The organism is Oscillibacter valericigenes, from assembly GCF_021531915.1.
Lineage (GTDB): Bacteria > Bacillota > Clostridia > Oscillospirales > Oscillospiraceae > Oscillibacter > Oscillibacter valericigenes_A.
Genome location: NZ_JAFBIV010000008.1, coordinates 55,547 through 98,867, shown reverse-complemented (window position 1 = coordinate 98,867; position 43,321 = coordinate 55,547). Strand labels below are relative to the sequence as shown.

The window sequence follows — 43,321 nt, the reverse complement described above, 5'->3', positions numbered from 1 at the left end:
ATTCAGATGGTCGTGCCCCAGGACCTCCTGGACCGCCCGGACATCCACACCGTTCTGCAGCATCAGCGTGGCAGCGGTATGCCGCAGCTTGTGGGAAGAATATTGGGTACTGTCGATGCCAGCTTCGCCCAGGCGTTTTTTCACCATGGCGTGAACCATGGAGCGGCTGATGCGCTCGTTCCGGGAGGACAAAAACAGGGCGTTTGCGTCCCGGCCCTGGATGGGCCGCCGCACTGCCAGCCAGCGGTCCAGGGCGTCCTTGCAGGCGTCATTTAAGTAGATGATGCGGACTTTATTGCCTTTGCCCAGGACCCGCAGGGCATCGGCCTGGATATCGCTGAGATTCAGGCCCACCAACTCGGAAATTCGCAGACCGCAATTCAGGAACAGCGTCAGAATACAGTAGTCCCGCTCCTGGTTTTTTCCATCTACAGCATCTAAAAGCTGCATACTTTCGTCTAAAGTCAGGTATTTTGGTAATGTTTTCTTCAATTTCGGAGAATCAATATCTTTGACAGGATTTTCACGAAGTAGGTGCATCTTGTTGGTCAGGTAATTGTAGAACGACCGGATGGTGGCGATTTTTCGGGCCCGGGAGGCGGCGTTGAGACCGTAGTCGGAATTGGGGCTGTTCGGGTAGCGGATGCGGTCCCGGCTGAGATAGGTCATGTAGCCGTAGATGTCCGTCAGGGTCACTGATGCCACAAAATCCAGATCCACGTCCATGATGTCGATTTCATCCAAAGTCTTGTCAGAAAGCGCCGGATCACGAATCTGCTTCATGTAGCGAAAGAAATTCCGCAGGTCCAGGTAATATTCGTCGACTGTGCGCCTGGAGTGCGCTTTGACAGTTTCATGGTACGATAAGAAATCCCGCAGAATCTGCGGCGCTTCGGTACGGTAATCAGCCATAGCGGATGGGAACCACGGGAATGAGCAACGGATCAGTTGAGTCTGGCAGAATCACTGGAAACCGGCCAAAAGCGGTCCGGAAGCGGTTCTGCTGAGAATACCTGGTTTAGCTCTCCCCTAAATTGAACAAAATTATCATTTTGTTCAATTATATGTATGGTCCCAAAACCTCCTCTCGGTTTAATTGACAAAGTGAACTTCAGGTTTTAGCCTCTTTTTTTGTACCTGCCCCTGCTGTTCACCTTGTCAAAAATGTTGTTCCACTTCGTGTGCCATGGTAGGATAAAGTTGGTCACATTCTGCGGAAAGCAGGTACTTATAAGTCGCTTTGGATTATCTGAACGAACTGCTATTGAAGCTGGAATCTATCGTAGAGCGTCTTTTTCCCAAATCGCAAAAGAAATCGGAACGACTGCAAGATCTGTTTCAGAAGAAATTCGGCGCAACCGAACCTTGTCTCCCGCACCAAAGTTCAACGGTAAAGATTGTAGATTTGCTGCAGAATGTACGAGACAATGTGTTTGCGGAGATTATTTCTGTAGACGTGAGTGCGTTTTTTGCAGGAAAATCGACTGTAGAACTCTTTGTTCAGCTTATTCCCCGCTCTCCTGTAAGCGTATTGAATCGCCTCCATATGTTTGCAATGTTTGTCAGCTTCGAAGAGGCTGTGCCTGTGATCGTGCCTACTATGTTGCCACACAGGCACATGCTGTTGCTATGAGGCGATATTCAGCGTCTCGCAGCAAACCACAAACACACGGAGACGAACTGGTATCCCTGGACAAGTTGGTGGCTCCCCTAATCAAGAAAGGCCAGCCGTTGACACACATTTATGCTGCACACAGAGATCAAATCCCGGTATCAGAACGGACGCTGTATCGGTATATCGATGCAGGCATGTTAGAAGTTGGAAACCTGGATCTACGCCGGAAAGTTTCTTATCGTCAAAGAAGAAAACAGAAAAAAGCCGTCGAAACAATTACAAACAAGAAATTCCGTGAAACCAGGACATATGAAGACTTTTTAGCCTATTTAAAGAAGCATCCCGATACAAATTATGTTGAGATGGATACCGTTCTTGGAACGCAAGGAAAAGGAAAAAGAATGCTTACTATGCTGTTCGTACAACAGAGTTTGATGCTGATTTTCCTTATGCGCGATGGCAAGGCTAATTCCGTGGTGGAGCATTTCGATTGGTTGACCAGTGCGTTGGGGCTTAAAACCTTTCGCAAACTCTTTCCTGTGATTCTGACAGACAATGGCAGTGAATTCAAGTATACCCTTGAGCTGGAACATACAATAGACGGTGCCAAGCGAACCAGGATCTTTTATTGTGATCCGCAAGCATCCTGGCAGAAAGCACATATAGAAAAGAACCACGAGTATATTCGATATGTGATTCCCAAGGGAAAGAGCTTAGACCCATATACGCAGGAAGATTTTACGATTCTTGCCAACCACATTAACAACACCAAGAGGTTCCAGTACAATGGTAAGGCGCCAATTGAACTGGCGACTTCTGAGGAATTTCGTGATCTCTTCCAGGTGACAGGAATTCAACCTATCCCAGCAGATGATGTTATGCTGAAACCTCGCTTGCTTAAACCTTAAGGCTCCTTAACAAAACCTTGGTCGTGGATGGAGCCGAAGGATCTATCCGCGAGCGAGGTTGTTATATTCGTTTAACTGCATAAAACCATCATTTAAGCAGACTGTGACCGCCATACGCTGCAGTGGCGGGGTGAAGTTCACTTTGACAACGAGCGACTTCATCCGGTCTGCTTTATCATGGCCAAAATTGGAGATAGCTGCATAAAATGTAGCCATATTTGATGCATTCCGGTCACTTTATGCCCCAGAAACGCATTTTAAGGGGCTTCTGCAGAAATTCATTCTTGTGATGATAAATACACCGGAAGTTCACTTTTACATTCAAGGAAACCTCCTCTCCCTGGGTTATAAAATGCGGCACGCCGGGTCAAGCTATCCATATCAGCAACATCCGCCCAAAAATCAATCAGGAATGGATGATCGACATGAGCTTGATCCCGTGCACCAGCAAATGTGTCTATCAATCAGATGGTATCTGCACACTGGACAACGCCGCAGCAGCCGGACTTCCGTCCCTGGGCGGCGCTTGTATCCATTTCATTCCCGCGGACGCAGCGCGGCTCGGATCGCCTCACCGATATTGCGCACCGGGATCAGCTGCAGCCCCTGAGGCGCGTGGAGACTTTCCGCCCGATGGGCCGGCACCAGACAAGTCCGGAACCCCAGACGATGGACCTCGCTGATCCGCTGGGCCAGCTGGTTGACGGTCCGCAACTCCCCTGTCAGGCCCACTTCCCCAATGGCCACCAGGTCCCCTGGAATGGGCCTGTCCAGGTAACTGGAGGCCAGGGCCACCACCGCCGCCAGATCGGCGGCAGGCTCGTCCAATGTCAGTCCACCAATGATATTCAGATAGGCGTCGCAGGCGGACACCTTCAGTCCGCCCCGCTTTTCAAGCACCGCCAGTAGCATGGCTGCCCGGTTGTAATCAAAGCCGTTACTGGTCCGCCGGGGATTGCCTGCCGCGGAGGTCACCACCAGCGCCTGGATCTCCGCCAGCACAGGGCGCATGCCCTCCATGACACAGGTAACGCAGGTGCCCGGTGCGTCGTCCGGGCGGCCGGACAGCAGCATCTCCGAAGGGTTCTCCACCTCCGCCAGGCCCTCGTCCCGCATTTCGAATACGCCGATCTCATTGGTGGCACCGAAGCGGTTCTTGGCCGCCCTCAGAATGCGGTAACTGGTGTGGCGGTCACCCTCAAAGTACAGCACGCAGTCCACCATGTGCTCCAGCACCTTGGGACCGGCGATGGAGCCCTCTTTGTTGACGTGGCCGATGACGAATACTGTGATTCCTTGGCCCTTGGCCAGCTGCATGAGCGCCATGGTGCAGTCCTTCACCTGGCTGACGCTGCCCGCCGGAGATTCCAGCGCCTCGTTGTACAGCGTCTGGATGGAGTCCACGATCAGCACATCCGGCTGTTCCAGAGCCACGGATTCCATCACGTCTCCCAGGCTGGTCTCCGAGATTACCAAAAGGTCGCTGCTTTCCACACGTAAACGTTTAGCACGCAATTTCAGCTGATGTTCAGATTCCTCGCCGGATACATACAAAACCTTGTAAAATTCGCACAATTTGCTGCAGATCTGCAGCATCAGGGTGGATTTTCCGATGCCGGGAGCACCGCCCACTAGCACCAGGGAGCCTTTCACGGCTCCCCCGCCCAGCACCCGGTCCAGCTCCCCCATGCCGGTGGGAAACCGGATCTCCTCGTCTGCCCGCAGGTCCGTCACCGGGCAGGCGCGGCGGGCGGATATTCCCGCTCTGGTGGCCTTTCCCCCGCTTTTCGCGGTGGCCTTGGGCAGCTCCGGCTGCTCCACGATGGTGTTCCATGCGCCGCAGGCGGGGCACTTCCCCGCCCATTTCGGCGTCTCATTGCCGCACTCCGTGCAGTAAAACATGGTTTTTGCCTTCATGGTACTTCCTCTCCGGCCAGGCAGCGCAGGTATCCGGTGGCAATGGCTGCGGCCAGCTTCAATTGATAGGACGGCTCCTGGAGCCTGGCGGTCTCCGTGCTGTTGGACAAGAATCCACACTCCACCAGAATGGCTGGGACCGTCACATGGTTCATCAGATAAATGGTAGCGGGGATTTTTCTGGGCAGCTTCTCGTTGCCCGTGTTGATGGCAGTATTCAGGGCATCCTGCACCACACCTGCTAAGGTCTCGGCCCCCTCGCCAGTGTTCCAAAACACCTGGGCGCCGTGGGTCACTCGGGAGGACGGCAGGCTGTTCTGGTGGATACTCAGAAGCACCGCTCCCTCCGTGGCATTCACAATTTCCACGCGGTGATGGATGTCAGACACCTTGCGGGCTCGCATGGTGTCCCCTTCCGTATGGACAGAGACATCCTCCGTCCGGATCAGCAGAGTCCGCTGGCCCGCAAAGCGCAGCAGGTCGCTGAGCCGATGGGAGACAGCCAAGTTGATCTGGCTCTCCATCACGCCGTCCGGTGAGACGGCACCGCCATCCTCGCCGCCGTGGCCCGGGTCAATCACCACGGTCACCGCATCCGCACCCTGCGCCGCAAAGGCCGGAACGCAGGCAGGACGCAAGCCCGCGTAGAGGACGGCGGCCAGGCCCGTCACACAGCAGAAGACCAGCAAGCTCCCCAAAAGAAATCGTTTATGAATCAGGACGATCACAGACAACACCCCCATGGAGCCTATGTCTGACGGCTTATCCCACATACCAGATTATAACGGTTCCCCGCTGCGAAATCAAGGGCAGGCTCCTCTTCCCCACCTGCCGCATAGGATGGGTTGGGCCCGCGCCTGTTTGCCGCGGGCTACGCTCTCCAAGGAGGAATCCATTGCCTATGGAAAAGCCGATGGATAAACCGGCAGAATCGCCGATGGAAAAGCCTACCGAACGACCTAACCGGCCTGCCGCCGGCAGCTGCGGCGTCGACAAGGGCTCTCTGCCCGGTCCCTGCGCTTCGCTGGCGTTCCCCTTCGTTCCCATGCAGGAGCCCAATCCCGTCCGGTATAGCCGCATGGAGGCCCTGCAGACCGGTACCCTCTTCCCCGGTCTGGACCTGCCCTTCAAGGCGGCCATCCAGGCCAAGACAAAGATGGCCAATACGGCTCTGGCAGAGCTGATGGCCCTGGACTTTGCCGTGGACGAACTGGGGTTATATCTGACCACTCATCCTGAAGACCAAGAGGTCCTGCAGCTCTACTGGACCTATATCAAGCTGGCCAAGGAGGGCCGGGAGAAGTTCCAGAAGATGTACGGCCCCCTGCTGCAGACAGACCTGACGCCCGAGGAGGGCTACGTCTGGCTGAAGGACCCCTGGCCCTGGGAGGAAGGAGGTAACACCTGATGTTTGTCTATGAGAAAAAGCTGCAATATCCGGTGAAGATCAAGAATACCAACCCCAAGCTGGCTGCCGTGATCATCAGTCAGTATGGCGGCCCGGATGGCGAATTGGGAGCCTCCCTGCGGTATCTGAGCCAGCGGTACTCCATGCCTTACCCGGAGCTGAAGGGCTTGCTGACCGATATCGGGACGGAGGAACTGGGGCACCTGGAGATGATCGGCACTATTGTCCACCAGCTGACGCGAGACCTTTCGGAAGATCAGATTAAGACCGCGGGGTTCGATACCTACTTCGTGGACCGCACCGCAGGAGTCTACCCCACTGCAGCCTCCGGTTTCCCCTGGAGCGCCGCCAGCATGGCGGTGAAGGGGGACCTGATCGCCGACCTGACAGAGGACCTTGCTGCTGATGCTGCGATCGTATAAGGACAACATTGATTATTGCCCGGCTGGTTTCCGCGCAGACCGATATCAAGGAGTCTAAGTAAGACTTCCCTATTTTCTCTTGTAGTGGTATAATGAAAAGTGTATGCTCGTGTGGGTATATTCCGTCGTAGTTCCCCTTTTTCTCTTGTAGTGGTATAATCCTCCAACGCCTTGACCGCCATATCCAGTGGTCGTAGTTCCCCTTTTTCTCTTGTAGTGGTATAATGCCTGTTGGTTGACCTTAGACACCGCATACGTCGTAGTTCCCCTTTTTCTCTTGTAGTGGTATAATTTAAGTTCGTCCAAAGAACCCGGACAGTCGGTCGTAGTTCCCCTTTTTCTCTTGTAGTGGTATAATGGCAAACCGCAGTGTGCGGTCAGGTGCATCGTCGTAGTTCCCCTTTTTCTCTTGTAGTGGTATAATAGTGGAACGATTCCAGAAAGCCCCTTATGGGTCGTAGTTCCCCTTTTTCTCTTGTAGTGGTATAATAGGCGAAAATGGGAAACAAAAAATTGCCACTTTTTCCTTGCGCTTTATCCGGAAATACCAAGAAAACAGGAAAAAGCAGAACGATTTCCTTGCGAAATCGTTCTGCTTTTTTCAAAAAATCATGAGCTGCTCAAATTGCTGCGGCTTGTCATATGGCGTCGGCTTACCAACTAGCAATTCGATTGCGTTGTATTGCTTCTCTGTGATTACCAGCATCCGCACAGATCCCGTGGGCGGCAAAGCCAGCTGGATTCGTCTTCTGTGGGCTTCCACAGAATCACGCCCGTTACAAACCCGTGCATAAACAGAATACTGTACCATATGGTACCCGTCCTCTACAAGGAACTTACGAAATTGCGCGGCGCTTCGGCGCTGTGCTTTTGTTTTGACTGGCAGATCAAACATCACCAGTATTCTCATAAGCCTATTCATATCGGTGCAGCTCCAGCGGAATCAGGTGCGGCAATTCCAGTTTTGCATCTTCATCCACGATGGAGTTTGCTAATGCCACCGAGGCGCGACCGATGGCGGTCATAATCCTGTACCGCTTTCCCGCCTGCTGAACCATGTGATTTGTCAGATTGAACAGGCCCGCTTTTTGCTCCGCTGTCAGCACATCATCGTCCTCACAGAAATTAGTTGCCACATAGAGATCAACGACCGGGCGGAATGGTTCTATCAAGTCATCCGCAAGATTAAACTGATTCAATTCATTGCGATGATGGATGCCAATACAAGGTTCCAGCCCATGGATTACCAGATTCCGTGCGATTCCACCCCGCAGAATGGCATAACCATAATTCAGTGCAGCATTGCGGGGATCGTCAGAGCCTCTGGAAAAGCCCCGGCCAAACAATGCCGGGAAATAAATCGCAGCAGCCGCAGCCTCACGATTATCATGGTCATTGGAAAGGACACTGTGCGCCATCTGATATAATTTTTCACATTCTTCGTGGTGCATGAGTTCCAGACACTTTGCCTGGTTTTGCAGCTTCCGGATCACGATCTGCTGCCAGAGTTTTTTTGTAGAGGTTTTCCAATTTCGCACTGCGCCATCAACAGCTTTCTCTGGCGGCAATACTGGTTGATGGGTAATATCTGGCAGCTCGGCAGATGCCTGTCATCGCAAAGGAAAACTGTGATACCGTGCCCCGCCAAAGATGCAACAGCGTACGACGTCAGTGTTACCTGACGGGATTCGATGAGAATAGCGGAGATATCTTCCAGCGGTACCATGTACTTCTCCGCCTGTTCAATGACCAACTGTTCGCGCTGTACACTGACTCGTGCGGGATTTGCCAAAAAGATATTCCGATATTCCATTTCAGCCCTCCTTTGTAAACGGGATCCGTTTTTCAGGGAGATTTACTTTATGATAATTGCCCAGGACATCCACCTGATACTTCTCAATGGATTGCAGTGTCTTGATGCCGATGCCTCGGCTCTCGTACCTCCGATCATGCGTAGAGATGGAAATTGCCCCCGTAGATATATCCCCTCCCCGATAGTAATACAGTCCATCCTGCCGGCTGATTTCACTTTCTCCCGTGCCGCCCTTTGCCAGCTTCAGTTTTATGCCCTTTCGGCTTCGAATGCGTATCAGGTCTCCGGGATAAAGGGAGAAAATAAAATGCTGACCCGACATCTCTTTCCACTGGTCGTAGGGCTTGTGCGCTACAACGGCTTTACTGGGCAGCATTGCTTTCTTGGTATCCGCCACATAAACCGGTATGAAGTAGTATCCGTCATCCGGTACCTGGAACACATCAATACGGACTGTGTTGCCATTGGCTGCAACGCCTTCTCGAACCAGAAGGTTCAGCGTGGACTTCTCGAAAATTTTTACCTTATTCACGCGGGGGCCGGGCGTTCCATCCCGCTTCGGTTTGTAAAACGGCTCCGCAAACGCTTTCTTTCCATCGCCACCGAATTCTTTCAGCCGTGTCAGCAGCGCATCATACAGCAGCGTATCGCTCTGCGGATTGTAGTAGCCCTCAATTTCGCCAAATTTATTGAGCTTCAGATCTGCCAGCGCTGTTTTTGTCACTGTATATCCATCGCCCATTTTTTTGCTGCGGATGGTCTCGGCGTGTGCCGAACCAGTAACCTTATGATTTGGCATTCGGGAGACAAAAACCGGTCTGATCTCCTCATTGCTCTCGTAGGTGTTCAGCTTCAAGAGATCAATGGCGTGCCGGGGATTCACCGGGTCCAGACGCGCCTCCAGTTCCTGGCGGAAATGCGGCCAGGGCTGAGGAAACTGCGGGCAGCGCCTGGTATCACAGTTTTCCCGTTCCACCAGTTCCCCGGTAGATACATCTACATATACTCCGGGAGTTTTTTCCAGAGATTCCCTCTGCCGGTTGTATACGGTCAGCTGCTGTATCATTCCTGGGCTGGTAGATGCCACCACCGCCGCGTCCAGGCAGTGATGCAGGTCTCCGTCCTCCCGAATCTTCTGAATGCCCCAGCGTCCCCGAAGCATGGAAGTGACAGCACCGTTGACTGGCTGCACAGGACTCTTTTCATAGCGGGACTCGGCAAAGAGCATATGATCCCGCAGAAGATGGTAAACCGCCCTGGTAATATACTGGGTATCTTTGAGATTTCGCTCAATAAAGCCCTGGCTTTCTTCGTCGGTAAGTCCTTTTCTCAACAATTTCTGCCGCTTCCGGTAGCTGCGGATCAGATTTTCTGTCCGGACTTCGTAGCTATGCCAGCGATCTTCGTCCTGCCCGAAATATTCATATGGGATCCGGTTTCCCTTCTGGCGGTTTTCACTGGCCAGTACCAAGACTTTATTCTGATAACTGTCATCAAAACAGCGGCTGTATGGGATGATATGATCCACATCCGCATAACCCGGTTCAAACAGCCGGGAGATATCCAGATTTTTTCCCGAATACAGGCAGACGCCGTCCTGCTCCTTGAAAAGGCGGAACTTTACAATATCCAGGCCTGTGGCATGGTCACCTTTGTATTCCGCGATTTGCTCCTTGGCCCGTTCATTCGCAGCCCGATTCTCCTCCTGACGCTTCTCCATTTTACGGCGTTCATCAAAGCTGCGGCTCATTTCACGCGCAAGTTCAACGCGGATCACATCCGGCGGCCCGTAGGTCCGTACCACCGCATTGACTACTTTAATGGTCTGCGACACAGCTCGCCGCACCACTGGGTTGGTAATCTCCTCAATATCACTGAGAGACAATCGGTTTTTCCGCCCTTCCGACTGTCTGCCGCGGTGGTCGCCGTAAATGGAGGAACAGGCCTCATCATATCGCTGCCCGCATTCCAAAAGAGGAATCAATCTCTCCATGGCCTTTATGGAAAGATTTCCAAATTTACTGAAAGACAGCGGCAATAGTTCCTGGTCAAACATTTCAGGAATATTTGCCTTCCTCAGTGCGTCTATTCGGTTAGCGTCGCTTTTATAGAGCGTCAGGATGGACCCAATCTCATTAAGCTGCTGTATACTCAGCGTCTGTATGGCATTTTTGCTGACCTTGTTCAGCGCGGTCCGCAGTTTGTGGTAGGACTGCATCTGAGGCCACTTTTTCTTTTCTGCCTCCTCCTGACTTCTATCACCATAGGAGAGATCGTTGAAATAGGTATTTTCATCCAGCGCCAATTTTTTGCGGATCTGTCCGTAATTCAGAGAGGGTGACTGCATGGCCGCAGCAATCAGAAGTTCCCGCTGGGACTGATCCAAGGGGTGGGACGGAAGCCCTTTTCCGGTCAATCTCATATGGTTCAGGTCCTGCAACAGCTTAAAATATTCAAAAGTATAGGTTGCCTTGGCAGCCCGTGGCTCTGCCGTTTCAAATGTACAGCTGCCAACTTTTTCAGCAACGCCACCACGGAAAGGACTGTTTCCTCCCGGCCCTTCATCAAAACTGCGCTGACTCTCAAAAATAGAGAGATACACATGCTCCAACGTCTCTGACATCCATGCACTGCCAAGGCGTCGTTGAGCTGCAAAAATTTGATGGATTTCATCTACCACCGAAATACGATCCACTGTAAACCGATAGTCGTCTGCCTTGTTTCGGGTCTGTTGATACCGGGTCCCATCGGAATTTGTCTGCCAGAACCTTTGGTCCCGATACATCATCTCGCCCACTGTGCGGTAGCCATTCTTCATCATACAGTCCTGGTTTTCTTTGATGGCTGCTTTTACAAGGCCGTCCTCTTTGTTCGATGCTGCTTCTGCCGTGCTGTTGGACTTGTATCCCCGGCGCTGCGCCAGATGAATCAGCACCCTTACGATTTCCTCTTTCGTTAACAGGCGGTCCAAGGCTTCTGCCCGAAGCTGATATGGAGTGACGGTAAAGCCGCCCCTTTCGTAAAATTCTTTGATTTCCTGACACGTCATGATGTTTGTTTGCTCGAGCAAATATTTGATCCGTTCCAGCCGATGACGATGACGACGCAGACGTCTCCGGGTACTTCGGGCATCCCGACGGGGCGCAGCCAGACTCTCCCCCGTCTTTGGTTGTTCTGCCTTGTCAAAAATACGGACCCCGAGATCCCAAATGCGGATTGGTTCTCCATTCAAGTTATTTTGGAGGACTGCCCAACCGACGGAACCAATTCCGATATCCAACCCCAATGCGTAATGAGATTCCGACATTTGAGAGAACTCCTTTCTCAGATACGAAGACACCCCAGCCGATAAGGCTGGGGTGTCGCTTCGAGGTGTTCTACCTTATCGTAGTAACACGATTTTCCCTTGTAGTGGTATAAGGGTAATTAAAATATATCATAGCATACAAAAAATGTCAATGCAAAGGCCCAGGAAATCTTTGTTTGCACAAATTGTGACTCTTATCTGTGCCAATAGGGTCTACCCTATTGGCACGTTTTTAAAAGCTGGCAGCAGATGCTGCAATCGTGTAAGGACAACATTGATTATTGCCCGTCTAGCTGCCGCTCAGGCCGCTATCAAAAATCCGAGGAATTGGAACATAGGCAATGATGATCCCGCCCCGGTTCACATTTCGAATCGGGGCGTTTTTTGCTTTTCAGAGATCTTCCAGATAGTTCCTGCGCTTAGGAGTACATTGTGCCGTTTTTCAGGTAGTTCTTCGACATTTGCTAAATCCCCCGGAATCCCTGTTATTTCAATGGATTCCGGGGGATTGCTTTTTAAATAGTGTTATCCGCTTTGAAGTAAGTTTAGAGTAAATTCCGACTTCTGTATGCAAAAATGTTGGCACTACACAAATTTCTTATATGCACTATATCAGCTTATGGTGTGACCTCATCCAGTTCAAGAGGATATCCTTGAATCATTTTGTTAAAGCCGTCACGGATGAATTCTTCTTTTACGGATTGGATAAAACGAGTATCCGACACAAGGCGATACAAGGTTACTGCTAGGCCACCGATGTCCAAATATCGTATACTATTTTGTCCTAAGCTCTGAGTAACAGCAACCCCAATGACATTGCTGGCAGATGCAATCATATTAGAATAAAGAAGGACTTTCCGTGTTTTTACCTTATGTAAATCCAACTGCATATGGCTTGTAGTTTTGTGAGTTAGGATATTTCTGTAAGATGTAACATGCAGAAGTTCAGTAGAGTTGTCATCTTGCAGATAAAAACACATCCCATGTAGCATCATAATGAGCATATTGATTGCTTGCGCCATAACAGCCTGTTTGGCCACGTCAATTGCATTTCCTGCATCAATCCCATATTCCGCCAATTTGCTTGCTAATTCTGGTGACAAACGACTTATAGCTGGAAAAGGAAGACTCAGTGTAGATGCAACATCTGATCGTAAGTGTACGTATTCTTTTACTAAAGACGTTGCTACAATAATCTTCCCATCAATTCCTTGATTGAGCAGTTTGTCAAATGTGTAGGAAAACACTTTTGAGGTATCAGCTTTACTGGATATAGTATCCACCTGTGCATACTTCTCGGGATTTCGTGTTCCTTTTAGCCCCGTTTTGACATGGTAAGAAGCTAAATCCCATGTCGTGAGTGTACTTGTTGCAATATTTGCAGTACCGAAAACAAAACCGAGTATAGGGTCGTGACCCAATGTCACATATCGATGATTCCCTCCTTTTAAAGGTTGTATCTTTCTTAGCCTTAATGATTCGGACCTGTTGGTTGCATCAAAAGGAACCGGACTTTCACATATTTCCAAAAGACTTGGATTATACAATTTGTGAGAACGATTAGAATGTTCTTTTTTGTCTCCCTTAACTACTTTTGCTGCAGTTTGGTCATCTACTCTTTGGGTAAACGGCGTTAAAAAATACTGTCTTATGCATTGTAACGCCGTAGCAAAAAACAAAAAAGCGAAATCTTTTTTATCTAATCCGGTTTGTAGCTCAAATTCCCGATCAAGGTCATCCATGATTTTTCTGGAATTATGAGCAACATCAGCAACGCGGTTGCCCTCATTCGCAATAATCTGCATATTGTTTAGGACAGAATCACTATGGGACATGAGTTCTTTACTTCGCGCTCTAAGTTCGTCAAGATCCATATTAGCTCACCCCCAGTTTCTTTAGTTCGTTACAGTCTGCTTGAAGTTGCTGAACTTTGGCTACATTCTCAGTATTGTTCGCTGCTGTTAAAGCGGTAATGTATTCCTCATATTCTCTGATTAGATTTTTCAATCCATCAATATCTTTTTGGGCAAGTGTTGTTTGATTTTTGAAGATTTCTGCCTGGTTCCGGAGTTTTGCTTCATATTCATCTGAAGCCGCTTCATATCCTGCCTGCATTCCGACAACACGGTATTTGGCACGGGTATCTGCCTCCAAAGCACAGAAATGTTTGACGGCTGCCCAACCTATTGCTTCTGTAATTCCAGCAGCTGTAGCAGTATTAATGGCGTTGCCCAAGCCAGGAATCCAACCGAGAAGAACTTGAGATACTCCCCGTCCAACTACAGCGGCTCCCAGCGAAGTAATAATTCCCTTTGCCATTCCTTCTGTAACGCGGATTCCAAATACAGCACCCAAAGAAGTAATCATAGCGATTTGAATAGGAGTAATAACAGCCGTATCTATGACAGGAAGTTGAGCAAAGCCAGTACCTATGCCACCAGCAGCTACTGATGCACCATGAATAATAGCATTGCAAGATTTCTGCTGCTCTTCTGTTAGCCCAGATTCAAAAACCGTTCCGGAGTTTCTATGTCCACCGGTGGAATTCCATGTCTTATCGGCACATTGGAGGCAATCGATTATGTTAGCTAATGCGTTCTTCCTAAAGCAAGTCGTATCAGATAATTGAAGAACCTTTCCATCTGTAAGAAAGAATTTAATCCTTGCCTTAAATTGGTCTTCTTTGCTTTTTTTATCTGCAATTACTTGGATAAAATCTATATCTGCATAGTTGAAATAGATAGCTTTTTCCATCATTTCTCGGAAATATACTCCATGAAGAGAAAAAACTATTCCGTTTTTTAAACTCCCCATGAGTGTTGTATCCATAAAGCAAAAGACTTCTTCTGTGTTGATTCGTTCATCAAAATTTTTAACGATTTTAATTCTTTTCTTATCTGTGATAGATTGATAATATACCAGATTATATATAGCTAGACGGTCTTGGTTTTCAAGTAAGTGTGCAAAGATTGTAAGCTTGTCGGATAGCTTGCACGCATGAGCAGGCTTACAGAGCAAAGATTGATTCGAAGTAGCCAACAGGTTAAGCCACCATTCAGCATTTTCATTTCCATTTTGTTTTGATTTCTCAAACCACCTTCTTGCTTCAGCCCAGTCTTGTGAAACTCCATTTCCAAAGTAGTAGCACTTTCCAACCCAACATTGAGCCACAGAGTTTTCCTGTTCTGCAGACTTACTGAACCAGCCAAAAGCCAGGATATCATCCTTTGGCACAATGTCACCAAAATAATAAAGCTTGCCCAGTTGACATTGGGCCGGGGCAAACTCTTGCTCTGCAGCTCTCTGAAACCACTTAATTGATATCTCAGGATTTTTTTCTACACCATATCCGTTTTTATAGCATATCGCCAGATTAAATTGCGCGAGGGGATCTTCCTGTTCTGCACCTTTTTGCAACCAATTTACAGCTTGTGCATCGTCCACCTCAGCACCACAACCATATAGATAACAATTGCCTAAAAATCCTTGTGCGTGAGCATTTCCCTGCTCTGCACCTTTTTGAAACCAAGTGACCGCTTGTGCTTTATCTACTGCCACGCCATATCCGTAGTAGTAGCATTCGCCCAATAAGCATTGCGCATCGGCATGGCCTTGTTCTGCCGCTTTCCGAAACCAAGCAATTGCTTGCCCATTATCTTCTACTGTACCACGTCCGTAGTAATAGCATTCACCAAGGAAATATTGTGCGCCTGCATTGCCTTGCTCTGCTGCCATTTGAAATAGGGCAATTGCTTTCGGCTCATCTTCTACCACACCATTTCCGTAGTAATAGCACTCTCCAAGAGAACATTGTGCATCTATGTTTCCTTGCTCCGCTGCTTTTTGGAACCAGTTAACCGCCAGTTTATAGTTTTGCTCAACGCCAATTCCTTCATAATAGCAGTTGCCAAGGGAATTCTGAGCATCATCATTTCCTTGCGCTGACGATTGCTGAAACAACGCAATTGCTTGAAGCTTATCTTCTTTAACGCCATTTCCAAGCAGATAGCATACTCCTAATAAGTACTGCGCTCCTGCATGATTCTGTTGGGCTGCTTTTGAAAACAAGTCAACTGCGTGCCTGTAATTCTGTTCAACACCAAAACCATTGTAATAACACACCCCAAGCAGGTACTGTGCATCTGCATATCCCTCCTGGACCGCTTTTTGGAACCAAATTACAGCTTGCTTCTCATCTTCGTTTACACCTCGGCCATTTAAGTAGCAACGCCCCAAATTGCACATCGCTTTTACATGTCCTTGAGCCGCAGCAGCTGAGAACCATTTAAACGCTGCAGCAGGGTTTTCATCTACCCATTCACCCCTATCATAACGAACGCCAAGGCGATTTTGCGCTTCTGCATAACCCTTCCGTGCAGCACAGTCAAACCATCTAACCGCCTTTTCCAAATCTTTTTCAATGCCATTTTCGCCGTTATAGTAACAGATTCCCAAATGGCACTGAGCCTCTGGGTCACCTGCTTCCGCTCTCTGGAACCATTCAGATATTGGAATATCGGGGTTGTTAAATTGCTGCTGAGCAGTACTAACATTCTCAGAACCATTCATTGTATGTCTCCTCCATCATAGTAATATATTTCCCTTGACTTCTAATCCACATATCAATGCCCTTGCCGAACACTTCGGCTTTGACGATCCAGCCGTCTTCGGTCTGCTCCACGATTTTTGCTGTGGGCAAACGGTCCAACACCGCCTCTATGGATGGGCCGGTATACTTAAAGCGGATCTTTTGCAGTTTGCCGCCATACATGAACTGTACCCGCTTACGGAACTCACCCTCCTGAAATCGCTCCTGATATGGCACTTGAAAATGCTCGCCCGTAATGTGAAATTCCTTGATGCGATCTACCCGGTAAATCGTGGGAAACAGATCGTCCGGGTTCTCAAACTCCGCTGCCCGGTCAATGTCACGGATAAAAGCTACCAGATAAAAATAATACTCAGAGAACATCAGGCCCACCGGTTCAATCGTCCGTTGGACAGTTTCTCCACCCTTAAGCTTCTCATAGGTAATCTCTGTCACAAGATGCTTCTGAATTGCTTCTCCAAGCTCCCAGAGGCCATCCAACAAGCGTTTTCCGTGGTGCGGCTCAATGTAGAGATGCTTTTCATTTGCTAGCAAATCTACGACAGCTCGACGCTGCTCTGCTGGGACACAGCAGTTTACCAGCTTATCCAGAATGGGCAACATTTCATCCCGATGCATAGAGCGGCTCTCCAGCAGGATTTTGCACACCGCTAGCACCTCACTGTTGCTGAGATGGGCGTTATCCCGTTCAATCAGTCGGTAGACCTTCTGCCGTGCATCATAAACAATCTCCCCTGGAGGGGTCTGATTTGCAAAAAAACAGCGCAAGTCCTCAATGTCCCGTTGAAGACTGCGCTCATTGACGCCAAAGCGGTCAGCGGCAGCCTTCTTCTGTATTCCAACACCCTTGATGAAGTCTTGATACAGGTATAGCAACCTCGCACTTTTCTCAATTTCCATATGTATATCCTCCTGTCTGCAAGCAAATGACGTTACATAGACAGGTTTGTCCCTTAAAAAATAGGGATTCCTGTCGATAGTATACCCTAATAGTTCTAAATACACAACCCTTATAGTTCCTGCATTGGGGATGATAAATATATTGTACGCAAACAGATAGACGTATTCTGTCTATCTGCTTAAACTCTAAAAGTTTCTCTCCTTTCCCCTTAAAAGTTCACATCATTGAACCCTGGAAGTTTATTTATAGGGACAACCTGCGGCGTTAAACTGTTTTTATTATCACCACAGGAGGTTCCCTTATGGATTGGAGAGCGATTGGTAAGAGAATCCGACAGCATCGAGAGTTTATGGGTCTTACCCGTGAACAGTTTGCGGAGCAAATCGACGTAACTCCAAAATTCTGCTCAGATATTGAAGCTGGTGTTAAGGGAATGTCCGTTCCCACGCTCTGCCGGATTGCCAAAGTACTCCGACTGTCCACCGATTACATCCTTTGGGGCAAGGATGACCAGGATAATCCAGATTCCGTTATGATGGTGCTGGAAAATTGCTCTGAGCGAGAACGCACATATGCTGAGCAGCTACTGAAAACCTTTGTAGCTGCAATGAATAGTAACGATCATTTGGTTTGACTTATAGAAAAAGCGGAGTGAATGTCACTCCGCTTTTTTACTATACTCGCGCATGTGAGAAGCATAACCATACTGATCTCCACCAATTTTAGCCGCTGTTTCAAACCATTTCTCCGCCTCTTCCCCTCCATGTGCAGTGTAATAAAGGTTTACCATCTCCAGGGAATAGTTGTCCCGGTGCATAGCTGCCTTGCGATACCAACGAATGGCCTCCTCCACATTTCGTTTTGTTCCATGGCCGTAGTAATAGCAGTTTCCAAGCATTCTTTGCGCACGGACGTCATATGCCGCTGCGTCTTCATATGCCTCAAATGCCCTGATTTTATCTACCGGAACACCTAAACCAAAATAATAGAAGTCTCCGTACGTCTGTATCGTCAGTACTGCCTGGTAATATCGCTCAAATGCCTTTGATACGTCTCTTTCCACACCTATTCCAAAGTAATAGCAATCTGCAAGCATTTGTTCCGCAATACAATCACCATGTTTTGTTGCCTGATTATACCAGTAGACGGCTTTTTCAAAATCAACTTCCACGCCAGCCCCATAAAAATAACAGTTTCCAAGCATTTGCTGGGCATGGTCATCTCCTATAAATTGATTGGCTGCTTTTTGATACCACCGAACAGCCTCTTCCCAGTTTTCCTTCACGCCGATTCCAAAATAATTGTAATCACCCAACCTGGATTGAGAAGAAGCAATAGTATCTGACTTTTGATACCAATGGAATGCTTTTGCTAAATCACGCTCAACACCATACCCCCAATAGTATCGCTCTGCCAAAGAGTGTTGAGCACCGTTTTCTCCCCGTTCCGCCGCTTTTAAAGTCCATTCAAACCCTTCCTCTGGGTCTTCACAGCAAAAGTCACCAAGAAGTTCCATAGCATTAGAATTGCCATGCTCTGCTGCAACTTTAAACCAACGATACATATTTTCCTCGTCCTCGAACATGTCATACAAGAATCCAATTTTTACTCCATAATTTGGATCTTTTTCCGTTACCAACTTAAAATATTCTTCCGCCTTATCAGGATTCTTTTCGAATAGTTCGCCCTCTTTATAACAACGTCCGGCCACATAAATAGCCTCAGTATAGCCAAGTTCCACTGCTTTTTCCAGCCATTCACGTGCAGCCTCCAGGTCTTGGTCTATAAAATCTTCAAGCGCACAATAGTACATTTCAAATAACCGATAATGCGCCTCCGCATTTCCTTGTGCAGCAGCCATCTTATAGTATTTCAAAATCAATTCTTTTGCTGTCTCATCACTGACATCAATGGGGCCATCATGTTCGCCCCGAAGATATTCATCATAGTAATCCGCAACCCTTACCTGTGCATCTGCGTCTCCAAGAGCAGCTAATCTGTAGTCTTCTGCGTTCATGGTTTACACTCCTTTTTCTTCTGTCCTGTAATGTATATTACTCCACCGCATGGACAGATTCTGTCTATCTGTAAAACTTATTGTTGCTTTATCCGGCGATAAAACGTAGATTTGCTCACGTGCAGCGTCCGCATGGCCTCTGCTGCTGTGATGGCACCGCTTCTCCACTTGGCTATGACCTGCTTAAACTCTGGGGATACGACGGGCTTTCGTCCCTTGTACTTTCCTTGCTCCTTCGCAATGGCGATGCCCTCCCGCTGGCGCTGCAGGATATACTCCCGTTCTAGCTCCGCCACGGCCCCGAACACGGTCAGCATGAACTTTCCGGTAGGCGTCGTGGTATCAATGGCCTCCTTCTTGCTGACGAACTCTACACCCTTTGCGGTCAGCTGCTCCACCAGCTCCAGCAGATCACGGGTGTTCCTGGCAAACCGACTGATGGACTCCACAATGACGGTATCACCCTTGCGAACGTACTCCATCATCTTCTGCAGTTCCGGGCGGTTGGTGTTCTTCCCGCTCATACGGTCGATATAAACCTCATCCACACCCAGGGCTTCCATGAGAGCTTCCTGGCGCATGGTATTCTGTTCCTGGGTACTGACACGAATGTATCCGATTTTCACGAAAAAGACTCCTTTCCAAACGAAATGTCCCATTAGGGTGACTTCCGCAGATGGCACGTGCCAAAATACGGAAACCGACCCTAATGGGACTCTTTTTACCTGTGCCGATAGGGTACACCCTAACGGTACACGTTACAGGTACGGCAGAACAAACAGCTCGCTGCCCACGTTCAGGAACATCTCCGGCATATCAAACCGCTCCATGAACGTTTTCACCTGTTGGTCAGTCAGGCCCGCAAAACGGTCACTGTCCGGCGGAGCAGTACAGAGAAAGAACGTCCCAGAGATGATATCATAGACATTTCCCACGTCATCCCGCAGCGCCCGGTTCAGCGGCAGATTCAGCAGTTTGCCCTCCTCGTTGCAAATCAGCGCCACAGGCTGGTCAAAGGGATAGACAGCCTGGATAGAACCACCCACTATCTTCTGCATGGATGCGAGGTCGGAGCAGATGTCCTGTACCATCGGCTTTTTCTTTGGCTCCACAACAATTACTCGCATGACCAATCCCCCTCACGCAATGACAAACCGCCGGGAGGTGCTGCTTCGGCTGAACTGGGCAAACAAATCTGCATGGGTCAGCTTGAAAGCCGCACTGTCAAAGCGGTTGGTGATAACAGTCTTCCAGGTGATGGTGTAGTCCTTCCCGGACAGCACATCCGTGTTCTTCGCCAGCATTTCTGCTTTCAGGGAATCTTCAATGGCGGTAATGGCCGACTTTACCTCTGCCTCCATGTTGCGCAGTTCCCGCAGTTCCTTCACCTTAGCGTCAATTTCGTAAATACTCATCAGTACATTGCCCCCTCGTACAAGAATTCTTCAATATCATCCGTGGAAAACCCGGACTCCAGCAGCCTGTCCACTGATTCCGGCGAGAACCCATAGCAGCAGGCCACAGATTTCAGTTCGTCCAGATACTCCTGCTCTGCTGTCCGGGCCTTACCAGTCCGCTTTACCTCTGATGTCCACATCGGCCAATATCCCCAATGCTGCGCGAGATGTGAAGTGTTGAACGATGCTGTTGCCTGCTGACCGGATGCGGTGATCCTCAAAATATCTCCACAACCCAGCTCGATACGCTCCGGCTTGCCGAGAGGCAGTCGTAGGAGATTCAACGCTCTTTTCAGAATGGTCTCTGTAGAAGCATACAGATACACACCATAGCGGGGATAGTGGTAAAGACAGAGGGGATTGTCTCCCTTCACGAAATAGAGGTTTTCCTGCTGATCCAGCACCGTGAATGTAAAAGTGCCCTCGACTTGCTCCGCCATGTATTTCAGGCTGGAGAAGTCGAGGGCTTTTTTCTGTTCGATCAGCTGTACCGCAATATAGCTGTCTGTTTCGATCTTGGTTTTCGGCAGTCGGTTGGTACGGCGCAGAAGCTGGTCGTTGTAGAGAATGCCGTTATGGGCCAAAGCAAACATCTCTCCAGCCGCATTTCCCAGGAACGGGTGATTGTTTCGGTTTCTGCTGGCCTTTCCCTGGGTAGTCATGCGGGTATGGCCCATGATGACTCTGCTATCCTCCGGAATACGGAAACGCAGCCTGTGGGCCTCCAGAGGGCGTTTATAGATGCTCAGGTGGGCATGGGTGCAGTAAGCGATCCCGGTGGCATCGGTTCCACGCTCCTCACATTCTGTTGCCAGCACAGAGAGAATGCGGGCCTTTTCTCTGGCACTGAACCGCCCGTAACAGTCGATCATTCCAAATAGGCAGCACATCAGACTTCCTCCTCGCTCTCCACCGGATCATTGACATACAGCCGCCGTTCCTTTAAGTACTGCACCAGCTCAGGCTGCGTACAGCCGGAGGCAAAGGTGGTCCAGGACATGGCCTTGACCTGGTCATCGGTCAAACAAATCGCCACATCACAGATCCGGTCAAGAAGCTGCAACGTGGCGATGAGGGTGTTGAATTTGAGGGTTCCACGGAAGATCCGGAATTCGATGGTATCTACATTGGTGAGGTTCACGCTGGTATAACGTCCGCCGTGGTAGCCCTTCTTGGCATGATCCAGCAGTTCTTTTGGCTGGTCCTTGTAGCCATAGCGGGTGGCCCAGCGTTCCAGCTGACGGGGTGTTCTGCGGCTGAATTTCAAAAGTTCCTCCCAGTTCTTCTCAAAGAAATAGAGGATGCGGGCGATCACCGCATCCTGGGCTTCCTCCGAGTCCCCAAAGGCATCCCGGTTCACATGGACATGGAGACCGCAGGTGTTGGCCTGATGGCTGGTATAACCCAGGCGGATTGCTTCCTGGAGGATTTTGCCCCAAGGCATTTCCTTCATGTGGTATTCCAGTGTCATGGGATGCGTCACCATCTCGAAGCCGTCATCCAAGGAACCGTCATGCTTGCAATAGAGGTTTTCCAGGCCGTTTCCATTGGCAATTTCCATGACCTTCCGTGCGCTGGCGTCATCCTCACCTGCTCCGTCGATCTCCAGCTCCACGCCGAAATAGCGAGAGCCATCGCCGCGGAACAACGGTTCTGGCTTGTAATAATAGTCTTCAATCATTTTATTCCGACGTGCATGGGTATGGCAGTCATAGCAGAGCGGATCATCTTCATCGTCATCCTCATAGTAGGCATCGTCCACATGGATGATACGCCCGCAGCGTTCACAGCTGGTATAATGCCGGTCATAGCAAGGCTGGCAGAGGGGCGTATTTTCATCCCCGGCATTGTCATCCCGATAAACACGCTCTCCGCAGCGGGAGCAAATCACGGTCTCCTCATTGGCACAGCGTTCGCAAAGTGCATCGTCACCCACCATGACGCGGTTCTCCAGCGGGTGTGTCTGACCACAGTGGCAGCAGATAAAGGTCTCAGTCATCATCGTCATTCCCCTTGATAAAATAGTCGATTGCCGCACATACCAGTGCGGCGGCGGCAGCCAGCAGGATTCCAAAAATGTCCTTGGAATCCAGGTTCAGTTTATCATTAGTTATCCCATCCCTTCTTTTCCCTTGCGGCAGTTACGCCAAAACAGTTTTGCGCAGCAGAACGCCTACGATTTCCGCTAAAACAGTGCGGATTAAGCGCAGCAAGCGGATCAGCATATGGTTTCGCTCCTTTCCTGATTTTGATAATTTCCGTCCAAATTTGCAGCTTACAGAGTTGAAATACAGCCATTTTCTCTGCAAAACAGGAAAAGAGCCAGAGACCGTAATCATCGAGAAATTGCGGTCTCTGGCTCTTTATCATGTTAATAATATACGGTCAAAGGGGACGGAATAACGCAAAATGGGATTAGAAGGGACAACAACTACGTAAGGCACGATGCCAATAATCTGAAGGGAGATTTTTATGATGAGATTTGATGAACGATATGATGAATTTGGCTATGAGCGTGAAGACGCTGACTACGAGGAACAGATCAACGAATTCCTGACGCCCCGGGAGGTTATGGAACTGCTGGCCATTGGGAAAAACACGTTCTACAAGATGGTCCAGTCCGGACAGCTGCCTGCCTTCCGGATCGGGCGGCAGTGGCGGGTCCGGCGGGATCGTCTGGAAGAACTCTGAGCTACTTCTCCTTCAGAGCATCCCGGCGGCGCGGAACCTTTTGAGCCTTCAATTGCTGCATGACCGTCTGCGCCGCTGCACTCAGCTCCGTAAGATCGGGCTTGACCTTGATTACACTGACCTTCGGTTTGGTATCCGAATAAGGATCTACGATCAATCGGTGATCGGGTCGCTGGTAGCCGCTTTTGCTGTGGTAGTCGGCAAGCAGCAGAAATCCTTTCTCTGCCAATCGTTTCTGAAAAACGCGCTGACTGGGCAAGTCCATCCGGCCTTGCTCTGTCGCCCAGTTCCGGAAGTCACCGTAGTAATCGGGATATGGCAGATAGAACAACTCTTTTGCTCCGTCATACCAGCCCGAGCAGTCGGCAGTACGGTTTGTTCGGAATAGGATCACCCGTCCCGCTTCCAATTCCTGAGATAAATAACCAAAAAAGAGCTCTTCATACGTCTTCTCCGATGCTTTTGAGCCTTCCTGCAAATACGCCTCCCACGGTTTTGGAAGCGAGATCCGGGCGTATTCCGAATGGGTTTTCCTGAATTTTTGGAACACGCAGAGGGCGATTTGCAGGTTGGCCCATGCCCTTTTTCGGGGATATTGCTTTCTGATGCTGCTGAAGTGGAAAAAATCATTTGTAAAGGAAGTATCGGCTGTCAGCCGGTACTTCTTTGCCTCCTCCCTGGCCCGTTTTGAAAAATCGGAGACCCACTTCAATGCCGCTTCTTTTTTGCGTGTATTACAACGCTGATCACCTGCATCTTTTTCAATAATTTCTTCCAGTTGATCGGTGTAAAGCTTGATTACATCGTTTAATTCGCTCCAGTTCCCTGCTGGACTGTCAGAAAGTCTGCGCAGTTTATTCGGTATCTCGGACTCTTTCTCTCCGGCAAATAATTGCCGCCAGCGTTGATAGAGCTTATGGGCCTGGCCCGCGATACAACCCAGGGCTTCCTGAACCTTTTCTTCCCGTCGCCATACATATTCCTCCCGGAACCAATCAACGAACGCGATCAGGACCCTTGGGAATACCTGCTGCATGGCCGGTGAGCAACACTGCGGGTCAAATGCATCGGAACTGAGACGGATCTCAAACTGGTTTTCTTCAAAGGCGGAATTTGTCAGCACGATACAGGCGTCCCGGAGCATTGCCCGGTTCCGGAATGCCTGTAAATTTTTAAACTCCTCATCCAGGATGACAACGCCATCATGTACCCTGCTCTGGAGCTGGCGAAGTCTTTTCTTCGCTTCCTTTTCGCCCGCTCTCTCCCCTTCTCCGTAGTCCACAAAAGCACCATAAAACAAATTAGCGAGGGCTTGGGAATGAGGGCCGTTGAGTGACAGGAATATCATTTCCTTCTGTCGTTTCATGACGCTGGAAAAAGAATCATTCACCGAAATTCTGGCAGGGTAATCCGGCAGAAACGGTTTGATGACGGAGAATATCCCATAGCACAAAAGAGGAACGGTGATCTCATAGGGAGCCACCGCCAATAAGTCTTCCAACCGGTTGGACTGGGATAAATCCCGCAGCAATGCGCTTCCGTAGCCGGAAGGCCGTGCCTCCGCGGAGCGGATACCGGACATGACCGGAATCCCGTTCAGCTCATACCAGCCAATATGCCAGGGAGCGGTCGCCATGTGGTTCAGCTTTTGCCGTTCTCCCTCGGGAATGAACTGCCACATAAACCGTTCCCGCAGCTGGGGAAACCCCAGATATCTGGAAAAGCCCTGGCAGAGTTTTCGCAGATCCCACCCCAACGGATGGCGCGGCACATCCCTGCCCACTACTTTCCCCTGCCAATCCACCAAAAGCTCCTGGGCAACAAGCTCCTGGTCCATATAGCCCTGATCATTGTAGGCCGGATGAAGGCCGGTTTGGGAGATGATGCAGTCCCAGAAAGCATCTCTTGTGATGATTTCCGCAATCCGCTGCGGGTTTTCTATCAGTTTGCTCTGAACCACTTTCTGAATCATTTTGCGGATGCTGCCGCTCCATTTCTTGAAATTTTTCTTTGCCTGTGCATCGCGTTTGATGATCGTCCGAAAGGAGATCGCGTCAGCTTCAGGGCTCGTTTGCTTCTCCCCTTGCTGCTCGATTTTCTTTTGGAAACGAATGTTCTGGCTGGCCATCCAGGATACATCAAGGACCGAGAACCGGAACCGCTTCGGATCAGGCAATTCATTCGGAACGAATACATAACGCAGAAAAAGCAGGTGAACTTCGATGCGTCCCTGATCAACCGGCGCCAGCGAACACCGGAAGCTCTGCTGAAAAAGCTTCTTCTGTGTGCGGTCATCCAGACGCGCATCCAGCACTGAATACAGCCGTTCCTGCTGCTCACAGATCAGATTGACGGCCTGTTCTCGATCCAGAAAAGTCCCCATATAGCCGCACCCCCTCATACACTAAATACCACTTCAATGAAAAGAAATCAATATTCTAACACTAAACTTTTGTTTCCAAGATTAAAAAAACAGCCTCCAGAAGATTCTTCTGGAGGCGTCTTTCTGACTCCGGGACAGGCACCTGAACCGCTCTTTGCCGTCGGTTTCCGCCTGTATGTTCCCCTGACCGAACACTGTTTTTATTTTTATATCGCTGCCAACAGCTCTATAGAAAAGAAATGCTTGCAGGCTGTCAGCCTCAGCTGCTCCGCTGTGCGAAGATCATTTTCCGGATCGTCCGAAATTTCTACGTAATATTATTTTAGTGTGATATTGCGACAGCAGCATCTATTTAAGTATATACATAAGGTTCCAATTATTTCAAGATGATTGGATGGATTTATCATGAATACAGACATGATACAGAAAAAATAGCGCTTACATAAATTACCATATATAAAACCGTTTTAAAAAAAATTTGTACCCCAACATGATGGTAATTTCATGAAAGGTCAGTGCGGAATTCTAAAAAAATAAACTGACCAACATTCTGAATAATGAGGTGTTTTTATGAACGTGCATACTTTTGAGATCTATGTGAACATTTCTCCCGAAGAGACCCGCGCATGCAGAAATGCATTCTACCTTTCTGCCGCCGGGCAAAATCATTATTGCTACAGAAATAAAACGACCGGTATTCTTTACTATAACCGCTGGTCTGAGCATGGGGTCCAGGTCTCGATCCAGAAGCCCACGAACAGTTATTGCAGAAAAATGCTCCTGCGCGTGAACCCCTCGAGGCTGCTGGGGAATATGGAAGCAGCAGCGCTATTCGCCCCGACAAGCAGCAATATGGAAGCTCTGGTACAGGCCCTGGATGCGATTGTCCAGGAAATTCCGATCAGCCAGACAATCCACGATTTCAAATTGAACCGCCTGGATTTATGTAAAAATACGCCTGTGACTAATGCTGTGCTCCTGGAGTACATCCGTTTGCTGGAAAAAGGAGCCTCTTGTACAGGTTGGAAGCCGGTTACTTACCCCGATCATCGCGCCAGCCATTCATTCCGGCGAGAAAATGATCGCTATCAAGTGACCGTCTATGACAAGCTCTATCAAATCAGCGATCAGCTCCTGTCTACATCCTGGGACTATCCCTTTTCGCTTCTGCGGCTGGAGGCATCCTTATTTTCACAAGGAATCGACCAGCAACTGCAACAGTTTTCTCTGGATAAGTACCGTTCCTGGTATCTCCTGATGGATGCTTTGTGCTGCCACGGCGAAGAAATTATGCTGCGGCTTTTTCAGCGGTTGGTACCTGATGCACCGTACTATACGCTGGCCAAGGCAAAGGAGCGGATCCTTTGGGATACCGACTTCTCTTCATCGAAAAAATGGAAACTCATTGAGTTCCTGGAAAAAATCAACCGGTACGCCAAAGTGGATACGAACAGCATTCTCCAATTTAAAAACGGCAAGAAGCGGCTCAAGCAGCTACGCAGCATCGGCATCAACCCTGTGACCATCGAGGCCAGAGCGGGCATTTCCTACCTCCCCTCTCTTCCCCAGTTGGTTTCAATTGGATTTGTTCCGCCTGCGGATGATCCCGCTGAGTAAATTTTCGTACCGGCAGAATCACCCGATAAAGGGCGCTTCATTTTACTTCTGCCCTGCCGGATACCAGCATAAATTTGAGTAAGGAGGAATTGATTTATGAATGACTCTGTTCTCTGCAAGAGCTATTTTAAAAGCGGTGAGACCTGCACAACCGTACAGGCTTATACAAGCGTCTGGATTCAGCTGATCAATCAGTTGGAACGCTCCAAGGCGATCCTGTCCGGCGCTCGATAAACTGAATATCGGTGCAATACATGACCCGCTTTCATCACAGCTTGAGCGTGATGAAAGCGGGTGTTTTTATAGATAGGAGGCAATCCGAATGGAAAAAGTTGCGATCTATTGCCGTCTGTCTGAAGAGGACCGCAATAAGAAATTCGAAACGGATGACAGCAACAGCATCCAGAATCAAAAGGCCATGCTTTTGGAATATTCCATTGAGCAAGGCTGGGAAGTATATAACATTTACAGTGATGATAATTACACAGGTTCCGACCGGAACCGCCCGGAATTTGTGCGTCTTTTAGAAGATGCCAAGGCCCGCAAGTTTGACATCATTCTATGCAAGAGCCAGTCCCGCTTCACCCGTGAGCTGGAGCTGGTGGAACGGTACATCAACGGCCTCTTCCCTATCTGGGGCATCCGCTTTGTCAGCCTGGTAGATAATGCGGATACGGCCAACAAGGGTAACAAAAAGTCCCGGCAGATCAACGGCCTGGTCAATGAGTGGTATCTGGAGGACATGTCGGAAAACATCCGCAGCGTCCTGACCAACCGGCGGAAAAACGGGTTTCATATCGGGGCATTCGCCCTCTATGGTTACAAAAAGGACCCCGACCAGAAGGGCCATCTCATCATTGATGAGGAGGCCGCAGCTGTGGTACGGGAGGTATTTACGCTCTTTTCCCAGGGCTACGGCAAAACGGCTATCGCCCGGATGCTCAACGACCGCGGCATTCCGAATCCTACAGAGTATAAGCGATTGCATGGTCTGCGCTATCAGCAGCCGAAACGGAAAAACAGCACGCTTTGGAAATACTCCGCCATCTCGGATATGCTGGTCAATGAGATCTATATCGGCAACATGGTCCAGGGCAAATATGGCAGCATTTCCTATAAAACCAAGCAGAATAAGCCCCGCCCCAAGGAAACGTGGTATCGTGTTGAGGGAACCCATGAGCCGATCATTGAACGTGACCTCTGGGATCGGGTGCAGGCGATGGTGGCATCCCGCGCCAAGCCGTTTGATGTGGGCAGCATTGGCCTTTTCGCCCGAAAAGTCCGATGCGCCAACTGCGGCTACACCATGCGTTCATCCAAGAATCGCGGGAGGCACTACCTGCAATGCTCCAACCGCCATGTGGCGAAGGACTCCTGCATCGGGGCCTTCATTCCCGTAGAGAAACTGGAGAAAATGGTGATTCAGGAGTTGAACGCCCTCTCCCGCACCTATCTGGATCAAGATGAACTGGAGCGCAATGTCCAATTCAGTCAGAACCTGGAGCAGCAAAAAGCAAATTGGATGGAATCCAAGGCCAAGCTCCAGAAGCAGCTTGAGGATAACCGGGCTTACCTGCGCACCCTGTATATGGATAAGGTCAAAGGCATCGTCAGCGAGGAGGATTACATCTCTATGGCGGACAGTTTTGCGGCAGACCGTGAGCGCATGGAACAGCAAATCAAGGAGGCGGACCAGCGGCTGGACGAGTTGGAGTCGCAGATGCTGGCCGGTGATCAGCGCAAGGAACTGATTCAGCGCTACACCAACGTGGAGCATCTGACCCGTGAGATGGTGGAAATCCTGATCGACTACATAAGTGTCGGGAAACGAATTCCCGGAACCCATGAGGTACCTATTGAGATTCACTGGAACTTCTGATACAGAAAGAAGGAAGCAAGCGAAAAAGCTTGCTTCCTTCTTTGCTTTCACGTGTCAGACTCCGCAGAGTTCCGCCGCATACAGCTTATCAAATTGCCCGGGACAACGAACGTCATACCGGATGCACAGGTTTTCAAAGACGCACTTCGTCAGTTCATAAAGCTCCTGAAGCTGATCGTCAAAAACAAGATTGCCGGATGAACTGGAATCTATCAGAGATGGAATATTCAGCGCATGACGCTGCATCAGGTAGCCGAATGGAATGGCCGCCAGCTTATCAATGGCGATATATGGGCGTATGAAAGATTTGCCGCAGCGCAGGAAAACCGCTTTCAGGAAACCTGCTGTGAACTCCTCTGATGTAAAGACAAAAGGTGTATCACTGCATGACAGTCCTTCAAGCTGTTCCACTGCCTCCTCCAGCGATATACCCTGCGCCAGCATTTCATCGGTGATGCCGGTCAATTTTGAAATCCCGTCCGGCAGCGGCTTTGATTGGCGAATATAAATCATTTGCGGCTGGCCGACAATTTTATCATTTGCCATATATACAAGGCGGATACAGATGATGCTGTCCTTCCAGACATCAACTCCAGTGGTTTCAAGGTCGATGAGATACCATCCGTCATTGAACATATTACTGCGCATTGCCACCCGGTTCTGCCAGCACGGAAGTGACGCTTCGCGCAATGTTTTGACTGCAAAACTTCTGTTTCGGTCAATTCGTTTATGGAGGTCGATTACCGAAAGATACTCTGGAACGGGGACTGTGTGCTGCTGCTCGCGGGTCAGATGGTCAGACAGCAGTATCACCGGAACCGGTTGGCCGTGATTGCACAGGTAGTCCTGATCGTAAATAAACTCCGCAAGAGTCTCCGCAACAAGATGCTTTGGATTCAGCACGATGCAGCGTGCCTGTCCTGTGATTCTTTTGATCTCGGATTCGTCGAGCTGCTCCGTGTCGTATGGGATAACGGGAAATGTGATCGGAAGCAGGACTTTCAATGTCTGAAGCTCTGTGCGCGTGAGGCCTATGGTATATACATCGTTTGTCACAGTCTCAGCTCCTCTCCGTCGTTTAAAAGCACGATCTTGCGATTCGGGCAGATATTCTGCATCTGCTGCGGAGCATCCGTGTGCATTGGAATCACCAGTTCCGGGTCCGCTTTGTCGAGCACAAGCCGAGTATCTTCCGGCGACGCATGGCCGCTGGTATGCAGCGTTTCCCATGTGCCGGTCAGCGCAAGAAACGCCGGGAGATTGCTGCCGGGTTTTGTTCGGTAGCCGTCCCACATGGAGTAGAGCAGAATACTTTGCGTCGGATCAAACTGCCGGATGATGGTTTCAAACTGCCGGTTTGCCCGGACGAACATCAGACCGCCGCGTTCCTGAAAACCAGCAGCGGGCTTGTATTGAAACCAAGTCAGCTTCGGCATTTCATAAAAGGAAGAATAACTCTTCCAATGGCTGGAAACAGTCTCTGCAAGGGTATACTGGTATTTGTCACAGATGCAATATTTCCCCCTTGGTACAGCCCTTGCAAAGGCAAAGATCCGGTCAAGATTGGTACTTGCGCATAAGACGAAGACGTATTTATATTTTTTCAAATAGTCCTTGATCTGCGTCTGTAAGTCCCACTCCCGTGGAACTGCACCGCCGGGCCGGGAAACCGTTGTTCCCTCCGTAATGACGGCATCTACCTTGCCCACCAGTTTGTCCAGTATCCTGGGCATTGCCTTGCCGCGAACACCATGCAGCCGGAAATCGCCGGTATAGAGGATGCGCTTTCCGTCTGTTTCCAGCAGGAACATATAGCTGTCGCAGGCGGAATGGTCGATAGAATAGGGCGTTATTCGAATATCGCCGACAGAGAAAGCTTCACCGGGCGAAAAGGTGCGGATGCTTTCCATACGGCGAAAAAGCGGTTCGTCTGTCCGGTTGCTGTGCTGTGCAGACAGGAGCATGATGTCCTTTGCCAACGCTCCGGCATAGAGCGGGATCTCTGGCCGGATGCGCGCCATCTGCCCGATATGGTCACCGTGATAGTGCGTGAACAGCACAGCATCACAGCGCCCGTTTGTATCCGTGACACCAGGGATATTCAGCGGTGCAGGAACAAAATCAGGATCAACCGACAACTCATCGCCCATGTCAATAAGGATGCGCGTTTTCTCCGTGGAAATTTCTGCGGCGATGCCGCCGATTTGATGCGTACCTCTGTAAATGCAGATTTTCAATCCCATTCACCGTCCCAAACCTCTCCGAACAGAGCAGAAATGCCGTGAAACAGCTTCCATTCTTTGATTGTCCGGTCATATTCAATCCACTCCCCCGCTGCCTGCAAAGCCGCAATATAGCGCTGCACACTGCGGATGGAAAGTTCCAGCTCGTCAGCCAGCTTCTGTGTTGTGATGCCGGGATGTTGGCGGATCATTGCCAGAATTTTCAGACTATTCACCAGCTTTTCGCTGTACTCGAAGGCTTTTTTGCTCCTGCTGTGAGCATTCAGCAACAGATATTTGAGTTTCTCTTCCACAGCCTCAAAGGAATCATAGCATTTGAAGAACTTTTGGAGGCTTTTAGGCGGCTTTGGCTCACCTAGCCAGATGACAGTATCGTTCGTATAGCTTTCGACTTCCGTGTAGTAATCAAAGATCATCCTGATGGAATCCTCATCCATGGCGGGCGCGTATACAATGATGGCAACGGCGCCGATCGCAATGACATCTGTCGGCGCGTCGGTATCAAACACTTCATAATTCCCCGCAGGACGGCTCTGCTCCACAAGAGCATTTTGTGCCTCGGTCAGGCCAAATGTGATAATACGCCGCTGCATGTTCATATACCGCTTCTCCCCTTCCCAATTTCGCTTTTTGCCACATCAAAATCAGTTCCGCAGACATCGCAGTGCATCCGATTATGAAGCTTCGCCCGCCGGTTTTGCTGGATTCGGATGATAAGTGCAATGGTCCAGAACGCAAGCCCCACAAGCAGTATGATCGGTGAGACGGCATAACCTGCGAACGAAAAGATCAGCCAGAGAACGAACCAAATGCCAAATTCCAGCTTCGGATAAGGCATCCAACGAACCCGATGGCTCCCGCAATTCGGGCAGGTCAAATCGTCGCCAGTCTGCATGGGCCCGTTTTGTGTAAATCTTTCTTCATCCATAAAACCGTCCTCCTGTTGTTTCTTTGCAGACAGTATAGCAAACCGCCGCGACAACAGGGTGGCAGCATCGGAAGAATCATTTTATTGAATTGAGGTAATTTGGGGCAGTCCGTTCTTTGGATTTGCCCGGTAAATATACTCCAATCTGATTTTATCCTCTGAATCTTTGAATGTTAACTCCTCACCGCCAAATGCAATGGATGTATTCGGCTCATTCGGCATCACAATGATGGCTTTTAGTCCCAGTGCCTTGGGTACACTTCCTCCGAAGCCAAAGAACTGCCACCAATCCCGCCCGCAATCACTTCTCAGCAATTCCCGCAAAAACGTTGCGTAAGCGATTGCCTGGCAAATGGCCTTTTCCGGCGGCTCGGAGGATTTATTCTCATCTTTTAATTCCAGAACAGCCAGCGTTGTACCTCGTCCGCGCCCCATTCTGGCTAAGATGTCAATTCCTCCGCCGTACTGGCAGGAATATTCAATTTTTTCTATCCCGTTTTTTGCACTGCTTGCACGAAGAGGTGTGGGCATTTGGAACCTTGCAGATGTACCCTTTATGGTGACTGGCTGAATATCCAACAATTCTTTCCCACCAGATCGTTTCTGCGCATAGTTTTGAAGCAATGCGCTCTCCATGTCGTGTTCCGGCTGTCCGGGAAGCAGCATCGGATTGGATTTCATACTTTTTTCCAATTCCGAATATAGCGCACGGAACTGTCTGGCCTGTTCGCTGTGCCAATCCATCTTTTTCTGCTTCACGCATTCCCGGAGCTGGTCAGCTATAGTACCCATTTTCGCAGATTCTAACGCTTTCAATATCGCCGGCACATTTTTTACATGAATGTCTACTTTCTTTTCCTCCTGATTGGAAACAGTGATCTCCGCGACACTTCTCCCATGAAACCGCAGCTCAAAATAAGTACTTCTGGAATTGCACTTCATCGCCATTGAGATACTCAGATACAGCTGAAAGGGAGCCGGAACGGAAAACTGCTTTTGTGCTGCCTGTAATTGTTTTGGTATTTCGGAAAGCTTTTTGATGTACTCCGCATAGCGGTCACGCCATTCAGGGTTTTGCGTGAGCAATTCCTGCACTTTTTGCATGGTGGCTTTATACTGCTCTCTTGTGTTCGCTGCGACGCTCATGGTAATACCTCCCCTATCATAGATTGAGATTTCAACTTGCATGGTCACAAATCGCCATTCAGAATTGACAAACAACCAAATTCAGGGTTATTATAACACAAAATCCGGCGTCCAGAAAGTCTTCCCAGCTCTGAGAGCAAAAATGTTGTCCTTACACGGTCGCAGCAGAACAGAAGGCCCGGGTCACCTATGACAACATCCTGCGCCTGAGCGATGATCCCGACGTCAACGACGTCATCAAGTTCCTTCGGGCCCGGGAGGTGGTCCACTTCCAACGCTTCGGCGAGGGCCTGCGGCTGGCGAAGGACCGCATGAACGAGAAGAACGTCTACTTCATCAACCCCAGCTTCGACAAATGACCGTTCTCAGCATGCTTGCGTCAAAAAGTCCCCGGGACGGCTGCCGTCCCGGGGACTGATCCTTTACAGGGTATCCAGATACGCCAGGACCTCCGCAGCGTTGGTGTCCGGCTTTACCTTAGGCAGCACCTGCCGGATGATACCCTCCTCGTCGATGAGGTAGGAGGTGCGCACCACGCCCATGGAGACCTTGCCGTAGAGCTTCTTCTCCTGCCACACGTCGTAGGCCTGGATGGCCTGCAATTCGGAGTCGGACAGCAGGATGAAGGGCAGCTCGAATTTGGCGGCGAATCTCTGGTGGGACGCCGTAGAATCCTTACTGATTCCGATGACCACCACGTCCTGCGCCCGGAAGCGGTTGTAGGCCTCCGCGAAGGCACAGGCCTGCCGGGTGCAGCCGGGGGTGTTGTCCCTGGGGTAAAAATACAGGACCACCTTCTTCCCCAGATAGTCCGTCAGACGGACGGGATTACCGTCCTTGTCCGGCAGGGTGAAGTCAGGCGCCTTCGTTCCAATGGCCAGCATGTTGTGTATCCTCCCTGATGAATGTATAGGTCTGTTCGTCAGAATCTTCCTGGGAAAAGTGGTACTGGAGCCGGTCAAAGTTCCGCATCTGCTCCGGGTCCTCCGCCCGGTTTTCCGCCAGATAGCGGACCATTTCTCCCCGGGCCATTTTGCACATGGTCCCCTTTTCGATGATCTTGCCGTTCTTCCGCTCACCGAACACGCAGGTGATGAACCGGGCGCCGGAGGGCAAATACCGGGACAGGCACTGGCTGTACTCCTTGGAAGCCAGATTCACCACGCAGTCCGTCTCTCCGAAGACCTCCGCCGCCAGGGTATCCTCCCAGAATTGATAGAGGTCCTTCCCCTTCGGCGTTTTCAGCTTGGCCTGCATCTCCAGCCGGTAGGGCCGTACGCCGTCGAAGGGCCGCAGCACTCCGTAAAACCCGGACAGGATACGCAAGTGCTCCTGCACGTAGGCCAGCTCCTCCCCGGTGAACACACCGGGGGCCATGTACTGGTACTGGATGCCCTCGTAGGCCAGGATGGCGGGGGTCAGTTGGCTCCGCAGGTCCATGTCCGCCAGCCGCTCCACGTTCAGCCGGGCAAGCTGGTCATTGCACTTCCAGAGGTCCTTCAACGTCTCCGGGGACATGGCCCGCAGCAGAGTCAGCAGCTCCTCCGTCCGGTCCAGGAACCGGGGCAGGTCCCGGACGGGCAGGCTGTCGGTGTCCATGTTCATTTTCTTGGCCGGGGAAATGATGATTCGCATGAAATGGCTCTCTCCTTCGGATGTTAGTCTCATTATAGCGGCCGCTGCGGGCAATGACAAGCCTGTTTTCCGGGGATGCACCCTGTAAATCTGCGAAAACGCGGAAATCCTGTTTGTACTTTCCCGCTATTCGTGATATACTGCATGGGAAGAACACACAAAGGAGAAACCCATCATGCATGATTTTGACGATATTGAGCTGTTTGAATGCCCCCGGTGCCACGGCCCCGGCCTGATCCAGGAGGAGAACGGCTGGTGCCTGTATGTGGAGTGCCTGGACTGCGGCTGCCACACGGCGGAGCTGCCCTTCCACAGTGAAGAAGAGCGGCAGTCCGTAGCCCGTCACCTGGCCACCACCTGGAACCTGGGAAAGGTCATCAGCCCCGCCATCGGCGACTGAACCAGCTGCACAAACAATCAGGGAGACATTCGGCCGAATGTCTCCCTGGTTTTTTATGTATGCTCCGCTGCCTTTTTCCGGCTGCGGTACCACTCTGCCAGCTCCGACTCCGGCATGGGCCGGGCGTAGTAGAAGCCCTGGATGCGGTCCGCGCCGCAGCGCAGCGCCAGTTCCGCCTGTTCCCTGCTCTCGATGCCCTCGGCCACTACCTGCTGTCCCAGCTTGTGGAAAAACGGGATGATGGTGTCGGCCATTAGCCGGGACCGTGGGTCGTTCGTCAGGCCCGCCATCAGGCTGCGGTCCAGCTTGACGGCCTCAAAGGGCAGGCCCAGCACACTGGAGAAGTTGGAATAGCCGGTGCCGAAGTCATCCAGCAGGAACTCCAGATGTCTGCGGCTCATCTTCTCCATGGTCTGCCGCGCAAGCTGACTGTTGTCGGCCAGCACCCGCTCCGTGATCTCCAGCTTCAGCCGCTCAGGCGCCACGCCGTATTTCCGCAGCATATCCTCGATCCGCTCTGTCAGGTCCTTCCGCAGGAACTGCTGCATGGACAGGTTGATGGACACGGTCTTCAGCTCCGGGACCGTGCCGCTGCCCAGCAGCCGGCACACGCCCTCCAGCACGATCCAGCTCAGGGCGTCGATCAGGCCGTTTTCCTCGGCCACGGGAATAAACTCCGCCGGAGAGATGGGCTGCCCCTGTTCGTCGGACAGCCGGATCAGGGCCTCCGCCGAATCGAAGCTGCCGGTGTCCCGGTGATAGACCGGCTGATACCACACCTGGAACCGGCCGTCCCGGACAGCCGCCTGCATGGTCCGGATCAGGTACTCCCGGCGCCGGTGCCTTTGGGCCGTTTCACCGTCGAACCGCACCAGCTCGCGCCCGTCCTCCTTGCCCAGACGGACACAGTACTCCAGATAGCTGATGATCTGCTCCGGGGTACAGTCCTGGCCGGAGTAGGTCAGTTCCGCCGCACAGAAAGGCACGGCCACATGGCTTTCTCCAAGGGGCCACTCCCGGCGCATGCAGGACAGGACCTGCTCCAGCCGCTCCTCCCTCTCCTTTTCATCGGAGCCGGGTATCAGAAGCAGAAACTCCACGCTGTTGTACCGGAAGATCCGGCCGCCGGCAGAAAACTGCTGCAGGGCACCGGCGACCTGAAAGAGGATGGCATCGCCGCTGCTGTGGCCATACACCTGGTTCACCCGGGCGAACTGCTTCAGTGCCACCAGGATGACCTGATAATTCTGCCGGCCAGCCATCCGGAGGGTCAGCTCCTCCATGAAGCTCCGCCGGTTGTTGATGCCGGTAAGAGGGTCCCGCTCAATGCGGCTGCTCTGGAAGCTGATGAAAATGATCAGATTCGCCAGGGCACTGATGGTCCCGTTCAGCAGCTGCTCGGGATAAGCCACCTGATAGAGCACCAGCAGCACCACGATGGGCGGCACCGTCCACATGATTCGGACCATGGCACGGCCCACGCTCTTGCGGTTGCGGAAGTAACAGACCAGTACCAGCCCGACCTCCAGCACAGGTGCCAGGAAGCCCGCCGCATTCAGAGGACCGCGGCAGTAATTACCCGCCTGGTCAAAATAGAAGATCACACCGCTGTACAGATTCCAGAGGATCAGCCCTGTATAGACGCCCAGCACCAGCCACAAAGCGAGCCTGGCTCGCTGGAGACAGCGCTTGTCATAGACGAATTCCAGCAGCCGCTGGAAAATATAATATGTAATGGCAGTGGACATCAGCACACTGACCAGAAAATAGGCGCTGTTCAGTGCCTTATTTACCTCTACCGAGACCCGTCCAATGTTTTCAATGGCATGGACGGAGGCAATGTTCAGCAGAATAGAGGCCACGGACAACAGCAAACAGTTCCAGAACAGGCGTCTGCGGGCAGAATGGACCTGCTTGCTGTCATAGAAAAACAGCATGATCACCACAATCAGGATCAACGCGAAATATTCGGAAAGCAAAGACCAACTGGTCATCCTGTTTCACCTCGAGCCTGTGAAGTACTACCTTTAGTATATATTACATTTTTTGAATATGCAAGCAGAATTTGTCTGCTTTTGTAATTTTTTGCCGTTTTTCTGTGAATCCGGGAGCGTCGTTTCTCTGTTTTATGCCATCTGCCGAAAAAAGTCCGGAAAGTACCGTCATTTCAGCGGTCTTTCCGGACTTTTTCAGATCAAAATACCGTTGCAGTGGTCGATCTCGTGCTGGATGATCTGGGCCGTCCAGCCGGTAAAGGTCTTCAGAATGGGACGGATCATGGGTTGTCCTCCTCCAGATTGGTCAGGGTCCACCGGCGCAGCACGTCCAGCTGCTCCGGGGTGTGGAACCAGTGCTCGCCATCTTCCATGACGGTCAGATCGGCGTGAAACCGGACGGCAAAGGCCTCAGCTGTGGAGCAGGGCGTCAGGTTGTCCAATCCGCCGTACAGCACGGCGGTAGGGCTGTCCCACCGGGTGATGGGGTGGTCCATGGCGTACTGCCGGTACCGCCAGGACAGGATCTCTCCGAAAGATGTTGCGATCTCTCCCCTGGCCTCCAGCTCCGCCTCCGTCACTCCGGCCCAGCCCATCATGGTGCGGATCAGCTCCGCCATGTCCAGGATGGGCGAAACAAACAGGCTGCGGACCGGCGGCGTTTTGGCAAAGGCCTGCATGGCGAACCAGGCGCCGATGCTGTTGGCCCGCAAGGCAATCTGTCCCCAGCGGCTCCGGGCGCAGGCCATCACCGCTTCCAGCTCCGGGACCACCTGCCAGGGCACCAGCTTCTCCGGTCCTCCCTGCCGCCGGCCGTGTTCCGGCATGTCAATGGATAACACTTGCCAGCCTTTGGGACAAACCAGTTCCGCGAAATCCAATCCCTCTTCCTTGTACCCCTGCTTGCCGTGGATAAACAGCCATACCCTGTCCGATGGTTCACCGTAGAGCACGGCGGGGAGATGGCCGATGGAAAACCGTTCTTCTTTCATAATGTCTCCTTTATAACAGGAAAAGGGGGAAACTCCCCCTTTTCACTCCAGCATCTTTGCAAATTCATCCTCCGTCAGAACGGGGATGTTCAGCTCCTGAGCCTTTTTCAGCTTGCTGCCGGCGGCCTCGCCTGCCACCACATAGGTGGTCTTCTTGCTGACGGAGCCCGCCGCCTTGCCGCCCCGCTCCTCAATGAGCCCCTGGGCGGTCTTGCGGTCAAAGCGGGTCAGCGTCCCGGTGAGGACAAAGGTCATCCCGGCGAAGCGGTCGTCCACCAGCTGCGCCGTGCTCTCCATATTGACCCCGGCGGCCTTCAGGCGGTCGATCAGGTCCCGGGACTGGGGCTGGGCCAGGTAGTCCACAATGCACTGGGCGGTAATGGCGCCCACGTCGTCGATCTCCGTCAGCTCCTCGGCAGTGGCCGCGTCCAGGGCGTCAAAGGTGCGGAAATGGGAGGCCAGCACCTTGGCGGCCTTTTCGCCCACCTGGCGGATGCCCAGGCCGTAGATCAGTTTGCTCAGGTCGTTGGCCTTGGACTTCTCAATGGCCCGGATCAGGTTCTCCGCGGATTTGGCGCCCATGCGGTCCAGCTTGGCGACCTCTGCGGCGTGAAGGCTGTAAAGGTCGGCGGCATTACGGATCAGGCCGCTGTCCACCAGCTGCTGCACCACGGCGGGGCCCAGGCCCTCGATGTCCATGGCATCCCGGCTGGCGAAGTGGGTGATGTTCCGCAGCAGCTGGGCCGGGCACTCGGCGCCAGTGCAGCGCAGGGCCGCGCCGTCCGGGTCCCGCACCGCCGGGGCGCCGCAGACCGGACAGACCTCCGGCAGCGTGTAGGGCTGGGCATCCTCAGGCCGCTGCTTCAGGTCCACCTCCACGATCTCCGGGATGATCTCCCCCGCCTTCTGGACGATGACGGTATCCCCGATGCGGATGTCCTTCTCGGTGATATAGTCCTGGTTGTGGAGGGTGGCATTGGTGACAGTGGTGCCCGCCAGACGGACCGGCGTCAGCACCGCCTTGGGGGTCAGCACGCCGGTGCGGCCCACCTGTACCACGATGTCCAGGACCTTGGCGGGCTTCTTCTCCGGAGGATACTTGAAGGCCACCGCCCACTTGGGGAATTTGGCGGTAGAGCCCAGAATCTCACGGTCTGACAGGGAATTAACCTTTACAACGGCACCGTCGATATCGAAGGGATACGCCATGCGCTCCTCATTGATGCGGTCGATCTCCGCCTGGACGGCGGCGGTGCCGGACAGGGTCTTGTGGGGGATGACCTTGAACCGCTGGGAGGCCAGATAGTCCAGGGTCTCTGCGTGGGACAGAAACTCCTTTCCCTCCGCCAGCTGCAGGTTGAACACCTGGATATCCAGCTTCCGCTCGGCACAGACCTTGGGGTCCAGCTGCCGCAGACTGCCGGCGGCGGCGTTGCGGGGATTGGCCATCAGGGGCTTCCCCTCCAGCTCCCGGCGTGCGTTGATCTCCTCGAACACCGCACGGGACATGTAGACCTCTCCCCGGACGATGAGCCGGGGCAGCTTCTCAGGCAACATCATGGGGATGGACCGGACGGTCTTCAGGTTCTCCGTCACGTCCTCCCCCACCCGGCCGTCGCCCCGGGTTGCGCCCCGGACGAACACGCCGTCCCGGTACTCCAGGGCCACAGAAAGGCCGTCCACCTTGGGCTCTACGGAGTATTCCACCATGGCCCCCAGGGCTTCGTCCATCTTTTCGCAGAACTCCGCCACCTCTTCGCCGTTGAACACGTCTTGCAGGCTCTCCAAAGGCACCTCATGGCTGTAAGGCTGGAAGCCCTCCAGAATCTTGCCGCCCACCCGCTGGGTGGGGGAATCGTGGGTGACCTCCTCGGGGTGCGCCGCCTCCAGTTCCTCCAGGCGGCGGTTCAGCCGGTCGTATTCATAATCCGGGATCACAGGGGCGTCTAGCACGTAATACAGGTAGCCCTGTTCGTTCAGGTAGTCCCGCAGATATTTCATTTCCTCATGGTAATCTTGGAATTCCATGGGGCGTTTCCTCCCTAGCTGTTGTTCAGGATATAGTCTTTCAGGTCTTCCTCGTAGGTATCCGGCGTGGTGCTGAAATAGGTGTACGTGTCCGGCACGGCTCCCACGATCACCGTCTCCGCCACGGTGACGGCGGTGGAGACCTTGGTGGCGGTGGTGAAGCCCGGCAGCAGGATGGCCACGCTGACCTCCACCTCCAGGATGATCTGGTGCTTGGTCTGGTTGATGCCCGCTGACTCAAACCGGTTGTTGAAGCGGGCGGTGGAGGATCCCACGGACTCCATCCGCACCCGGATGCGTGGCCCCCGGCCTGCCAGAAGGGCGGAGCCCGTCAGGGTGCCGATGGGGATGCTCAGTTCCCGAGCGGATACCTGGTCGATCTTGGCCAGGATGATGTCCAAAATCTGAGATTGCAGGCGGTTGAAGGCCGCCATGTTGCTGTGGACGGCGGTGATCTTCCCCTCGTTGTCCTTCTCCAGGGAGATCAGCCGCTCATAGCTGATATCGCCGTTCTGGATGGCCTCGTTCACCGCCTCGGAAATGATGCGGTTGACGGTGTTGGATACCCGGGTGGTGGCCAGGCTCTCCAGCAGGGGTCGCATCCGGGCGGTGGCCATCAGGGTCAGGGCCAGCAGAGATACCGTCACCACCAGCGCCAGTAGCCGAAACAGCATCCGCCGGTCCAGGTGGCGGCGGTAGTAAAAGAACCCGGGGCGCACAGGCCTCACCTCCTCCCGCTATCCTATGCGGAGAGGAGGTTGGCCTAGTCGAAGCCGCCCGTTACGGCAGCTGGTTCACGATGTCCTTGAACACCCGGCCCCGCTCCATGAAGTTAGCGAAACGGTCGAAGGAGGTGCTGGCGGGAGACAGGATCACCACGTCGCCCTCCACGGCCCGGCTGTCGGCAATGGCGACCGCCTCCTGGTAGTCCTGCACATCCATGATCTCCAGGCCGTTGTAGTTGTCCGCCTGTTCCACGGATTTGCGGATGACCCCCGCTGTGGCGCCGCAGAGCAGCAGCAGCTTTACATGGTCATTGACAACGGGACCCAGGTCATCGTAGGAGATGCCCTTGTCCTTGCCGCCTGCGATGAGGATGACCTTCTCTTTGAAGGAATTCAGTCCCGCGATGGTGCGGCTGGGGCTGGAGGCGATGGAGTCGTTGTACCACCGGACGCCCTTCCGGGTGCGGATCAGCTCGATGCGGTGCTCCACACCGCCGAACTCCCGGGCGAAGTCCCGGATGATCTCGTCGCTGACCATTCCGTCCACGGCGGCGATGGCCGCCAGGTAGTTTTCGATGTTGTGGACACCGGGGAGCTTGATGTCGGCGGTGGTCATGACCTGCCGCTCCCGACCGTCATGGCGGGCCACGATGGCGTCACCACGCAGAAACACACCGTCCTCCGGCTCCGTCTTGCGGGAGAACAGCCGCGCCCGGCCAATGGCCCGGCCCGCCTCCTCCGCCGTATAGATGTTGTCAGCGTTGAAAACCGCAATATCCTCAGGCCCTTGATGTGTAAAGATATTTTCCTTTGCATCAATATACTCCTGAAAGTCCTTGTGGACGTCCAGGTGATTGGGGGCCAGATTGGTGATGACGGCAATGTGGGGGCTGCGGGTCATGGTCATCAGCTGGAAACTGGACAGCTCCAGCACGGCGATGTCGTCAGGCTGCATGGACCCGGTCTCCGCCAGCAGCGGGTGGCCGATGTTGCCGCCCACGTGGACGGTCTTCCCGGCCCGCTTCAATAGCTCGGAAATAATGGTGGTGGTGGTCGTTTTACCGTCGCTGCCGGTGACAGCCACGATGGGACAGGGGCAGACCTCCAGAAAGACCTCCATCTCGCTGGTGAGAACGCTGCCCCGCGCCACGGCTTCGTTCAACTCTGGCAGGTCCGGCCGCATGCCGGGGGTGCGGAAGATCACGTCCTCTGTCAGGTCCTTCAGGTACTCCTCCCCCAGCCGCAGGCGGCAGCCCAGGGCCTCCAGCTGCTCGGCCACCACGCCCAGGGCCTCCCGGCTCTTTTTGTCGCAGGCTGTCACGGAAATGCCCCGGCTCAGCAGCAGCCGCAGCAGGGGCTGGTTGGAAACGCCGATGCCGATGACTGCCACGGTCTTGTCCTGCAGCGACGCCAGATATGCTTCAAAATTCATGGATCTTCGCTCCTTAGATACTCCGCCGTAAAGCGGAGGTTCTCATACATGGAAATTATACCGCGGTGGACCGGAAATTACAACGCCGCTCAAAAATTTCCCATCCACGCCTCCGGCTGCGACGCAAGGTCCTGCACGGTATTGAAAAGCAGCGAGGCGTGGTAGCCGTCGCAGACGCAGTGCTGGAAGTAGCCTGAGACAGGCAGCAGCGTCCGGCCGTCCCGCCGGAAATACTTGCCGAACAGCACCACCGGGAACAGCATGGGCGAGGTCATGGGGGTGTCGTAGCCCATGCCGGTCTGGGACAGCCAGGGCAGACAGGAGATGGGCGTGAAGCTGTCGGGCTTGTCCGGCTTGGTCTTGACGCCCTTCACATCCTTCCAGGTCTCCATATCCGCCGTGCAGTCCCGGTAAAACCTGACAAAGTCCTCAGAATACGCCGTCCAGATATCCGAAAAGGTGTGGTCATCTTCATGGAAAATGGTGTAGGAGGGATGGCAGACATCCCAGTACCCCAGATGGCCCTCCCTGTCCCGGGCCATGCGCAGCTCCCGCTGACGGTTCACGGCGGTGGAGATCACGTAGAGCATCACCGGATAGAACCGCAGCTCCCGACCGTGGACCTCCTCAAGCAGGCGGGTGATGTCAACCTCCGTGGTCAGGGTGTAGCCGGTGCGGACCAGGGTCTGGTAGTAGCGGTAATGGTCCCGGCGTTCCCATGTCTCCATGTCGATGAGATGAAATGCCGTAGTGCCCTCCTGTTTCCCGCCGGGGCGGAAACGATTTTCTTTCGCTATCATACCATATCCCGCCGCCTGTGACAAGGGCCGGCGTCTCTGCCAAAACCTCCCGTT

39 protein-coding genes, 3 pseudogenes and 1 CRISPR repeat array are annotated in these 43,321 nt (G+C 52.1%); of the genes and pseudogenes, 11 read left to right on the top strand and 31 right to left on the bottom strand.

Annotated elements, in window-relative coordinates:
- A partial coding sequence (locus JQM66_RS07465) for a tyrosine-type recombinase/integrase (RefSeq protein ID WP_235229252.1) occupies window positions 1-912 on the bottom strand: 912 nt, incomplete at its 3' end.
- 328 nt (window positions 913-1,240) lie between these two features.
- Between JQM66_RS07465 and JQM66_RS12670 the strand changes: the two genes are divergently transcribed.
- Window positions 1,241-1,633 carry a hypothetical protein gene (locus JQM66_RS12670; protein WP_235229256.1) on the top strand — a complete coding sequence of 131 codons (393 nt, stop codon included), beginning with the start codon at window positions 1,241-1,243 and terminating at the stop codon, window positions 1,631-1,633.
- A complete protein-coding gene (locus JQM66_RS07455) occupies window positions 1,531-2,523 on the top strand; it encodes an IS30 family transposase (RefSeq protein ID WP_235229255.1) in 993 nt (330 codons plus the stop codon). The genes JQM66_RS12670 and JQM66_RS07455 overlap by 103 nt, the downstream gene beginning before the upstream one ends.
- Window positions 2,524-3,060: 537 nt before the next feature.
- On the opposite strand, the gene radA is transcribed toward JQM66_RS07455, so the two are convergent.
- Together radA and JQM66_RS07445 are read right to left on the bottom strand one after the other, a co-directional pair.
- Window positions 3,061-4,440: a DNA repair protein RadA gene (gene radA / locus JQM66_RS07450; RefSeq protein ID WP_235229251.1), complete on the bottom strand. Its 1,380-nt coding sequence runs from the start codon at window positions 4,438-4,440 to the stop codon at window positions 3,061-3,063.
- A complete protein-coding gene (locus tag JQM66_RS07445) occupies window positions 4,437-5,168 on the bottom strand; it encodes an N-acetylmuramoyl-L-alanine amidase (protein ID WP_235229250.1) in 732 nt (243 codons plus the stop codon). The genes radA and JQM66_RS07445 overlap by 4 nt, the downstream gene beginning before the upstream one ends.
- Window positions 5,169-5,341: 173 nt before the next feature.
- Here JQM66_RS07445 and JQM66_RS07440 point away from each other — a divergent pair, with 173 nt between their 5' ends.
- Both JQM66_RS07440 and JQM66_RS07435 read left to right on the top strand, forming a co-directional pair.
- Window positions 5,342-5,848, top strand: a complete 507-nt coding sequence (locus tag JQM66_RS07440; protein ID WP_235229249.1) for a spore coat protein CotJB — start codon at window positions 5,342-5,344, stop codon at window positions 5,846-5,848.
- A pseudogene (locus JQM66_RS07435) lies at window positions 5,848-6,255 on the top strand (manganese catalase family protein); the annotation flags it as partial. The gene JQM66_RS07440 and the pseudogene JQM66_RS07435, both read left to right, overlap by 1 nt.
- Window positions 6,256-6,328: 73 nt before the next feature.
- A CRISPR array of direct repeats spans window positions 6,329-6,760; the repeat unit is 36 nt; unit sequence GTCGTAGTTCCCCTTTTTCTCTTGTAGTGGTATAAT.
- A 111-nt stretch (window positions 6,761-6,871) separates the two neighbouring features.
- On the opposite strand, the gene cas2 reads toward JQM66_RS07435, so the two are convergent.
- From cas2 to JQM66_RS07405, 7 genes are all read right to left on the bottom strand, one after another.
- A complete protein-coding gene (cas2, locus tag JQM66_RS07430) occupies window positions 6,872-7,168 on the bottom strand; it encodes a CRISPR-associated endonuclease Cas2 (protein ID WP_328284071.1) in 297 nt (98 codons plus the stop codon).
- A gap of 16 nt (window positions 7,169-7,184) precedes the next feature.
- Window positions 7,185-7,763: a type II CRISPR-associated endonuclease Cas1 gene (gene cas1 / locus JQM66_RS07425; RefSeq protein ID WP_328284120.1), complete on the bottom strand. Its 579-nt coding sequence runs from the start codon at window positions 7,761-7,763 to the stop codon at window positions 7,185-7,187.
- Entirely contained in the window at window positions 7,760-8,083 is a 324-nt protein-coding gene (locus tag JQM66_RS12585) for a CRISPR-associated endonuclease Cas1 (protein ID WP_268824357.1), read from the bottom strand. The genes cas1 and JQM66_RS12585 overlap by 4 nt, the downstream gene beginning before the upstream one ends.
- A 1-nt stretch (window position 8,084) precedes the next feature.
- On the bottom strand, window positions 8,085-11,390 hold the full coding sequence (gene cas9, locus JQM66_RS07420; protein WP_235229248.1) for a type II CRISPR RNA-guided endonuclease Cas9: 3,306 nt from the start codon (window positions 11,388-11,390) through the stop codon (window positions 8,085-8,087).
- Between the two features lie 617 nt (window positions 11,391-12,007).
- Window positions 12,008-13,264 carry a hypothetical protein gene (locus JQM66_RS07415; RefSeq protein ID WP_235229247.1) on the bottom strand — a complete coding sequence of 419 codons (1,257 nt, stop codon included), beginning with the start codon at window positions 13,262-13,264 and terminating at the stop codon, window positions 12,008-12,010.
- A 1-nt stretch (window position 13,265) separates the two neighbouring features.
- Window positions 13,266-15,959: a hypothetical protein gene (locus JQM66_RS07410; protein WP_235229246.1), complete on the bottom strand. Its 2,694-nt coding sequence runs from the start codon at window positions 15,957-15,959 to the stop codon at window positions 13,266-13,268.
- Window positions 15,946-16,899 (bottom strand): helix-turn-helix transcriptional regulator, encoded by a 954-nt coding sequence (locus JQM66_RS07405; protein WP_235229245.1) that lies wholly within the window; start codon window positions 16,897-16,899, stop codon window positions 15,946-15,948. The genes JQM66_RS07410 and JQM66_RS07405 overlap by 14 nt, the downstream gene beginning before the upstream one ends.
- A 302-nt stretch (window positions 16,900-17,201) precedes the next feature.
- On the opposite strand from JQM66_RS07405, the gene JQM66_RS07400 reads away from it, so the two are divergent.
- On the top strand, window positions 17,202-17,534 hold the full coding sequence (locus JQM66_RS07400) for a helix-turn-helix domain-containing protein (protein WP_235229244.1): 333 nt from the start codon (window positions 17,202-17,204) through the stop codon (window positions 17,532-17,534).
- 24 nt (window positions 17,535-17,558) lie between these two features.
- Here JQM66_RS07400 and JQM66_RS07395 read toward each other — a convergent pair whose 3' ends face one another.
- From JQM66_RS07395 to JQM66_RS07370, 6 genes are all read right to left on the bottom strand, one after another.
- A complete protein-coding gene (locus JQM66_RS07395) occupies window positions 17,559-18,917 on the bottom strand; it encodes a tetratricopeptide repeat protein (RefSeq protein WP_235229243.1) in 1,359 nt (452 codons plus the stop codon).
- A gap of 77 nt (window positions 18,918-18,994) precedes the next feature.
- Window positions 18,995-19,543, bottom strand: coding sequence for a recombinase family protein (locus JQM66_RS07390; RefSeq protein WP_235229242.1), 549 nt, complete (start codon window positions 19,541-19,543; stop codon window positions 18,995-18,997).
- A 132-nt stretch (window positions 19,544-19,675) separates the two neighbouring features.
- Window positions 19,676-20,044 (bottom strand): DUF3846 domain-containing protein, encoded by a 369-nt coding sequence (locus tag JQM66_RS07385; RefSeq protein ID WP_235229241.1) that lies wholly within the window; start codon window positions 20,042-20,044, stop codon window positions 19,676-19,678.
- Window positions 20,045-20,056: 12 nt separating this feature from the next.
- On the bottom strand, window positions 20,057-20,332 hold the full coding sequence (locus JQM66_RS07380) for a hypothetical protein (RefSeq protein ID WP_235229240.1): 276 nt from the start codon (window positions 20,330-20,332) through the stop codon (window positions 20,057-20,059).
- Window positions 20,332-21,264 (bottom strand): class II glutamine amidotransferase, encoded by a 933-nt coding sequence (locus tag JQM66_RS07375; RefSeq protein ID WP_235229239.1) that lies wholly within the window; start codon window positions 21,262-21,264, stop codon window positions 20,332-20,334. Before JQM66_RS07375 ends, JQM66_RS07380 begins: the two co-directional genes overlap by 1 nt.
- Window positions 21,264-22,376, bottom strand: a complete 1,113-nt coding sequence (locus JQM66_RS07370; protein WP_235229238.1) for an amidoligase family protein — start codon at window positions 22,374-22,376, stop codon at window positions 21,264-21,266. The genes JQM66_RS07375 and JQM66_RS07370 overlap by 1 nt, the downstream gene beginning before the upstream one ends.
- A gap of 470 nt (window positions 22,377-22,846) precedes the next feature.
- On the opposite strand from JQM66_RS07370, the gene JQM66_RS07365 reads away from it, so the two are divergent.
- Window positions 22,847-23,065: a helix-turn-helix domain-containing protein gene (locus tag JQM66_RS07365; RefSeq protein WP_235229237.1), complete on the top strand. Its 219-nt coding sequence runs from the start codon at window positions 22,847-22,849 to the stop codon at window positions 23,063-23,065.
- 1 nt (window position 23,066) lies between these two features.
- On the opposite strand, the gene JQM66_RS07360 is transcribed toward JQM66_RS07365, so the two are convergent.
- Window positions 23,067-25,448: a hypothetical protein gene (locus tag JQM66_RS07360; RefSeq protein ID WP_235229236.1), complete on the bottom strand. Its 2,382-nt coding sequence runs from the start codon at window positions 25,446-25,448 to the stop codon at window positions 23,067-23,069.
- Window positions 25,449-26,018: 570 nt separating this feature from the next.
- On the opposite strand from JQM66_RS07360, the gene JQM66_RS07355 reads away from it, so the two are divergent.
- The 3 genes from JQM66_RS07355 to JQM66_RS07345 all read left to right on the top strand — a co-directional run bounded on the left by JQM66_RS07355 (window position 26,019) and on the right by JQM66_RS07345 (window position 28,944).
- Window positions 26,019-27,065 (top strand): hypothetical protein, encoded by a 1,047-nt coding sequence (locus JQM66_RS07355; RefSeq protein WP_235229235.1) that lies wholly within the window; start codon window positions 26,019-26,021, stop codon window positions 27,063-27,065.
- Window positions 27,066-27,161: 96 nt separating this feature from the next.
- Complete coding sequence (locus JQM66_RS07350) at window positions 27,162-27,299, top strand: hypothetical protein (protein WP_235229234.1); 138 nt, start codon at window positions 27,162-27,164, stop codon at window positions 27,297-27,299.
- An 88-nt stretch (window positions 27,300-27,387) separates the two neighbouring features.
- The gene (locus JQM66_RS07345) at window positions 27,388-28,944 is read left to right on the top strand and encodes a recombinase family protein (RefSeq protein ID WP_235229233.1); all 1,557 of its coding nucleotides are present in this window, start codon (window positions 27,388-27,390) and stop codon (window positions 28,942-28,944) included.
- Window positions 28,945-28,998: 54 nt separating this feature from the next.
- On the opposite strand, the gene JQM66_RS12665 is transcribed toward JQM66_RS07345, so the two are convergent.
- The 5 genes from JQM66_RS12665 to JQM66_RS07320 all read right to left on the bottom strand — a co-directional run bounded on the left by JQM66_RS12665 (window position 28,999) and on the right by JQM66_RS07320 (window position 33,261).
- Complete coding sequence (locus JQM66_RS12665) at window positions 28,999-30,000, bottom strand: 3'-5' exonuclease (RefSeq protein WP_235229232.1); 1,002 nt, start codon at window positions 29,998-30,000, stop codon at window positions 28,999-29,001.
- The gene (locus tag JQM66_RS07335) at window positions 29,997-31,187 is read right to left on the bottom strand and encodes an MBL fold metallo-hydrolase (RefSeq protein ID WP_235229231.1); all 1,191 of its coding nucleotides are present in this window, start codon (window positions 31,185-31,187) and stop codon (window positions 29,997-29,999) included. The genes JQM66_RS12665 and JQM66_RS07335 overlap by 4 nt, the downstream gene beginning before the upstream one ends.
- Complete coding sequence (locus tag JQM66_RS07330) at window positions 31,178-31,786, bottom strand: HTH domain-containing protein (RefSeq protein WP_235229230.1); 609 nt, start codon at window positions 31,784-31,786, stop codon at window positions 31,178-31,180. Before JQM66_RS07330 ends, JQM66_RS07335 begins: the two co-directional genes overlap by 10 nt.
- Window positions 31,783-32,115 carry a hypothetical protein gene (locus JQM66_RS07325; RefSeq protein ID WP_235229229.1) on the bottom strand — a complete coding sequence of 111 codons (333 nt, stop codon included), beginning with the start codon at window positions 32,113-32,115 and terminating at the stop codon, window positions 31,783-31,785. Before JQM66_RS07325 ends, JQM66_RS07330 begins: the two co-directional genes overlap by 4 nt.
- Before the next feature lie 81 nt (window positions 32,116-32,196).
- Window positions 32,197-33,261, bottom strand: a complete 1,065-nt coding sequence (locus tag JQM66_RS07320; protein ID WP_235229228.1) for a hypothetical protein — start codon at window positions 33,259-33,261, stop codon at window positions 32,197-32,199.
- 158 nt (window positions 33,262-33,419) lie between these two features.
- Between JQM66_RS07320 and JQM66_RS07315 the strand changes: the two are divergent.
- Window positions 33,420-33,620, top strand: a pseudogene (locus tag JQM66_RS07315) (manganese catalase family protein); the annotation flags it as partial.
- 63 nt (window positions 33,621-33,683) lie between these two features.
- On the opposite strand, the gene bcp reads toward JQM66_RS07315, so the two are convergent.
- Window positions 33,684-34,145 carry a thioredoxin-dependent thiol peroxidase gene (gene bcp, locus JQM66_RS07310; protein ID WP_235229227.1) on the bottom strand — a complete coding sequence of 154 codons (462 nt, stop codon included), beginning with the start codon at window positions 34,143-34,145 and terminating at the stop codon, window positions 33,684-33,686.
- Window positions 34,117-34,896 carry a peroxide stress protein YaaA gene (yaaA, locus tag JQM66_RS07305; protein WP_235229226.1) on the bottom strand — a complete coding sequence of 260 codons (780 nt, stop codon included), beginning with the start codon at window positions 34,894-34,896 and terminating at the stop codon, window positions 34,117-34,119. Before yaaA ends, bcp begins: the two co-directional genes overlap by 29 nt.
- 175 nt (window positions 34,897-35,071) lie before the next feature.
- Between yaaA and JQM66_RS07300 the strand changes: the two genes are divergently transcribed.
- Window positions 35,072-35,296, top strand: coding sequence for a Lar family restriction alleviation protein (locus tag JQM66_RS07300; RefSeq protein WP_235229225.1), 225 nt, complete (start codon window positions 35,072-35,074; stop codon window positions 35,294-35,296).
- Between the two features lie 53 nt (window positions 35,297-35,349).
- Here the strand turns inward: JQM66_RS07300 and JQM66_RS07295 are convergent, their stop codons facing one another.
- The 7 genes and pseudogenes from JQM66_RS07295 to JQM66_RS07265 all read right to left on the bottom strand — a co-directional run bounded on the left by JQM66_RS07295 (window position 35,350) and on the right by JQM66_RS07265 (window position 43,267).
- Window positions 35,350-37,290 (bottom strand): putative bifunctional diguanylate cyclase/phosphodiesterase, encoded by a 1,941-nt coding sequence (locus JQM66_RS07295; RefSeq protein ID WP_235229224.1) that lies wholly within the window; start codon window positions 37,288-37,290, stop codon window positions 35,350-35,352.
- A gap of 195 nt (window positions 37,291-37,485) precedes the next feature.
- Window positions 37,486-37,560, bottom strand: a pseudogene (locus tag JQM66_RS07290) (peptide deformylase); the annotation flags it as partial.
- Window positions 37,561-37,571: 11 nt separating this feature from the next.
- On the bottom strand, window positions 37,572-38,282 hold the full coding sequence (locus tag JQM66_RS07285) for an alpha/beta hydrolase (protein WP_235229222.1): 711 nt from the start codon (window positions 38,280-38,282) through the stop codon (window positions 37,572-37,574).
- A 42-nt stretch (window positions 38,283-38,324) separates the two neighbouring features.
- On the bottom strand, window positions 38,325-40,310 hold the full coding sequence (ligA, locus tag JQM66_RS07280; protein ID WP_235229221.1) for an NAD-dependent DNA ligase LigA: 1,986 nt from the start codon (window positions 40,308-40,310) through the stop codon (window positions 38,325-38,327).
- A 14-nt stretch (window positions 40,311-40,324) separates the two neighbouring features.
- The gene (yunB, locus tag JQM66_RS07275) at window positions 40,325-41,029 is read right to left on the bottom strand and encodes a sporulation protein YunB (RefSeq protein WP_235229220.1); all 705 of its coding nucleotides are present in this window, start codon (window positions 41,027-41,029) and stop codon (window positions 40,325-40,327) included.
- 61 nt (window positions 41,030-41,090) lie between these two features.
- Window positions 41,091-42,467, bottom strand: coding sequence for a UDP-N-acetylmuramoyl-L-alanine--D-glutamate ligase (gene murD, locus JQM66_RS07270; protein WP_235229219.1), 1,377 nt, complete (start codon window positions 42,465-42,467; stop codon window positions 41,091-41,093).
- 89 nt (window positions 42,468-42,556) lie between these two features.
- Window positions 42,557-43,267 carry a chloramphenicol acetyltransferase gene (locus tag JQM66_RS07265; protein WP_235229218.1) on the bottom strand — a complete coding sequence of 237 codons (711 nt, stop codon included), beginning with the start codon at window positions 43,265-43,267 and terminating at the stop codon, window positions 42,557-42,559.
- Window positions 43,268-43,321 lie beyond the last annotated feature (54 nt).

What these genes read in the sequence shown, in the direction of transcription:
- radA (WP_235229251.1), bottom strand. Translation starts at nt 4,440, where the DNA reads ATGAAGGCAAAAACCATGTTTTACTGCACGGAGTGCGGCAATGAGACG.
- JQM66_RS07440 (WP_235229249.1), top strand. Translation starts at nt 5,342, where the DNA reads ATGGAAAAGCCGATGGATAAACCGGCAGAATCGCCGATGGAAAAGCCT.
- JQM66_RS12585 (WP_268824357.1), bottom strand. Translation starts at nt 8,083, where the DNA reads ATGGAATATCGGAATATCTTTTTGGCAAATCCCGCACGAGTCAGTGTA.
- cas9 (WP_235229248.1), bottom strand. Translation starts at nt 11,390, where the DNA reads ATGTCGGAATCTCATTACGCATTGGGGTTGGATATCGGAATTGGTTCC.
- JQM66_RS07415 (WP_235229247.1), bottom strand. Translation starts at nt 13,264, where the DNA reads ATGGATCTTGACGAACTTAGAGCGCGAAGTAAAGAACTCATGTCCCAT.
- JQM66_RS07410 (WP_235229246.1), bottom strand. Translation starts at nt 15,959, where the DNA reads ATGAATGGTTCTGAGAATGTTAGTACTGCTCAGCAGCAATTTAACAAC.
- JQM66_RS07405 (WP_235229245.1), bottom strand. Translation starts at nt 16,899, where the DNA reads ATGGAAATTGAGAAAAGTGCGAGGTTGCTATACCTGTATCAAGACTTC.
- JQM66_RS07400 (WP_235229244.1), top strand. Translation starts at nt 17,202, where the DNA reads ATGGATTGGAGAGCGATTGGTAAGAGAATCCGACAGCATCGAGAGTTT.
- JQM66_RS07395 (WP_235229243.1), bottom strand. Translation starts at nt 18,917, where the DNA reads ATGAACGCAGAAGACTACAGATTAGCTGCTCTTGGAGACGCAGATGCA.
- JQM66_RS07385 (WP_235229241.1), bottom strand. Translation starts at nt 20,044, where the DNA reads ATGCGAGTAATTGTTGTGGAGCCAAAGAAAAAGCCGATGGTACAGGAC.
- JQM66_RS07380 (WP_235229240.1), bottom strand. Translation starts at nt 20,332, where the DNA reads ATGAGTATTTACGAAATTGACGCTAAGGTGAAGGAACTGCGGGAACTG.
- JQM66_RS07375 (WP_235229239.1), bottom strand. Translation starts at nt 21,264, where the DNA reads ATGTGCTGCCTATTTGGAATGATCGACTGTTACGGGCGGTTCAGTGCC.
- JQM66_RS07370 (WP_235229238.1), bottom strand. Translation starts at nt 22,376, where the DNA reads ATGATGACTGAGACCTTTATCTGCTGCCACTGTGGTCAGACACACCCG.
- JQM66_RS07365 (WP_235229237.1), top strand. Translation starts at nt 22,847, where the DNA reads ATGATGAGATTTGATGAACGATATGATGAATTTGGCTATGAGCGTGAA.
- JQM66_RS07360 (WP_235229236.1), bottom strand. Translation starts at nt 25,448, where the DNA reads ATGGGGACTTTTCTGGATCGAGAACAGGCCGTCAATCTGATCTGTGAG.
- JQM66_RS07355 (WP_235229235.1), top strand. Translation starts at nt 26,019, where the DNA reads ATGAACGTGCATACTTTTGAGATCTATGTGAACATTTCTCCCGAAGAG.
- JQM66_RS07350 (WP_235229234.1), top strand. Translation starts at nt 27,162, where the DNA reads ATGAATGACTCTGTTCTCTGCAAGAGCTATTTTAAAAGCGGTGAGACC.
- JQM66_RS07345 (WP_235229233.1), top strand. Translation starts at nt 27,388, where the DNA reads ATGGAAAAAGTTGCGATCTATTGCCGTCTGTCTGAAGAGGACCGCAAT.
- JQM66_RS07335 (WP_235229231.1), bottom strand. Translation starts at nt 31,187, where the DNA reads ATGGGATTGAAAATCTGCATTTACAGAGGTACGCATCAAATCGGCGGC.
- JQM66_RS07330 (WP_235229230.1), bottom strand. Translation starts at nt 31,786, where the DNA reads ATGAACATGCAGCGGCGTATTATCACATTTGGCCTGACCGAGGCACAA.
- JQM66_RS07325 (WP_235229229.1), bottom strand. Translation starts at nt 32,115, where the DNA reads ATGGATGAAGAAAGATTTACACAAAACGGGCCCATGCAGACTGGCGAC.
- JQM66_RS07320 (WP_235229228.1), bottom strand. Translation starts at nt 33,261, where the DNA reads ATGAGCGTCGCAGCGAACACAAGAGAGCAGTATAAAGCCACCATGCAA.
- bcp (WP_235229227.1), bottom strand. Translation starts at nt 34,145, where the DNA reads ATGCTGGCCATTGGAACGAAGGCGCCTGACTTCACCCTGCCGGACAAG.
- yaaA (WP_235229226.1), bottom strand. Translation starts at nt 34,896, where the DNA reads ATGCGAATCATCATTTCCCCGGCCAAGAAAATGAACATGGACACCGAC.
- JQM66_RS07300 (WP_235229225.1), top strand. Translation starts at nt 35,072, where the DNA reads ATGCATGATTTTGACGATATTGAGCTGTTTGAATGCCCCCGGTGCCAC.
- JQM66_RS07295 (WP_235229224.1), bottom strand. Translation starts at nt 37,290, where the DNA reads ATGACCAGTTGGTCTTTGCTTTCCGAATATTTCGCGTTGATCCTGATT.
- JQM66_RS07285 (WP_235229222.1), bottom strand. Translation starts at nt 38,282, where the DNA reads ATGAAAGAAGAACGGTTTTCCATCGGCCATCTCCCCGCCGTGCTCTAC.
- ligA (WP_235229221.1), bottom strand. Translation starts at nt 40,310, where the DNA reads ATGGAATTCCAAGATTACCATGAGGAAATGAAATATCTGCGGGACTAC.
- murD (WP_235229219.1), bottom strand. Translation starts at nt 42,467, where the DNA reads ATGAATTTTGAAGCATATCTGGCGTCGCTGCAGGACAAGACCGTGGCA.
- JQM66_RS07265 (WP_235229218.1), bottom strand. Translation starts at nt 43,267, where the DNA reads ATGATAGCGAAAGAAAATCGTTTCCGCCCCGGCGGGAAACAGGAGGGC.